General features: G+C 74.1%; 29 protein-coding genes and 1 pseudogene. 20 read left to right on the top strand and 10 right to left on the bottom strand.

Features of this window, described 5'->3' with window-relative positions:
* The 4 genes from ABT106_RS14995 to ABT106_RS14980 form a co-directional block, all read left to right on the top strand.
* On the top strand, positions 1–1,762 hold a 1,762-nt coding region (locus tag ABT106_RS14995; RefSeq protein WP_502979375.1), incomplete at its 5' end, for a serine/threonine kinase C-terminal domain-containing protein.
* 125 nt (positions 1,763–1,887) lie between these two features.
* Positions 1,888–3,561: a serine/threonine-protein kinase gene (locus ABT106_RS14990; protein ID WP_351276737.1), complete on the top strand. Its 1,674-nt coding sequence runs from the start codon at positions 1,888–1,890 to the stop codon at positions 3,559–3,561.
* A 103-nt stretch (positions 3,562–3,664) separates the two neighbouring features.
* A complete protein-coding gene (locus ABT106_RS14985; RefSeq protein WP_351276734.1) occupies positions 3,665–5,296 on the top strand; it encodes a succinic semialdehyde dehydrogenase in 1,632 nt (543 codons plus the stop codon).
* 10 nt (positions 5,297–5,306) lie between these two features.
* Positions 5,307–7,145: a GMC oxidoreductase gene (locus ABT106_RS14980; RefSeq protein ID WP_351276731.1), complete on the top strand. Its 1,839-nt coding sequence runs from the start codon at positions 5,307–5,309 to the stop codon at positions 7,143–7,145.
* A gap of 493 nt (positions 7,146–7,638) precedes the next feature.
* Here ABT106_RS14980 and ABT106_RS14975 read toward each other — a convergent pair.
* A pseudogene (locus ABT106_RS14975) lies at positions 7,639–7,914 on the bottom strand (chorismate mutase); the annotation flags it as partial.
* A 314-nt stretch (positions 7,915–8,228) separates the two neighbouring features.
* Between ABT106_RS14975 and guaA the strand changes: the two are divergent.
* From guaA to ABT106_RS14955, 4 genes are all read left to right on the top strand, one after another.
* On the top strand, positions 8,229–9,815 hold the full coding sequence (gene guaA, locus ABT106_RS14970; RefSeq protein ID WP_351276728.1) for a glutamine-hydrolyzing GMP synthase: 1,587 nt from the start codon (positions 8,229–8,231) through the stop codon (positions 9,813–9,815).
* 175 nt (positions 9,816–9,990) lie between these two features.
* Positions 9,991–10,830, top strand: a complete 840-nt coding sequence (locus ABT106_RS14965; protein ID WP_351276725.1) for a class II aldolase/adducin family protein — start codon at positions 9,991–9,993, stop codon at positions 10,828–10,830.
* A gap of 102 nt (positions 10,831–10,932) precedes the next feature.
* Positions 10,933–12,189, top strand: coding sequence for a hypothetical protein (locus ABT106_RS14960; RefSeq protein WP_351276722.1), 1,257 nt, complete (start codon positions 10,933–10,935; stop codon positions 12,187–12,189).
* An 18-nt stretch (positions 12,190–12,207) separates the two neighbouring features.
* The gene (locus tag ABT106_RS14955; protein WP_351276719.1) at positions 12,208–12,720 is read left to right on the top strand and encodes a DoxX family protein; all 513 of its coding nucleotides are present in this window, start codon (positions 12,208–12,210) and stop codon (positions 12,718–12,720) included.
* Here ABT106_RS14955 and ABT106_RS14950 read toward each other — a convergent pair.
* Positions 12,666–12,890 (bottom strand): hypothetical protein, encoded by a 225-nt coding sequence (locus ABT106_RS14950; RefSeq protein ID WP_351276716.1) that lies wholly within the window; start codon positions 12,888–12,890, stop codon positions 12,666–12,668. The two genes, ABT106_RS14955 and ABT106_RS14950, sit on opposite strands and share 55 nt — an antisense overlap.
* Complete coding sequence (locus ABT106_RS14945; RefSeq protein ID WP_351276713.1) at positions 12,877–14,184, bottom strand: PspC domain-containing protein; 1,308 nt, start codon at positions 14,182–14,184, stop codon at positions 12,877–12,879. The genes ABT106_RS14950 and ABT106_RS14945 overlap by 14 nt, the downstream gene beginning before the upstream one ends.
* Before the next feature lie 131 nt (positions 14,185–14,315).
* Between ABT106_RS14945 and ABT106_RS14940 the strand changes: the two genes are divergently transcribed.
* The 3 genes from ABT106_RS14940 (at position 14,316) to ABT106_RS14930 (ending at position 17,538) form a co-directional block, all read left to right on the top strand.
* Complete coding sequence (locus ABT106_RS14940) at positions 14,316–15,617, top strand: ATP-binding protein (protein ID WP_351276710.1); 1,302 nt, start codon at positions 14,316–14,318, stop codon at positions 15,615–15,617.
* Positions 15,618–15,628: 11 nt separating this feature from the next.
* Entirely contained in the window at positions 15,629–16,321 is a 693-nt protein-coding gene (locus ABT106_RS14935) for a LuxR C-terminal-related transcriptional regulator (RefSeq protein ID WP_351276707.1), read from the top strand.
* A gap of 113 nt (positions 16,322–16,434) precedes the next feature.
* Positions 16,435–17,538 carry an alpha/beta hydrolase gene (locus ABT106_RS14930; RefSeq protein ID WP_351276704.1) on the top strand — a complete coding sequence of 368 codons (1,104 nt, stop codon included), beginning with the start codon at positions 16,435–16,437 and terminating at the stop codon, positions 17,536–17,538.
* A gap of 41 nt (positions 17,539–17,579) precedes the next feature.
* Here the strand turns inward: ABT106_RS14930 and ABT106_RS14925 are convergent, their stop codons facing one another.
* Positions 17,580–18,659, bottom strand: a complete 1,080-nt coding sequence (locus ABT106_RS14925) for a C40 family peptidase (RefSeq protein ID WP_351276701.1) — start codon at positions 18,657–18,659, stop codon at positions 17,580–17,582.
* A gap of 198 nt (positions 18,660–18,857) precedes the next feature.
* The gene (locus ABT106_RS14920) at positions 18,858–19,763 is read right to left on the bottom strand and encodes an alpha/beta fold hydrolase (protein WP_351276698.1); all 906 of its coding nucleotides are present in this window, start codon (positions 19,761–19,763) and stop codon (positions 18,858–18,860) included.
* A gap of 130 nt (positions 19,764–19,893) precedes the next feature.
* Between ABT106_RS14920 and ABT106_RS14915 the strand changes: the two genes are divergently transcribed.
* The gene (locus ABT106_RS14915) at positions 19,894–20,211 is read left to right on the top strand and encodes an ArsR/SmtB family transcription factor (RefSeq protein ID WP_351276696.1); all 318 of its coding nucleotides are present in this window, start codon (positions 19,894–19,896) and stop codon (positions 20,209–20,211) included.
* Between the two features lie 96 nt (positions 20,212–20,307).
* Positions 20,308–22,947 carry an ATP-dependent DNA helicase gene (locus ABT106_RS14910; RefSeq protein ID WP_351276694.1) on the top strand — a complete coding sequence of 880 codons (2,640 nt, stop codon included), beginning with the start codon at positions 20,308–20,310 and terminating at the stop codon, positions 22,945–22,947.
* 39 nt (positions 22,948–22,986) lie between these two features.
* Here the strand turns inward: ABT106_RS14910 and ABT106_RS14905 are convergent, their stop codons facing one another.
* Together ABT106_RS14905 and ABT106_RS14900 are read right to left on the bottom strand one after the other, a co-directional pair.
* A complete protein-coding gene (locus tag ABT106_RS14905; RefSeq protein ID WP_351276692.1) occupies positions 22,987–24,711 on the bottom strand; it encodes a M23 family metallopeptidase in 1,725 nt (574 codons plus the stop codon).
* A 78-nt stretch (positions 24,712–24,789) separates the two neighbouring features.
* Positions 24,790–25,614, bottom strand: coding sequence for an esterase/lipase family protein (locus tag ABT106_RS14900; protein WP_351276690.1), 825 nt, complete (start codon positions 25,612–25,614; stop codon positions 24,790–24,792).
* Positions 25,615–25,800: 186 nt separating this feature from the next.
* Between ABT106_RS14900 and icmB the strand changes: the two genes are divergently transcribed.
* On the top strand, positions 25,801–26,202 hold the full coding sequence (gene icmB / locus ABT106_RS14895) for a coenzyme B12-dependent isobutyryl CoA mutase small subunit (RefSeq protein WP_267723181.1): 402 nt from the start codon (positions 25,801–25,803) through the stop codon (positions 26,200–26,202).
* A 444-nt stretch (positions 26,203–26,646) separates the two neighbouring features.
* On the opposite strand, the gene ABT106_RS14890 is transcribed toward icmB, so the two are convergent.
* Both ABT106_RS14890 and ABT106_RS14885 read right to left on the bottom strand, forming a co-directional pair.
* Complete coding sequence (locus ABT106_RS14890; RefSeq protein ID WP_351276688.1) at positions 26,647–28,227, bottom strand: DUF5691 domain-containing protein; 1,581 nt, start codon at positions 28,225–28,227, stop codon at positions 26,647–26,649.
* 282 nt (positions 28,228–28,509) lie between these two features.
* The gene (locus ABT106_RS14885) at positions 28,510–29,853 is read right to left on the bottom strand and encodes an SWIM zinc finger family protein (RefSeq protein ID WP_351276686.1); all 1,344 of its coding nucleotides are present in this window, start codon (positions 29,851–29,853) and stop codon (positions 28,510–28,512) included.
* 134 nt (positions 29,854–29,987) lie between these two features.
* Here ABT106_RS14885 and ABT106_RS14880 point away from each other — a divergent pair, with 134 nt between their 5' ends.
* The 5 genes from ABT106_RS14880 to sucD all read left to right on the top strand — a co-directional run bounded on the left by ABT106_RS14880 (position 29,988) and on the right by sucD (position 37,235).
* Positions 29,988–31,094, top strand: coding sequence for an ATP-binding protein (locus ABT106_RS14880; protein ID WP_351276684.1), 1,107 nt, complete (start codon positions 29,988–29,990; stop codon positions 31,092–31,094).
* Positions 31,052–33,424, top strand: a complete 2,373-nt coding sequence (locus ABT106_RS14875) for a DUF5682 family protein (protein WP_502979376.1) — start codon at positions 31,052–31,054, stop codon at positions 33,422–33,424. Before ABT106_RS14880 ends, ABT106_RS14875 begins: the two co-directional genes overlap by 43 nt.
* 83 nt (positions 33,425–33,507) lie before the next feature.
* Entirely contained in the window at positions 33,508–34,785 is a 1,278-nt protein-coding gene (locus ABT106_RS14870; RefSeq protein ID WP_351276680.1) for a VWA domain-containing protein, read from the top strand.
* A 359-nt stretch (positions 34,786–35,144) separates the two neighbouring features.
* Positions 35,145–36,323 (top strand): ADP-forming succinate--CoA ligase subunit beta, encoded by a 1,179-nt coding sequence (gene sucC / locus ABT106_RS14865; protein WP_351276678.1) that lies wholly within the window; start codon positions 35,145–35,147, stop codon positions 36,321–36,323.
* 21 nt (positions 36,324–36,344) lie between these two features.
* Complete coding sequence (sucD, locus tag ABT106_RS14860; protein WP_351276676.1) at positions 36,345–37,235, top strand: succinate--CoA ligase subunit alpha; 891 nt, start codon at positions 36,345–36,347, stop codon at positions 37,233–37,235.
* 87 nt (positions 37,236–37,322) lie between these two features.
* Here the strand turns inward: sucD and ABT106_RS32145 are convergent, their stop codons facing one another.
* Positions 37,323–39,236, bottom strand: a complete 1,914-nt coding sequence (locus ABT106_RS32145; RefSeq protein ID WP_502979373.1) for a helix-turn-helix domain-containing protein — start codon at positions 39,234–39,236, stop codon at positions 37,323–37,325.
* 119 nt (positions 39,237–39,355) lie between these two features.
* On the opposite strand from ABT106_RS32145, the gene ABT106_RS14850 reads away from it, so the two are divergent.
* Positions 39,356–41,149: a cell division protein PerM gene (locus ABT106_RS14850; RefSeq protein ID WP_351276674.1), complete on the top strand. Its 1,794-nt coding sequence runs from the start codon at positions 39,356–39,358 to the stop codon at positions 41,147–41,149.
* Positions 41,150–41,264: the final 115 nt, after the last annotated feature.

Raw genomic sequence — 41,264 nt, 5'->3', positions numbered from 1 at the left:
GGCGGAACGAGGCCGCAAGGACGCGCCGGCCGTCGGTCTGAAGCTCGCCGAAACCGGCATCGCCTTCGACCTGGCCCTCTGCTCCACCGCGGCCCCGGATCCGACGGGCGCGCGGGCCCCGGAAGCCACCCGGCCCCCGGCCTCCGCGCCGCAGCCCCGTTCCGAGCTGCAGCCCCGCCCCGCGCCGTACGACCCGTCCGACGCGGCCGCCCCGTACGACCAGTCCGGGCCGGGCGAGCCGTACCCGGGCCCCCCGGGCCGCCCTGCCGAGGCGGATCCCGCCGCGCAGGCGCACACGCGGCCGTACCCCGCCCCGCAGGACCGGTCCGGGGCCCCGCTGCCCGCGCGGATCGCGCTGCCGCAGGGGTACCGGCAGGCCGACGCCCCGAACGGGGACCGGCCTTCGGCGGCGGGCTCCCCGGAGCCGGGACGCGCCGTACGGGGCTCCGAGCCGCCCCGGCAGGCGCAGGCCGGCAGCTGGGCCTCCCGGCCCCAGCCGGTCCCGGCACCCGCGCCGGTCCACCCCGCGCCCGTCCACCCCGCGCCGGGGCAGCCCGGTCCGCGGCCCGGCTGGGACGGACCGCGGACCGGGCTGGACGCCGAGCGGGCCCGGCAGACGCGGATGGCCGTCGTCGGGGCCGTCACCGAGCGGTGGGCCCCCGAGCAGGCCGGTCCCGTGCACGGGCACTGGCAGCTGGCGGCCCCGGTCGGCCCGGCGACCGACCTCTGGGCACTGGGCGCGCTGCTGTACCGCGCCGTGCAGGGGCACGCCCCGTACCCCGAGGACAGCGTCGCCGAACTCGTCGAGATGATCTGCGCGGAGCCGCCCGCCTTCGCGGAGGAGTGCGGCGCGCTGCGCCCGGTCGTCGAGTCGCTGCTGCGTCAGGACCCCACCGAGCGGCCCGACTTCGAGGAACTGCGCGGCTGGCTGCGCTCGCTCGTACGGTCCGCCCCCGAGCCGGAGGCCGGCTTCGGCTTCCTCCCGATGCCGGAGCCGGACCCCGCGCGGCTGCCCGTCGTCCGCCGGCGCGGTGAACTCCACGGGCGCCACCGCAATCCCGCGGGCCCCCGCAAGCCCCGTTCCCTCGGCCGGACCCTGCTCGTCGGGGTACTGGCCCTGCTCGCCGGGGCGGTGGCGTACGCGATGCTGTTCATGCCCCGGTCCGGTGAACCCGGCGGGCAGGCCGGCGCCGGGCCGACCCCGAGGGGACAGAGCCAGGGCCCCTCGCGGACGCCCGCCGGCACGCCCGAGCCGAAGCCGGCGCCCCAGACGACCACACCGCCCCCGACGGCGGCGCCGACCGTCCCGGCGCCGCCCGGCTACACCGTCCAGCAGGATCCGGAACACTTCCAGATCGCGGTGCCCGACGGCTGGGACCGCAACGGCATCAACGAGGCCGGCCAGGTCCGCTTCACGGAGGGGCAGTTCGTCCTGACCGTCGTGCCCGGACGGGACAAGGTCCAGGGCAACCCGGACCCGGAGGCGTACCAGAAGGACAAGGAGCCGGAGCTCAACCCCTACCGCAGCTCCACCTGGTCCTCCGTCGGCGACATCAAGAAGACCACGGTGGGCCAGCAGCTCCGCGTCACCGCCCGGTACACGTGGATCGACGGCAACGGGCGCAACGTCTTCGCGCGCAACTTCGTCGTGGCCCTCGGCGGGAGCTACCACGTGGTCATCGTCACCGGTCCGGAGGACGAGTCGGGCAAGGTGACCGAGGTCTTCGAGAAGGCCACGGCGAGTTACCGGGCGGGCGGTTGACGGTTCCCTGACGCCCGATCAGTACGGCGATTGCGTCACAGTGCTGTCTTTACGCGCCCGGGCGGTTCCGGCAGTGCCCGTGCGCTCCGTAATCTGTCCTGAAGCGCAGAGAGCGGCGGGGTTTCGTGGAACAGCAGACAGGTGGGGGCGCCGTCCTCGCGGGCCGGTACCGGCTCATCGAGCCGATCGGCAGCGGCGGCATGGGCAAGGTGTGGCGCGCTCATGACGAGCTGCTCCACAGGACCGTCGCGGTCAAGGAGCTGACGGCGGGTCTGTACGTGGCCCAGGCCGACCGGGAGGTCCTGCACGCCCGGACGCAGAAGGAGGCGCGGGCCGCGGCCCGCATCCAGCACCCCGCGGTCGTCACCGTGCACGACGTGCTGGAACACGACGACCGGCCGTGGATCGTCATGGAGTACATCGACGGCCCGTCCCTCGCGGAGGCGGCCAAGGCGGCCGGCCGGATCGAGCCCCGTGAGGCGGCCAGGATCGGGCTGCACGTCCTGGGCGCGCTGCGCGCCGCCCACGCCGTCGGCGTCCTGCACCGGGACGTGAAACCGGGCAACGTGCTGCTGGCCAAGGACGGCCGGGTGCTGCTCACGGACTTCGGGATCGCCGCGATCGAGGGCGACTCCTCCATCACGCGCACCGGCGAGATCGTCGGCTCCATCGACTACCTGGCCCCCGAGCGGGTCACCGGCGGGGCCCCCGACCCGTCGTCCGACCTGTGGTCGCTGGGCGCCACCCTGTACACGGCCGTCGAGGCCCGCTCGCCGTTCCGCCGCACCTCGCCGATCTCCAGCCTCCAGGCCGTGGTCAACGACGAGCCGCCGCCGCAGCGCCAGTCCGGGGCGCTGGGGCCGGTCATCACCGCCCTGCTGCGCAAGGACCCGGCCGAGCGGCCCTCGGCCGTGGAGACCGAGCGGATGCTGCTGGAGGCGATGGAGGGCCGGGAGCCGAAGGCGGCGCAGGCGTACGTACCCACGCGGGCGGTGACCACGGAGGAACTGGCCCCGGCACAGGACCCGCACGAGCGCCCGCAAGCCGAGGCGCGGAACGCCGCGACGCACGCCCCCCGGCCCCCGCAGGACCCCTCGGGGGACTCGGTCGCGACGGCCGCCCTCCCGGAGCAGGCCGCTTCCGGCGGCGGCGCGGTCCGGGGCCGCGTCCAGCGCGCCGCGGTGGTCGCCCTGGTGGCGGCGCTGCTCGGCGGCGGCGGTGTCTTCGGGGTGCTGAAGTACACCGGCGGGGGCGGGAAGGACGGCGGTACGGGCAAGAACGTGAGCGCCCCCGACCAGCAGAACGCGGGCGACGGCCCGAAGGCGAAGGAGCCCGCCGAGCCCCCGGCCGGCTGGAAGAGGGTCACCGACCCCACCGGCTTCACCCTCTTCGTCCCGGAGGGCTGGACGCGCCAGATGGACGGCGACCAGATCGACTACACCCCCGACAACGGGAAGCACTTCATCCGGATCGCCGCGGACCCCACCCCGGACTACGTGAACCCGTACGCGCACCTGCTCGACCTGGAGAAGCAGGTACAGAAGCGGACGGACTACAAGCAGCAGCGGCTCAACCAGAACACCTTCCGGGACAGCACCCGGTCCGCGCTGTGGGACTTCACCTGGACCGAGAAGGGGACGCACGCCGGTCCCCGGCGGGCCAAGGAGCAGATGTACATCGATCCGGACGGCACGGAGTACGCGATCTACATGTCGAGCCCGGCCGCCGACTGGAGCACGACCAGCCAGCAGTTCGACATCGTGCTCAGCGGCTGGGAGCCGCCCGCCACGGGGCAGTGACCCCGCCCGGCGCGCCGATCGCGCCAGCGATCACTGGCGGAAAAGGCAAAATCCGGTTACCCACGGGTACCCAAAGGCTCGTGGGCGCAATACGCTCACCGCCATGACGGACTCGCAGGCCCCCGCCGCCCCCCTCCGCGCCGCACCGCGGCCCACCAACCCGGTCGCCCCGGCCCCGGCGGGCGTCCGCACCGCCGCCGACGTGGTGACCCCCGACCTGGTCGCCCGGCTGACCCGCGGCATCATCGGCTCCGGCCGGACCGCCAACCACACCCCCTTCACCGGGGACCGGCTGGCCGAGCTGCCCGAGGCCACCCCCGAGGACGTCGCCGCGGCCTTCGACCGGGCCCGCGCCGCACAGCCCGCCTGGGCCGCCGTCCCCGTACGCAAGCGGGCCGCGGTGCTGCTCCGCTTCCACGACCTGGTGCTCGCCCGGCAGGCCGAGGTCCTCGACCTCATCCAGCTGGAGACCGGCAAGGCGCGCCTGCACGCCCACGAGGAGGTGCAGGCGGTCGCGGTCGCCGCCCGCCACTACGGCCGCAAGGCCCCCTCGTACCTGCGCCCCAAGGGCCACACGGGTGCGATGCCGACCCTCACCAAGGTCACCGAGCTGCGCCAGCCGCGCGGCGTCGTCGGCCAGATCGCCCCCTGGAACTACCCCCTGGAGCTGTCGGTCGGCGACGCGCTGCCCGCCTTCGTCTCCGGCAACGCGCTCGTCATGAAGCCCGACACGGAGACCGCGCTCACCGCCCTGTGGGCCCGCGACCTGCTGATCGAGGCCGGGCTGCCCGCCGAGGTCTTCCAGATCGTCCTCGGCGAGGGACCCGTCGTCGGCCCGGAGGTCGTCCGGCACGCCGACTACGTCTCCTTCACCGGCTCCACCCGTACCGGCCGCGAGGTCGCCCGCGGCGCGGCCGACCGCCTCGTCGGGGTCTCCCTCGAACTCGGCGGCAAGAACGCCATGCTCGTCCTGCACGACGCCGACGTGGAGAAGGCCGCCGCCGGCGCCGTCCGCGCCTGCTTCTCCTCCGCCGGACAGCTGTGCATCTCCATCGAGCGGCTGTACGTCCACACCTCGATCGCCGACACCTTCGTCGAGCGCTTCGCCGCCCGTACGAAGGCCATGCGCCTGGGCAGCTCCCTCGCCTACGGCGCCGACATGGGCTCGCTGGTCGGGACCCGCCAGCTGGAGACCGTCCAGCGGCACGTGGACGAGGCCGTCGCCAAGGGCGCCGTACTCGTCGCCGGCGGCACCGCCCGCCCCGACATCGGCCCCCTCTTCTACGAGCCCACCATCCTCGACGGCGTCGAGTCGCCCATGGCCGTGTGCGGCGAGGAGACCTTCGGCCCGGTCGTCTCCGTCTACCGCTTCACCGACGAGGACGAGGTCATCGCGCAGGCCAACGCCACCGCCTACGGCCTCAACTCCAGCGTCTGGACCAAGGACGCCCGCCGCGGCCACGCCGTCGCCGCCCGCCTGCGCACCGGCACCGTCAACATCAACGAGGGCTATGCCCCCGCCTACGGCAGCGCCCAGGCGCCCATGGGCGGCATGAAGGACTCCGGCCTCGGCCGCCGCCACGGCTCCGAGGGCATCCTCAAGTACACCGAGGCCCAGACCGTCGCCCACCAGCGGCTGCTGCCGATGGCGCCCTCGCTGGGCATGGACGACGAGAAGTACGCGGCGTTCATGACCCGCAGCCTCCAGGTCATGAAGGCACTCCGACTGCGTTAGGGGCCCACCCGTGTCGCACGCGAACGACTACGACTACGACTACGACGTCATCGTCATCGGATCGGGCTTCGGCGGATCGGTCTCGGCCCTGCGCCTGACCGAGAAGGGGTACCGGGTCGGCGTCCTGGAGGCAGGACGCCGGTTCACGCGCGAGAGCCTGCCGAAGAACAGCTGGGACCTGCGCAACTACCTGTGGGCCCCGGCCCTCGGGCTGTACGGGATCCAGCGCATCCACCTGCTCGGCAACGTCATGGTGCTCGCCGGAGCCGGTGTGGGCGGCGGCTCGCTCAACTACGCGAACACCCTCTACGTGCCGCCCGCCGCCTTCTTCGAGGACCGGCAGTGGGCGGCCATCACCGACTGGCGCAGCGAGCTCGCCCCCTACTACGACCAGGCCAAGCGGATGCTCGGGGTGCGCCTGAACCCGACGATGACCGCCTCCGACGTCCACCTGAAGGCCGTCGCCGACCGGATGGGCGTCGGGGACTCCTTCCACATGGCCCCGGTCGGCGTCTTCTTCGGCGACGGCAAGGACGGCGAGAACGGCGAGCAGGGCGCGGGCCCGGCCCGGGCCAGGCCCGGCGAGGAGGCCGCCGACCCGTACTTCGGCGGCGCCGGGCCCGCCCGCAGGGCCTGCACCGAGTGCGGCGAGTGCATGACCGGCTGCCGGCACGGCGCGAAGAACACCCTGAACGAGAACTACCTGCACCTCGCCGAGCGCGCCGGCGCCGTCATCCACCCGATGACCACGGTCACCGCGCTCTCCGAGGACCCCGACGGCGGCCACCGCGTCCGTACGGTCCCCACCGACAGCCGACGCGGCGGCCGGGCGAAGGTGCTGCGCGCCCGCTACGTGGTCGTCGCGGCGGGCACGTACGGCACCCAGACCCTGCTGCACACCATGAAGGACCGCGGCGAGCTGCCGCGCCTGTCGGAGCGGCTCGGCGAGCTGACCCGGACCAACTCCGAGGGCCTGGTCGGCGCGCAGACCGACGACCGCCGCTACCGCAGGCGGCACGGCGCGGACCTCCCCCGGCTACCGCTGGGAGGTGCCCCCGGGGCCGACTTCACCCACGGCGTGGCGATCACCTCCTCGGTGCACCCCGACGCCGACACCCACATCGAGCCCGTCCGCTACGGCCGGGGTTCCAACGCGATGGGGTTCATGACGATCCTCCAGGTGCCCTACGGCCCGCACCGGGTCCGGGCCTGGTTCGCCCGGACCGCCCGGCACCCCCTCCAGCTGGCGCGCTCGCTCTCCAACCGGCGCTGGTCCGAGCGGACCATCATCGGCCTGGTCATGCAGTCGCTGGACAACTCCCTGACGACCTACCGCAAGCCGGGCGGCATCGGCAAGGGCCTGCTCACCGCCCGCCAGGGCCACGGCGCCCCGAACCCGGTCCAGATCGCGGAGGCCACCCGGGCCGCGTCCCTGCTGGCGGAGGAGATCAACGGCTTCGCGGGCAGCAACATCGGCGAGCTGATGGGGACCCCGCTCACCGCCCACTTCCTCGGCGGCTGCCCGATCGGCGCGTCGGCGGGGGAGGGCGTGGTCGACCCGTACCACCGGCTCTACGGACACCCGGGCATCTCGGTGGTGGACGGCTCGGCCGTCTCCGCCAACCTGGGGGTCAACCCGTCGCTGACGATCACGGCACAGGCGGAGCGGGCGATGTCGTTCTGGCCGAACAAGGGCGAGCGGGACGCGCGCCCGGAGCAGGGAGCGGCGTACGCCCGTCTCCCGGCGGTGGAACCGGTCAGCCCGGCGGTGCCGAAGGAGGCATTCGGGGCGCTGCGGCTGCCGTTCCTCGGGATCCCGGAGGTCCCGGCGAAGCAGGAGGCGCCGTAGCGGGAGGCGGAGCCGGCGGCGCGTGGGCGACGTGTGGGCGGCGCGGGACGGCGCGGATACGGGCGGGGACTGCGCTCCCCCTCCGAGCGCAGTCCCCGCACGCATCTGGTGACACGTGGTCCGCACGGATGGTTGTACCGGAACCAGTCCTCCCGGTCCGTGGTGTCCGTCACACGGTGAACGGCGGGGAGGTCCCTTGCCCGAGGAACGGGGAGGAGCCGTACACGCGGAACGGCCGGCCCGGGGCGTCCCCCGGGCCGGCCGTTCCGTCACGGACCGGGCTGCTGTCCCCTGCCGTCCGGTCACGCTGAGGAGCGAGGTCCCACGACGCGCGCTCCGAAGGGGCGTGCGTCTCATCGCTCCGGCGGAGCCACGCGTGGTGCTGCGGTCCGCGCCTGGCTGGCGCGGCCACCCTCACCAACGAAGGGCCCCGGGGCCGGTCACGGCCCGGACGGGTGACGAACGGGCGTGACACGGCGTGCGGGAGCGGGCGTCAGACCCGGCCCCGGCACAGCTCCAGCAGGGTCATCGCCAGGGTGGTGCCGGGCTTCCCGAGCGCGTCGCTCCAGTGCGAGAGCACCTCCATCTCGCGGGAGAGGTGCACCCGGCGTCCGCCCGATGAGATCCGGGCCTCCTGGATGACCGTGGAGAGGGCCATCCGCTCCTGGATCAGCCCGATGATGTGGTCGTCGAGGGCGTCGATGCGGGTACGGGAGCCGGCGATCAGCTGCTCGGGGGTGGTGGTCGTCATGGTCATGGCGTATCTCCTGTGGCGGTGGCTGTGGCTCGGGCGTGGGCGGTGGCCGTGGCCGACGGGAGCGGGAACGCAGGAGCGCCCCGGTCCTGTCGGACCGGGGCGCTCTCTGGGAAGTCAGCGGCTCAAGCGAGCATCACGAAGACCCATGGCGACCGGACCGACCGGTGCCATAGGTAAAGAGGAAGCTCAGCTGCTCGCGCATGGAACGGATTATGACCTTCCGTCCCCCTTGAGGCCAAGCCGGTTCGGATGGTGAGACGAAGAGGGCCCCGGGTCCCCCGTTAGAATCGACAAAACAGCCACCTCTTCCGCCGGAAGGCCGCCCCGTGCCAGAAGCACCCTCCGCCGCCCAAGACAGCGCCCCGGACACGGTTCTCGTCGTCGACTTCGGCGCCCAGTACGCCCAGCTCATCGCCCGCCGCGTCCGCGAGGCACGGGTCTACAGCGAGATCGTCCCCAGCACGATGCCGGTGGCCGAGATGCTGGCCAAGGACCCCAAGGCGATCATCCTCTCCGGCGGCCCCTCCTCCGTGTACGAGGACGGCGCACCCACCATCGACCGCGCCCTGTTCGAGGCCGGCGTCCCGGTCTTCGGCATGTGCTACGGCTTCCAGCTGATGGCGGTCACCCTCGGCGGCCGGGTCGACAACACCGGCGCCCGCGAGTACGGCCGCACCCCGCTGGCCGTCTCCAAGTCCGGCTCCACCCTCTTCGAGGGCACCCCCGACAACCAGTCGGTGTGGATGTCCCACGGCGACGCGTGCTCGGCCGCCCCCGAGGGCTTCACCGTCACCGCGTCGACCGGCGTCGTCCCGGTCGCGGCGTTCGAGAACGACGAGAAGAAGCTGTACGGGGTCCAGTACCACCCCGAGGTCATGCACTCCACGCACGGCCAGCAGATCCTGGAGCACTTCCTCTACCGCGGCGCGGGCCTCGCCCCCACCTGGACCACCGGCAACATCGTCGAGGAGCAGGTCGCCGCGATCCGCGAGCAGGTCGGCGACAAGCGCGCCATCTGCGGCCTCTCCGGCGGCGTGGACTCCGCGGTCGCCGCGGCGCTCGTACAGAAGGCCATCGGCTCGCAGCTCACCTGCGTCTACGTCGACCACGGCCTGATGCGCAAGGGCGAGACCGAGCAGGTCGAGAAGGACTTCGTCGCGGCCACCGGCGTCCAGCTGAAGGTCGTCGACGCGCAGGAGCGCTTCCTGAACGCGCTGGCCGGCGTCTCCGACCCGGAGACCAAGCGCAAGATCATCGGCCGTGAGTTCATCCGCGTGTTCGAGCAGGCCCAGGCCGAGATCATCGCCGAGGGCGGCGCGGACGTGGCCTTCCTGGTGCAGGGCACCCTGTACCCGGACGTCGTCGAGTCCGGCGGCGGCACCGGCACCGCGAACATCAAGTCCCACCACAACGTGGGCGGCCTCCCCGACGACATCGAGTTCGAGCTCGTCGAGCCGCTGCGCCAGCTGTTCAAGGACGAGGTCCGGATGGTCGGCCAGGAGCTGGGCCTCCCGGACGAGATCGTCCAGCGCCAGCCCTTCCCCGGCCCCGGCCTCGGCATCCGCATCGTCGGCGAGGTCACGCGCGAGCGCCTGGACCTGCTGCGCGAGGCCGACGCCATCGCCCGCCACGAGCTGACCGCCGCCGGTCTGGACCGCGAGATCTGGCAGTGCCCGGTCGTCCTGCTCGCGGACGTCCGCAGTGTCGGCGTCCAGGGCGACGGCCGCACCTACGGTCACCCGATCGTGCTGCGCCCCGTCTCCTCCGAGGACGCCATGACGGCGGACTGGACGCGCATGCCGTACGAGGTGCTCGCCCGGATCTCCACCCGGATCACCAACGAGGTGCCGGACGTGAACCGTGTCGTCCTCGACTGCACGAGCAAGCCCCCGGGCACCATCGAATGGGAGTGACCGGGTCCTGACCCGCACACGACGGAGCCGCCGCTCAGCCAGGCTGAGCGGCGGCTCCGTCGTCGCTCCGTCGTTTTCCCCGGTGCGCGGCCCTGTTCTCCTCGCGCGGCGGCCAGTACCTTGCGCCGACGACCGGCGGAGCGCGGACGACGACGACCGACGAGGAGAGCGAGCGATGGCCGACGAGACGGCGGCGGCGGACACGCGGCTCGATCCGGCGGACGCGCGCCCCGGACCGGTGCGCGGCACGCGCCCCGGACCGGTGCCGGTGGAGCGACTGCGCTTCGACCTGCCGCCCGTGCACGCGGATCCCGCCGGCGAGCGCGCGCACCGCAAGGAACGGCTCGCCGAGGCGCTGCGGCTGCTGGGCGCCCTCGGGTACGAGGACGGGGTGGCCGGGCACGTCAGCGCGCGGGACCCGGAGTTCGACGACTGCTACTGGGTGAACCCCTTCGGCCGGGCCTTCGCCACGCTGACCCCCGAGGACCTGCTGCTGGTCGACGGGGACGGGCGGGTGCTCCAGGGCGGGCGCCGCGTCAACGAGCTGGCCTTCGCCGTGCACGCGGCCGTCCACCGGGAGCGCCCCGCGACGGTGGCCGTCGTCCGTACGCGGGGCCCGTACGGCGGGGCGCTCGCCGCGCTCGGCGAACTGCTGGCCCCGATCACCCAGGAGGCTTGCGCCTTCTACGGGGACCACGCGCTGCTCGACGAGTTCGCCGGAGCCGAGGACCCGCGCCGGACCGGGCGGGCGCTGGGACCGTACAAGGCGCTGGTCCTGCGCAACCGCGGACTGCTGACGGTCGGTGACACGGTCGACGCCGCCGTCTGGTGGTTCATCGCCGCCGAACGGGCGGCGCAGGTGCAGCTGACCGCGCGGGCGGCCGGGAAACCGGTGCCGATCGACCACCACGGCGCGGTCCTCCTGCGCGAGCGGTTCGGGTCCGATCTGGCCGCCTGGGCGAACTACCAGCCGTTGCGCCAGACGGCCCCACGACCGGTGGCGTCAACATCATGAACAGCTCATCACCTGCTCTGACATCGTGCGCAATCCGGAGCACTGCCGCAGTGGTGCACAATTCGCTGGCATTGCACCGTAGTTCAGAGAGGCGGCACGCACGTGGCTGTCCAAGAGATCTCCCGAAGCACCCATACCGCCGTCTGCGCCTGCGAGGAGTGCGCACGTGAAGGACACCGGCGCGCGGTCGCCGCGTTCCTGGAGAAGCGCGACGAGTTCGCCGCCGGCCACGGCGTGCCGGACGCCGTCGCCCACTCCCTCGGCGCGTCCCGGCAGTGGGTCTCCGACGAGCTGACCCTGTCGGCCCGCACCGTCGCCGACCGGGGCCGGGAGGCCGGCAACTCCTGGCTGTACCTGTTCTCCCGGCGGGCCGTGCTCGCCGTGTGGATCGCCGCCGGGGTCCTGCTGCTGGTCCAGGTCGCCGCCGCGCTCGGCACCGGCTGGTCCACCGCGCGCACCGCCGGGCTGCTGGCCGCGCTGCTGCTCGCCGGACTGCTCACCGTCGCGGCCCGCGCCCAGCCGGTGCGGGGCGGGATGCTGGCGCCACTGGTCGGCGAGGACAACCGGCTGTCCACCTCCAAGGCCGTGCCGAGCGCCTGGGTGGTGCTGGCCGCCTTCGCGGCGCTGCTGCCCGCGCTGCGGCTGGCGGCCTCGGTTCCCGGCCCCGAGCGGCAGGCCCTGTACGAGGGGTTCGCCCTCCAGGGCGCGCTGCCGCTGCTGGCGGTCGTCGTGCTGACCTCGACGGTGGCCGTACTGGTCCGCCGGGTGGTCTCCGTACGCATCATGGGCCAGCGGCTGCAGAAGCTGCCCGCGGACCGGCCGCGCGGGGCGGACCTGCTGACCGACGACGCGGGGCGCGGCTCCTTTCCCGACGCGCAGTACGTCCTGGTCTCGGCGGTGGTGCTGGTCCACGCGGCGGTGTCGCTGGCCCGCTTCCCGGACCGGCTGCCCCGGCTGCCGTGGGCGCTGGCCCTGCTGGTGGCGCTGTCGGCCGCCGTCTACCTGGCGGCCAAGTACGCGGAGGGCAGCCGCCCGCTCGTACTGTCGGTGGTGCGCAGACGGGAGCCCGGTGACCTGGACGCCGCCGTCCGCCCCGGGGACGACATCGAGATCCGCGGGGTGGGCTTCGTGCCGCCGGGGGCGCAGACCCCGGAGATGCTGGCCCGGCTGGTCGTACGGATCGGGGCGGTGCACGTGCACGTGCCGCTGGTCCCGGTGGCGGGCGGGTTCACCAACCCCTCGGACGCCGTGCTGACGGTGCCGGTGCCGGCGGAAGTGGAACCCGGTCGCGTCGAGGTCCAAGTGGTGACCGCCGCAGGAGTGGAATCCAACCGCTGCACCATCGACGTGGCCGAGTGATCGGGGTACACATGTCGCGTGAATCGAACCGATGTACTTGACGTCGCCCCGTCGAAGCCCTCCCCGCTGAAGGAGCGCGCGGCCCGGTACGCGCTGCTGCCCCTGCGGATCTTCCTCGGCGTGACCTTCGTCTACGCCGGCCTGGACAAGCTGACCGATTCCGCGTTCCTCGCCGCCACCGGCGACGGCTCCATCGGCGACCAGATGCGCGCCGTGCGCGACAGCTCCGCCATCCCGGCCATGGTGGACATGGCGCTGGACGCCCCCGTGGCCTTCGGGACGGTCATCGCCCTCGGGGAGCTGCTGGTCGGGCTCGGGGTCCTGGCCGGGCTGCTGACCCGGATCGCGGCCCTCGGCGGAGCGCTGATCGCGCTCAGCCTCTGGCTCACCGTCTCCTGGGCGGTGTCCCCGTACTACTACGGGAACGACCTGGTCTACCTGATGGCCTGGACCCCGCTGATCATCGCCGGAGCCCCCTACTGGTCGCTCGACGCGCTGATCCGCTCGCGGCGGTCCCTGCGCACGGCGTAGGTCACCATCCCGACCAGCGCGGCGAGCGACAGCCCGCCCGCGGCCATCGGGACGACCAGGAACCACGGCAGATCGGCCCGGCCGGTCGCGTCGAGCAGGTAGAGCACGCCCGCGGCGATCAGGACGAGCCCCGCCAGGAGCCGTCCCGGCTGGAACTCATGACGCCGCACGGGCCACCTCCACCTGTCCCACACCCGTGTCCAGGTGCAGCTCGATCGTTCCGCCGGCCTCGGTGCCGGGGGAGGGGGGCAGCGTCGCCCCCAGGGTCTCGCCGCCGCGGCGGACGCGGAAGTCCCGGCTGGTCTCACCGGGCAGGTGGATGTCGCCGAACCGGACCGACACGTCGGCCACGGCCGTCACCTCCCGCGGCACGATCACTTTGAGCCGGCCCGCGTCCAGGGAGGCGCGGACCGCCACGGTGGTGCCCTTCGGGACGTCCAGGCGGCTCAGGTCCAGCGTGGCCATCCCGGTGCCCGCCTCGTACGAGGGCCGTACGTCGGCCACAGCGGCCGGCCGCCAGTCGGTCCGGCGCCAGTCCGTGCCGATCTCGGCGGGCAGCGCCGAGGCCCCCGCCAGCAGTCCGGCGGTGACGAGGGCGAGGAGGACGGTGCCGAAGCCCGTACGCCCCTTGACCGAGCTGACCGCGAGCCCGAGGCCGAACACGGCCAGGGCCGAGGCCAGGCCGATCTGCAGGGCGTGGGTCAGCGTGCCGCCCTCCCAGACGGAGGCGGCGGCCCCGGCCCCGGCCAGCACGGCCAGGACGAACACCCGGCCCCCGATGCCGCCGCGCGGGCGGACCGGGACGGCGGGCGCCGCCGGCACGGCCGGGGAGCCGCTCCAGGGGTCGGCGACCTCGTCGTCGGGCCCCCACAGGTAGCCCGTCCCGCCGACCGGGCCGGTGGTGCCGTCCTTGACCAGCGGGTCCCGCCACCACGACGGACCGCCGGGGGCGGGCGGCGCCTTGGTCTCCGGCGGGGCCGGCGAGTGCGCCGGCCGGTGCGAGGCGGGCGCCTGCGTCTCGGGGGCGGCGGTGACCCGGCGCCGCTGCGACCAGTACGAGGCGCCGCCCAGCACCAGGATGACCAGGATCGAGAAGAGCGCCATATCGCCGTTGTCCAGCATCGACAGGAACAGCGCGCAGCCCACCAGGGCGGCGAACACCGCCGCCAGGGTGGCGCCCTCGACGCGGCCGGTGAGCAGTTTCTTCGCCTCGCTCTCCTCCTCGCCCTCCATGGGGAGCAGCAGCCACGCGAACCCGTAGAAGATCAGGCCGACGCCGCCGGTCACCGCGAGGACGCCGAGGAAGATCCGGAAGACCACCGGGTCCAGCCCGAAGTACCGGCCCAGCCCTCCGCACACGCCCGCGAGGACCTTGTCGCGCCTGACGCGGCGCAGGGGCGGCCGGTCCGCCGGGGGCGGCGCGGACCCGGGGTCCGCCGGGGGGGCGTCGTGTACTTCGGTCATGCGTCCATGGTGACGGCCCGCGGCGCCCCGCGGCACCCGGCCCGACCCTGGCGCAACCCTGATATCCCCCCGACGGAAGTGGGGGGATGCCCTGATGCCCGGCCACCCCCGCGCGTGTGACCATCAGTGACATGCCCGCAGCCGCCGCACCCCGCACCCCGCACGCATCGGAACCCCTGCCCGAGCCCGCACCGCAGCGCAAGCTCTACCGCAGTGCCGACGGCCGGATGCTCGGCGGGGTCGCGCGCGGGCTCGCCGGTCATCTCGGGCTGCCCGTGATCTGGGTCCGGCTGGCGTTCCTCGCCCTCTTCATGTTCGGGGACGGCCTCGGCGTCCTGCTGTACGCCGCGTTCTGGGTGTTCGTACCGCTCGGCGTCGGCGGCCGCACCGCGAACGGCTCCCTCTGGGAGACCTGCGCCGACGGCACCCGCCGCCTGCGCAAACCCGACCGCGGGCAGATCACCGCGCTGATCGCCCTGTTCATCGGCGCCGGCATCTTCATCTCCAAGGTCCAGCTCGGCGGCGAGTCCGGCCGGTACGTGTGGCCGACGCTGCTGGTCGGCGCCGGCGTGGTCCTCGTGTGGCGCCAGGCCGACAACGCCCGCCGCGCCCACTGGAACGCCGCCGCCGGACGGCACGCCCGCCTGCTCCAGACCGCCCGGGCACTCGCCGGAGTCGCCCTCGTCGGTGTGGGCCTGACCGTCTTCATCGTCGTACGGGGCTCCGCCGCCCAGCTGGGCAACGTCCTCACCGCCACCCTCGCCGTCCTCGTCGGCGTCGCGCTGCTCGCCGGACCCTGGCTGATCCGGATGACCCAGGACCTCTCCGAGGAACGGCTCATGCGCATCCGCGCCCAGGAACGCGCCGAGGTCGCCGCCCACGTCCACGACTCGGTGCTGCACACCCTCACCCTGATCCAGCGGGGCGCCGAGGACCCCGGCGAGGTGCGCCGCCTGGCCCGGGCCCAGGAACGCGAGCTGCGGAACTGGCTGTACAAGCCCGAGGGCACCGGCAAGGACGAGGCCGAGGAGCCCACGACGCTGGCGGAGGCCGTGAAGAAGACCGCCGCCGAGGTCGAGGACCACCACGGGGTGCCCATCGAGGTCGTGGTCGTCGGCGACTGCCCCCTCGACGAGGGGCTGGCGGCGCAGGTCCAGGCCGCGCGCGAGGCGATGGTCAACGCCGCCAAGTACGGTGGCGAGGGCGGGCCGGTCCAGGTCTACGCCGAGGTGGAGGGCCGGACGGTGTTCGTGTCCGTACGGGACCGCGGCCCGGGCTTCGACATCGACGCGGTACCGGACGACCGCATGGGCGTACGAGAATCGATCATCGGCCGGATGCAGCGCAACGGCGGGACCGCTCGGCTGCGGTCCGCTCCCGACGGCGGCACCGAAGTCGAGCTGGAGATGGAGAGGGCGGCGAACGCAGCATGACCGGAGGCAGCATGTCCGACGAGAACACAGGCACGGCACCGACCAGGCGGGTCCGGGTGGTCCTCGTCGACGACCACCGCATGTTCCGCACCGGCGTGCAGGCCGAGATCGGCGAGACCGACCGCACCGGCGTCGAGGTCGTCGGCGAGGCGGCCGACGTCGACCAGGCCGTCACCGTCATCACCGCCACCCGGCCCGAGGTGGTCCTGCTCGACGTGCACCTGCCCGGCGGCGGCGGTGTCGAGGTGCTGCGCCGCTGCGCCCCGCTGATGGGGGCCGTCGAGAACCCGGTGCGCTTCCTCGCGCTGTCGGTGTCGGACGCGGCCGAGGACGTCATCGGGGTCATCCGGGGCGGCGCGCGCGGCTACGTCACCAAGACCATCACCGGCGCCGACCTGGTGGACTCGGTCTTCCGGGTGCAGGAGGGCGACGCGGTGTTCTCGCCGCGGCTGGCGGGCTTCGTGCTCGACGCGTTCGCCTCGACGGACGCGCCGCCGGTGGACGAGGACCTGGACCGGCTCACGCAGCGGGAGCGCGAGGTGCTGCGGCTGATCGCGCGCGGATACGCGTACAAGGAGATCGCCAAGCAGCTGTTCATCTCGGTGAAGACGGTCGAGTCGCACGTCTCGGCGGTGCTCAGGAAGCTCCAGCTGTCCAACCGGCACGAGCTGACCCGCTGGGCGACGGCCCGCCGCCTGGTCTGACCGGCGGGGCCGGTCCGGGGGGCCGGTCCGCCGGTGTGGGCCGGTGTGTGTGATCCACGCCGCAGGGGGAGCGGGCAACCGGAAGGCGCGCCGACGTCCTCTTTGATGGCGTGATGAGCCTGACGGGGACCCCCCTCTTCGCGGCGGTGGTCGCACTGACCGTGATCGCCGTCGTCCTGCCGCTGGCCGTGTGGAGCAGGGTGCGCGGCCCCGCCGCCGTGCGCGTCGCCACCCGCGGCACGATGCTCGTCTTCGCGCAGGCCACCGCCGTCGCGCTGGTGTTCGTCGGCATCAACCGGGACATGAACTTCTACACCTCCTGGGGCGACCTGCTCGGCACCGGGAAGTACGTCACCGCCGCCCCCGACCTCGGCCCGGACGGGCTCGGCGGGAAGAAGGTGGAAGAGGCGCCGAAGGTCCGCCAGCAGTTCCAGCCGGTGGACGGCCTCGGCGGGCGGGTCCGCAAGACCGAGCTCGACGGGAAGGTCTCCGGGGTCAAGGGCGACGTCATGGTGTGGTTGCCGCCGCAGTACGACGACCCGGCGTACAAGGACAAGAAGTTCCCGGTGGTCGAACTGATCCCCGGCATCCCGGGGACGGGCAAGTCCTGGTTCCAGGGGCTCAAGGCGCACGAGGTGCTGGAGCCGCTGATGAAGAACGGCACGGTGCAGCCGTTCATCCTGGTCTCGCCGCGCGCGATGCTGCTCGGCAACGGCGACACGGGCTGCGCCAACCTCCCCGGCAAGGTCAACGCCGACAGCTGGTTCAGCGTCGACGTCCGCAAGATGGTCGTCGACAACTTCCGCGCGTCGGACGAGGCGCGGACCTGGGGCGTGGCCGGATACTCGGCCGGCGCGTACTGCGCCGCCAAGCTGGCCATCGCCCACCCCGACCGCTACGCCGCGGCCGTCTCGCTCTCCGGTTACAACGACCCCGGCCAGGAGCCCTCCTCGCTGGTCGCGCAGGACCCGGAGCTGCGCCGCACCCACAACCTGCTGAACCTGCTCAAGGCGGCGCCTGCGCCCCCGTCGGTCTCCCTGTGGATGTCCGGGGCCGCGCACGACGGCTACCTGTCCGGCATGGACCTCAAGGGCGCCGCGAAGAGTCCGACCGTGGTGCACGCGGAGAAGGTGACCGGTGGTCACAACCTGGAGGCGTGGTCCAAGCAGCTCCCGCAGACCTTCGGCTGGCTGACCACGCAGGTCAAGGCGCCGTGACGCCGTGACGCCGTAACGGGGACGGGTACCGCGGGTCAGGGCTAGGCGGGGCGCGAGGCGCCGGCCCACGGCATCGAGTCGAGCGGGGCCACCCGGACCGTCGAGCCCGGCCGCGGGGCGTGGATCATCTGGCCGTTGCCGATGTACATGCCGACGTGCGTGATGCCGGAGTAGAAGAACACCAGGTCGCCGGGGGCCAGCTGGTCGCGGGAGACCCGGCGGCCCGCGTTGATCTGGGTGTACGTGGTGCGGGGGAGCGAGACCCCGGCCGACCGCCAGGCCGCCTGGGTCAGCCCCGAGCAGTCGAAGGACCCCGGGCCCGTCGCGCCCCAGACGTACGGCTTCCCGATCGCCCCGTACGCGAAGGCCACGGCGCGGGCGGCGCGCGAACCGTCGGCCGGCGCCTGCGCCGGCGCGGCCCGCCGCGCGGGTGCGGCGGCCGAGGCGGCAGCGGGTGCGGCGGTGGCCGTGGCCGTGACGGCGGCCGTCCGGGCCTCGTAGGCCGCGCGCTCCTCGGCGCTGAGCCTGGCCAGCTGCCGGCTGGCGGCGGCGAGCTTGGCCTGGACCTCGGCCTTGTGCCCGGCGAGTTCGTCCCGCTTGGCCCGCAGTTCGGAGACCCGTCCCGCGGCCTGGGTCCGCAGTTTCCCGACCTCGTCCAGCCCGCGGCGCACGGCGGTGATCCCGGCGGCGTTGCGGTCGCCGGCGCGGGCGATGAAGGCGGCCTGGGCCAGGTACTCCTGCGGGTCGGACGACAGTGCGAGCCGCACGGCGGTGCCCAGGGAACCGCCGCGGTACTGGCCGGCGGCGAGGGTGCCGAGCGCGCCGCGGGCGGTGTTGAGCCGGTCGGTCCTTCGGGCGGTCTCCTCGCGCAGGCCGGTCAGTGCCCGCTCGGCCTCGTCGGCCTGCTCCTTCGCCCCGTTGTACCGCTCGGTCGCGGCCTCGGCCTCCTCGTAGAGCCGGTTCACCTCCGCCTCGACCTGGGCGGGGGTGGGCCGGGGATCGGCCTGGGAGGTGCCTTCGAAGGCGGTGGCGGTGGCAGCGCCCGCGAGGGCGAGGGTGGCGGCGGTCCGTACGGTGCCGCCGGAGAACGGGCGCTGCCTGGGCTTTCGGTGACTGGCCACGCGGGCCTCACGTCCTTCCTCTGTCGGTCCTCTGTCGGTGCTTGCTGGAGGAGGACGCTAGACCCGGAGGTAACGGACAGATGACGGGTGATCGCAAGTGGCCTGATGCGACCGGATGTGGCCGTACGGGACCGGCGCGGATCGGTGCCGGAGGGCGCCGGTGAGGGAATTGACCACGGCCGGTCCGACGCGGTGTGATCAGCGGAAGAATCGAGTCAGTTCGGCGACGACGGCCTCCGGCCGCTCCTCCGGGAGGTAGTGGCCGCTGCCGTCGACGCGGACGACCCGGGTGTCGGTGCCCAGTGCCGGGACGGAGCGGGTGAGCAGCTCGTAGTTGCTGTGCTCGCCGCCGAGGGCGAGGAGCGGGCCGGCCACCGGGGCGTACGTGGCGAGGTCGGCGATGTCCTGCCCGAAGGTCCGGTACCAGTCGTTTCCGGCCCGGATCGCGTCCGGGGAGTCGTACGCGAGGGCGTACACCGCCCGGGAGCGCGCGTCGATGGCGGCCGGGTCGGCGGCGCTGTGGGTGAACAGCCAGTCCAGGAGGTGGTGGTAGCGGCCGGCGAGGAGCTGCTCGGGCAGGCCGTGCACCTGGTTGAGGGCGAACCACCACAGGTGGGTGACCCCGGGCTGCGGGAGCAGGGTCATCCGGGCCCAGTCCTCGTCCGGGTGGGCCACGTCGAGGAGGGCGATCCGGCGGGTCGCCGCGGGGTGGTTCACGGCGTGGGCGTAGGCGACCATCGCGCCGATGTCGTGCCCGGCGATGTGCGCCGATCCGATGGACAGGTGGCCGAGGAGGGCGTGGACGTCCGCGGCCATCGTCTTCTTGTCGTACCCGCCGACGGGCTTGTCGGAGCCGCCCATGCCGCGCAGGTCCACCGCGATCACCCGGTGGTGGCGGGCCAGGGCCGGCATCACCTTGTGCCACTGCCACCAGGTCTGGGGCCAGCCGCCGAGGAGGACGAGGGGCGCTCCGGCGCTCTCGGGGCCGCTGTCCACGAAGTGCAGGCGGGTTCCGTTGACCTCGGCGAGACGGCTGGTGAACCCGCCGTCGAGGGAGGCGGCGAGGGAAGCGTCGTCGAGGGGGAGGGGGGAGTGCGGGGGCATGGGGCGTCCTGGTGTCGTCGGAGGAGTGACCGTACGAAGTTTTCGTACGATGCCGCGACTGTACGAGATCTTCGAACGGTCCGGCAAGGGCCGGTGGCCGATCCGTACGAGATTTCCGTACAGTGGATCCATGGCCCACCCCGCCGCCGAGCCGGCCCACCCCGCCGCCGACCGCATCGCACTGGCCGAGGTCCTCGCGGCGCTCGGCCACCCCGTCCGGCTGGAGATCGTCCGCAGGCTGGCCTCCGGCGAGGAGGCATTCTGCGGTGAGGTCGTGCCGGACCTGCCCAGGTCGAGCGTCACCCACCACCTCAAGGCGCTGCGCGAGAGCGGGGTGATCTGCCAGCGGCCCCGCGGCCGCAAGCTCTTCCTCGTGCTGCGCCGCGACGACCTGGAGTCCCGGTTCCCCGGGCTGCTGGGGATCGTCCTCAAGGACGACGTGCTGTAGCGGACGGGATCTCCCCTGCGGGACTCCCGGGCCGGATTCCGCGAATTTCCGGGCCCGGGACCGGCTGTCGGTCCCGCCCCCTAGACTCGGATGGCGATGAGCAGCCTCTTTGACGACAGTTTCCTGGCGGACTTCACCCCCTCCGACGAGGTCCCCCCGCCGCCCGAGGAGCACGCCGCCCCGGAAGCGGGCGCGGACGATCTCTTCGGGGGCCGGTTCGACATGCCCCTGACCGGGGACGCGTACTACCGGGACGGCGCCCCCAGGCCCGTCATCGACCCGGCCGCGCTCCTCGAAGGTCTCAACACGGAGCAGAGGGCCGCCGTGGTGCACGCGGGGTCCCCGCTGCTCATCGTGGCCGGCGCGGGCTCCGGCAAGACCCGGGTGCTGACCCACCGCATCGGGCACCTGCTGTCGGCGCGGCAGGTCCACCCCGGCCAGATCCTGGCGATCACCTTCACCAACAAGGCCGCCGGCGAGATGAAGGAGCGCGTCGAGGGCCTCGTCGGCCCCCGCGCCAACGCCATGTGGGTGTCCACCTTCCACAGCGCGTGCGTGCGCATCCTGCGCCGCGAGTCCAAGCGCCTCGGCTTCACGTCCTCGTTCTCGATCTACGACGCGGCCGACTCCAAGCGGCTGATGGCGCTCGTCTGCCGTGATCTGGACCTGGACCCGAAGAAGTTCCCGCCGAAGGCCTTCAACGCCAAGGTCTCCAACCTGAAGAACGAGCTGATCGACGAGGAAGCCTTCGCCGACCAGGCCGCCGACGGTTTCGAGAAGACCCTCGCCCAGGCGTACGCGATGTACCAGGGCCGGCTGCGCGAGGCCAACGCGCTGGACTTCGACGACATCATCATGACCACCGTCCACTTGCTCCAGGCGTTCCCGGACGTCGCCGAGCACTACCGGCGCCGGTTCCGGCACGTCCTCGTCGACGAGTACCAGGACACGAACCACGCCCAGTACACGCTGGTGCGCGAGCTGGTCGGCACCGGCTACCCGGACCTGCCGCCCGCCGAACTGTGCGTGGTGGGCGACGCCGACCAGTCGATCTACGCCTTCCGCGGCGCGACCATCCGCAACATCCTCCAGTTCGAGGAGGACTACCAGGACGCGACGACGATCCTGCTGGAGCAGAACTACCGCTCCACGCAGACGATCCTCTCCGCGGCCAACGCGGTCATCGAGCGCAACGAGAACCGCCGCGCCAAGAACCTGTGGACCGAGGCCGGCACCGGCGCGGTGATCACCGGATACGTCGCGGACACCGAACACGACGAGGCACAGTTCGTCGCGGACGAGATCGACCGGCTGACGGACGCCGGGGACGCCAAGGCCGGCGACGTCGCGATCTTCTACCGGACGAACGCGCAGTCGCGCGTGTTCGAGGAGATCTTCATCCGGGTCGGCCTGCCCTACAAGGTCGTCGGCGGCGTCCGCTTCTACGAGCGCAAGGAGGTGCGCGACGTCCTCGCGTACCTGCGTGTCCTCGCGAACCCCGAGGACAACGTCCCGCTCCGCCGGATCCTGAACGTGCCCAAGCGCGGCATCGGCGACCGCGCCGAGGCGATGATCGACGCGCTCGCGATGCGCGAGAAGATCACCTTCCCGCAGGCGCTGCGGCGCGTGGACGAGGCATTCGGCATGGCGGCGCGCTCCACGAACGCGGTGAAGCGCTTCAACGTGCTGATGGAGGAGCTCCGTACGATCGTCGACTCGGGCGCGGGCCCGGCGGTCGTGCTGGAGGCGGTGCTGGAGCGTACCGGGTACCTCGCCGAGCTCCAGGCGTCGACCGACCCGCAGGACGAGACGCGGATCGAGAACCTGCAGGAGCTGGCGGCGGTGGCGCTGGAGTTCGAGCAGGCGCGCGAGGCCGCGGCCGCCGAGGCCGATACCGGGGCCGGGGCCGCAGCGGACGGGGCCGCAGCTGACGCGGACGGCGCCGGTGCGGGTGCGGGTGCCGATGGCGTCGATGTGGGTGATGAGGGTGATGCGGCGGCCGAGGCCCCCGGGCCCGGGACGCTCGCCCAGTTCCTGGAGCAGGTGGCGCTCGTCGCCGACTCCGACCAGATCCCGGACGAGGAGACGGACGGTTCGGGCGTCATCACGCTGATGACCCTGCACACCGCCAAGGGCCTTGAGTTCCCGGTGGTCTTCGTGACCGGCATGGAGGACGGGGTCTTCCCGCACATGCGCGCGCTCGGCCAGACCAAGGAACTGGAGGAGGAGCGCCGCCTCGCCTACGTCGGGATCACGCGTGCGCGGGAGCGGCTGTACCTGACCCGCTCCTCGATGCGCAGCGCGTGGGGGACGCCCTCGTACAACCCGCCGTCACGGTTCCTGGAGGAGATCCCGGCCGAGTACCTGACGTGGAAGCGCACCGGCGCCTCGCAGAAGCCGGCCGGCCCCATGCGCAGTTCCGGCTCCGGCTACGGGTCGGGGTCGGGCTACGGTTCGGGCTCCGGCGGCGGCAAGTCGACGTTCGGCACCTCGCCCGAGTCGTTCCTGTCCTCGTCGCGCACGAAGTCGGGCCCCTCCGGCTTCGCCACGCGCCGGGCGACCGACAAGCCGGTCGTCGCGCTGGTGGTCGGAGACCGGGTCACGCACGACCAGTTCGGGCTCGGCACCGTCATGGAGGTCAAGGGAGCGGGCGCGGACGCGCAGGCCACCATCGACTTCGGTGACGCCAAGCCGAAGCGGCTGCTGCTGCGTTACGCGCCGGTGCAGAAGCTGTAGGACGCGGGACCTCGGGAGCCCGCCGCCTCGCGGTGGGGGTTACGTGGGGTCCAGGCCGTGGCTGCGGAGCCACGGCAGGGGGTCGATCGAGGCCCCGCCGCCGGGCCGTACCTCGAAGTGGAGGTGCGGGCCGGTGGAGTTGCCGGAGTTGCCGGAGTAGGCGATGACCTCGCCCGCCTTGACCTTGCCGCCCCGGATCTTGGTGCTGCTGAGGTGGCAGTACCAGGTCTCGGTTCCGTCGGCCGAGGTCACTATGGCCATGTTCCCGTAGGCGCTGTTGTACTGGGTGCGCACGGTGCCGTCGGTGGCGGCCATGACCGGGGTCCCGTAGGAGACCGGGAAGTCGATGCCGGTGTGCACGGACATCCACATGCCGCCGGCCTGACCGTAGTTGGCGCTGAGGCCCTGCTGTGCGACGGGGAGCGAGAACTTGGGGCGGGCCGCTTCCTTGGCCGCGGCCTCCTCCGCCTTCTTCTTCTTCTCCTCGTCCTGGCGCTGGCGCAGGTCGATGCGCTCCTGCGTACGGCTCGCGCGGTCCGCGAAGTCGCCGGCGTCGGCGCTGAGGGCGGCCAGTTGGGTGTCGAGCTTGGTGTTCGCCGCGACGGGCTGCACCGAGGCCGGGTCGGGTGCGGCCACCGTGGTGGTGTCCTCGGCGGGCTTCTCCGTCCCGGTGAGGTTGCCGACGGAGGCGGCGGCGACGCCCGCGACGCCCATCACGCAGGCCGAGGGAACGGCCACGGTCAGCAGGGCGGAACGCTTCGCGGGGGTGCGGCGGCGGCTCGAACCGCCGGCCGGCTTGGGGGCGTCCTTCGTCTTCGCGGCGCCCTTGCCGGTGGTCCGGCGAGTGGAGCGCGGGGGCGCCGGGGTGACCGGCATGGCCTGGGTGGGGAGGTCGTGGACCTGGGGGGACGCGGGCGGGCCGTCGATCCCGTCGGTTCCGTCCGTCCCGTCGGAGAGCACCTCGAAGACGGAGGTTTCGCTGTACTCGGCGAAGCCGGATTCGGCGAAGTCGGCTTCGGTCACCGCTCCGGTGCCGGGGGCCGGGGCCTCGTAGGCGTAGGGGGCGGGGGCCTCGTACGTTTCGTACGTGTAGTCCGGCGTGTACCCCTGCTGTGCGTACTCCTGCTGGGGGTGCTGCGCGTACGCGTACCCGTACGTCGTCTCGGGCTGGGCCGGTGCCGGGGCCTGGGCCTCCGGGACGGTGTTCCAGGCGGTGGCGTCGTACGCGCCGGTCTCGGTGCCGACGGTGGTGCCGTATCCCGGGACCGCCCAGTGGCCGGTCTGCTCGGCGGAGGTGTCGTAGCCGAAGGCGGCGGGCTGCTGGTACTCCGTCGCGTAACCGGAGTGGTCGGTGCCCGGTGTGGTCCAGGCGCTCGCGTCCCACTGGCCCGTGGTGTCCTCGGGGAGGCCCTGGCTCGGGATCGTGGAGAGGTACGGGTCCTGGGAGGCCCAGGCGGAGGAGTCGTACGTGCCGGTCTCATAGGAGCCGTACGCCGCGTAGTTGACCCCTTGACCCTGCGTTTCATAGGAAACGTAGGACGAGTCACCAGCGAAAGTGGTGGTGGTAAGGCCGTCGTACCCAAGATCCGGATACTGGCCCGACGGGGGGCGGTCGTTCACCAACTTCTCTTTCGCCTCGGCAGTGGGGGCCTGGGTGGCCGGGGAATGTGTGGTTCCCCGGAGGAGAGCAGTGGCGTGACTGTACCCGCCGGTTACTGGCAACGACAATCTTCGACGGGTTCCGGTATTCCCGGAACCGGGCATTCGGCCGTCTTTCGGTCGCTGAAAGACGCGGCCTTGGCCTTGAGTTCGAAATGCGTTCGACTGGTGGACGCCGATCGGCTACGCGACGGAAGAGGCACCCAACCCTGGGAGTGCCGCGATCGGCGCGGTCGTCGGCGCGGCGTTCGCCACGGCGGTCGGCGCGGCTCCGTCCAAGGCGAGCCGGACCGCCGCGATGACCGTCGGGTGGGCGGGGAGCGCGAGGTGTCCGATACCGGTGACCTGGACGTTCTCCACGCGGAGGTCCGGATGCTCGATCCTGGCCGTCCCGACGGGAGACATCACCGCGTCGAACTCGCTCCAGAACGCCACGCACCGGGTCGCGCAGCCGGGCGCGGGCTCGGCCAGCTCGGCCAGCACCTCGGAGCCGGGGCGCATCTGCCGCACCAGCGGGAGTGCGTCCAGGAACGGTGCGACACGCGTGCCGGAGTGCGGGGTGCCGAGCGTGACGAGGGTCCGGACGCGGGCGTCGCCGCCGAGGCGCTGGACGTAGTAGCGCCCGACCAGTCCGCCCAGGCTGTGGCCCACCAGGTCCACCCGGTCCTGCCCGGTGCGTTCGCGCAGCTCGTCGACGCGCCGGGCGAGGTGGCGGGCGGTGACGCGCAGGTCGCGGGTGAAGGGTGAGTAGTTGTACGCCTCCACGTGCCGCAGGCCGTCCGCCCCGAGGGCGCGGCGCAGCAGGACGAAGACGGAGCGGTTGTCGGTGAACCCGTGGATCAGGAGTACGGGCGGGCGTGTCGCGGCCGGGCGTGTCGCGTGTGGCGCGGCGGGGGTCTTCTCCTGGCACACTCCGGTGGGGTAGAGCAGCAGGTGCCCGCCCAGTACGACCACCTCGAGCGCACCCGCCCGCAGCGCGGCGCCGGACAAGGGCATGGACAGCGCCATCGACGGCCTCCCCTGAGCCTCTTGGGACGGACGCCGGCCGCGCCCCCGTGCCGTGCGGCTGTCGGCGCGGTGGCGCGGCCGGTGAATCAACGCCGTCCCACGTGTGATTTCCCCCTCCTGGTTGACCGCGAAACGGTGGCGTGCGCGATGCTGTACTTAACGTTCGTTCACTCGGGAGGCAGTGCGATGGGTGTGACCGGTCCGATCCGTGTGGTGGTGGCCAAGCCGGGTCTCGACGGCCACGACCGCGGTGCCAAGGTGATCGCGAGGGCGCTGCGGGACGCGGGCATGGAGGTCATCTACACCGGCCTCCACCAGACCCCCGAGCAGATCGTGGACACCGCCATCCAGGAGGACGCCGACGCGATCGGCCTCTCGATCCTCTCCGGCGCGCACAACACGCTGTTCGCGCGGGTCCTGGAACTCCTCAAGGAGCGCGACGCGGAGGACATCAAGGTCTTCGGCGGCGGGATCATCCCGGAGGACGACATCGCCCCGCTGAAGGCGAAGGGCGTGGCCGAGATCTTCACCCCGGGCGCGACGACGACGGCGATCGTGGACTGGGTCCGCGGAAACGTCCGCCAGTAGCCTCCCGGCGGGGCACGGCGGGGCACGGCGGGGCACGGCGGGGCACGGCGGGGCACGGCGGGGCACGGCGGGGCACGGCGGGGTGGCGGGTCCGGCTCGACCCCGCTCGGCCGAGCCCCCGCCGTGCCCCCGCCGTGCCCCGCCGCAGGCGGGGCCTGCGCCCGCTTCGGCTTGCGGGGTCGGGCTCGCGCAGGCTTCGGTCTTCTGGCGGGGGCGGAGGCGTGGGGCTTGCGCTCGTTCGGGCTCGCGCTGTTCCGGACTGTGCGTTCGGGCTGTGTCGCTCAACCGTGCGGGCTTGCGGCCGCTGCTTCTCGACCGGTCCGGGCCGGTTCGGTCCGGTGCCGCGTCGGCCGGGTTCGCGCGCGGCCGCGCCACCGCCGCCGGTTGGGCCGGGGTGTGTTCCGGGCGGGCGTCGGTTCGGGCCGCGCCGGCGTGTCGGCCGGGTCAGGGCGGGGTGAGTTCCGTGAGCATCGTCGCGCGCAACCGCAGTGTGGCCGTGAGCCGTTGGAATGCCTCTGACCAGTACGCGGCGGCCCCCGGTGAGGCGTCCGGCGGATCCTGCGTGGCAGCGGTCAGGGCCTCCAGGGGACCGGCCTCCACGGGGTCGAGGCAGCGTTCCGCCAGGCCCATCACCCCGCTGAAGCTCCACGGGTAGCTACCCGCCTCCCGCGCCGAGTCCAGCGCCTCCACCACCGCCCGGCCCAGCGTTCCGGCCCACGGGACCACGCACACGCCGAGCAGCTGGAACGCCTCCGACAGGCCGTGGGCCCGTATGAACTCCGCCACCCATGACGCCCGTTCCCCGTCCGGCAGGGTCTCCAGCAGCTTCGCCCGCTCCGCCAGCGACGGCGTCCCCGGCCCCGCCGCGGGCGGCGCGGACGGCGCGCCGAGCAGGGCCCGCGACCACGGCGCGTCGCGCTGGCGCACCGCCGCCCGGCACCACGCCGCGTGCAGCTCCTCCGCCCAGCCCTCTCCCGCGGCCACCGGCAGCGCCACGATCTCCGCAGGGCCGAGCCCCCCGAACCGCTCCCCCCAGCAGGACAGCGGCGCCGCCTCGACCAACTGCCCGAGCCACCACGCCCGCTCACCGCGCCCGGCAGGCGGCCGCTTGACCACGCCGTCCCGCAGCATCCCGGCGTCGCACTCGGCCGGCGGGACCACCCCGTCGGGGCTCACGCAGGCCAGGGCCCGTCGCGCCATCCGCGCGGCCAGCGCCGACCGGGGCAGCGCCGACAGCAGCTCGGCGGCCGTGGCCCGGACGTTGCGGCTGCGGTCGCCGAGGGCCGTCTCCAGGAACGGTTCGTCCGCGTCGGACAGCCCCGCCCGCAGGGAGTCCAGGAACATCAGCCGGTCCTCGGCGCGTTCCGTGGGCCAGGTCGTCTCCAGCAGCCGCAGCGCCGCCGCCGGTTCGTGCGCCCGTACGAGGCCCAGCAGCGCCACCCGTTCGGCGAACAGCCCCTCCTGCCAGAGCCGCTCCACCCCCGCCGGATCGGTCACCTCCGGCAGTTCCCCCACACCGCCCGCCCCGCCGCGCAGGGCGAACCGCCAGTCGGGGTTGAGCCGGGCCAGCCACAGCCCCCGCGCGCCGGCCAGGGCCAGCGCCTGCGGCCGCAGGTCCGTACGGGCCCGGGCGGCGTCCAGCAACGCCGGTACGAGCGCGGCCGGTGCGCGGTACCCGTGCCGTGCGGCGGCGGCCAGCCACTGCGGCAGCAGCTCCGTCAGGTCGGGCGCCGCCCCCCGGCGGCCGGACCCGTTCCCGGCGGTCCGGCCGGCCAGCAGCTGCGCGAGGCGCCGCCGCGCCGCGTCCGGCGGGGCCGGACGCGGATCGCGCGGTGCGGGGTCCGGCCGGGCGGCCGCCTGGGCGGGCCGGAGCCCGGCCCGCCGTCGTACGGCATGCACGGCGGCCGCGTCCAGCAGGGCCCGCGGCGAACCGGCGGGGCCCGCGCCCCGCCGCCGGTCGGTGCCCAGCAGCGCGGCGCCGACCAGCGCCTCCCAGTCCCCGTACTCCTCGTCGGGCTTATCCATCGGACCCCTCCCTCTCCTGTGCCGGTGCTCCGGTCCCGCCCCCTCCGCGGGACCGGAGCAGTCTGTGTACCCGTCGTCCGTCGGTCCGTTCGCCAGCTAGCTGGCGTGGTTGTCGTTCACAAGAGCCCCCCGGCTGTCTCGATGTCGCACGCCGGCGCCCCCGCGCCGCCGCTCCCTCCCGTACGGCGCCCCCGCGCCGCGTACCGATCCCCTCCCCGCCGCCTCCGGCGACGGCATACGGGCCCCCAGGCCCCCAGCGATTTCCCTGTGTTCCCCGTCCCGTCAGACCAGCGGGACGGGCTCGGCCGAGCCCGGCTGCCAGGCCGTCAGCGGGGTGAAACCCCGATGACCGCATTCACCGAACACGGTCAGCGGGCCCCCGCCCGACAGCGCCGCCAGCTGCCACAGACCCCCGCGGGACCGGCTGCCCGGCCCGGTGAGGGGCACCGGCAGGGCGCAGGTTCCCCGCGCGTCCGCCAGCTGCCAGCCGAGTTCCCCCGGCACCGGGACCACCGGCCCCAGCACCACCGGCCAGGACTCCAGCCACGGGTCCTGCCGCAGCGCCGCCCCGTACGCCTCCAGCGCCGCCCCCGTGGTCACCCCGGCCGGAGCCTCCGCGCACGGCGCCACCGCCGCGGACCGCTCACCGAGGTCGGCCCGCAGTCCCGCCGAACCCGGCCGGAAGCGAACCTCCGCTTCCAGCACCAGCCCGACCGGCAGTGCCAGCCCCGGCGGCCGCCCCGGCGGACCGAAGTCCAGCACCATCGCGGGCCGCCCGCTCCCCAGCCCGCGCAGCCATATCCGGCGGGTGGTGAGCCGGCCGTCCGGCGACACCGAGTCGTACTGGGCCAGCACCAGCCAGCGGTCCCGTACGGCCTCCCCCTCCCCGGAGGCCGGCAGTCCCACCCTGCTGCGGACGGTCGCGGCGAGCTGTTCCGGAAGCCCTTCCACCCCCAGCCAGGCCCGGTCCAGCAGGTGCAGCAGCGCCGCCTCCTCCAGCATCCTTGCGGGCCAGCCGGGCCCGCAACTGGGTATCGTCCCCAACTCCCGGACCCGGCCCGCCAGTCCGGGCGCCTGGGCGTCGACCATGCGGGCTGCGGTCTCCTCCCACCCCGCGTACCCCGCCTGCTCCTGGCCCGCGAGGCCGCCGCGCAGCAGGTCGGTCAGCCGCTGCTCCAGCTCCGCGACCCCGGCGCCGACGCGCTCCGCCCGCCGCCCGGCCCGGCGCCTGGCCGCCTCCTCGTCCACCGGCCGGGCCGGTCCGGCGGCCGTCCGCACGGCCTTCTCCTCCCGCGCCGCGAGCCATGACGAAGCCCAGTCCGGCGCCTCGCCGGGCTCACCCGCCCCCTCGGCGGACCAGAGCAGCAGCAGCCCCAGAGCGTGCTTGCACGGGAACTTCCGGCTCGGACAAGAGCACTTGTACGCCGGTCCCGTCAGGTCCACGACCGTCTGGTACGGCTTGCTGCCGCTGCCCTTGCACAACCCCCACACAGAACCGGAAGCGGAACCTCCGATCTGTGACCACGACCCCGCCCCGCCGAGTCTGCCCCCCGCCTTGCGCGAGGCGTCGTCAGGAGCCAGAGCCAGTACCTGTTCCGCTGTCCAGCGGACCCCCTGCTCAGTCATGTGAACCACCGTACGGAACCCCACTGACAATCGCTCTGACCTGCAACAACGCCTCGAACAAGGCGCGTTGTCAGTGGCGTGGTGCACCGTGGACACAGCAGTCGGGAACGGCTGCCGAGCATTGGAGGGGGACCATGACCATGCCCGAGACGCAGACCGGCACCGAGGCGCTCCGACCGCACGCCGAAGATGCCTTCGCACACGAACTGAAAGCCCTGGAAGCAGCCGACGACCGGCCCCGGCCGGCCCGCTGGAAGCTCTCCCCGTGGGCCGTGGCCACCTACCTCCTCGGCGGCGAACTCCCCGACGGCACGGTCGTCACGCCCAAGTACGTCGGACCGCGCCGCATCGTCGAGGTGGCCGTCACCACCCTGGCGACCGACCGCGCCCTGCTCCTCCTCGGCGTCCCCGGCACCGCCAAGACCTGGGTGTCGGAACACCTCGCGGCCGCCGTCAGCGGAGACTCCACCCTCCTCGTCCAGGGCACCGCCGGCACCCCAGAGGAAGCCATCCGCTACGGATGGAACTACGCCCGCCTCCTCGCGCACGGCCCCAGCCGCGAGGCACTCGTCCCCAGCCCCGTCATGCGGGCCATGGCCGAGGGCATGACCGCCCGCGTCGAGGAGCTCACCCGCATCCCCGCCGACGTCCAGGACTCCCTCATCACCGTCCTGTCCGAGAAGACCCTCCCGATACCCGAGCTCGGCGACGAGGTGCAGGCCGTCCGCGGCTTCAACCTCATCGCCACCGCCAACGACCGCGACCGCGGCGTCAACGAGCTCTCCAGCGCCCTGCGCCGCCGGTTCAACACCGTCGTCCTGCCGCTGCCCGCCACCGCCGACGCCGAGGTCGACATCGTCGCCCGCCGCGTCGACCAGCTGGGCCGAGCCCTGGACCTGCCCGCCGCGCCCGAGGGCCTGGAGGAGATCCGCCGCGTCGTCACCGTCTTCCGGGAGCTGCGCGACGGCGTCACCGGCGACGGCCGCACCAAGGTGAAGTCGCCCAGCGGCACCCTGTCCACCGCCGAGGCCATCTCCGTCGTCACCGGCGGGCTCGCGCTCGCCGCCCACTTCGGAGACGGCGTCCTGCGCCCCTCCGACGTGGCGGCCGGCATCCTCGGCGCCGTCGTCCGCGACCCCGCCGCCGACAAGGTCGTCTGGCAGGAGTACCTGGAGGCCGTGGTGCGCGAGCGCGACGGCTGGAAGGACTTCTACCGCGCCTGCCGGGAGGTGACCCCGTGACACCGGCCGCCCCGGGGCCGCTGCTCCTCGGCGTACGGCACCACGGGCCCGGATCGGCCCGCGCCGTACGGGCCGCCCTCGACGCCGCCGGGCCCCGGGCGGTGCTGGTCGAGGGACCGCCCGAGGGGGACGCCCTGCTGGACCTCGCCGCCGACCCCGGGATGCGGCCGCCCGTCGCCCTGCTCGCCCACGCCGCCGACGACCCCGGGCGCGCCGCGTTCTGGCCGCTGGCCGGCTTCTCCCCGGAGTGGGTCGCCGTCCGCTGGGCCCAGGAGGCCGGCGTACCGGTGCGGTTCATCGACCTGCCCGCCGCGCACACCCTGGCCGGCGCGGGAGAGCCCGGGGGCGGACGGGGGCCCGGTGGAGGGGAGCCCGGCGCGCGGGGCTCCGAACAGCCGGACCCCGTACGGCTGGACCCCCTCGCGGTGCTGGCCGAGACCGCCGGGTACGACGACCCCGAACGCTGGTGGGAGGACGTCGTCGAACACCGCGGGACCCCGGCGGAGCGGTACGACCCGCTCGGCGCGTTCGAGGCCCTCGGCGAGGCCATGGGCGCCCTGCGCGACGCCTACGGCGACGGAGGACACGCCCGGGACCTGATCCGCGAGGCGCACATGCGGCAGCGGATGCGGGCCGCCCGCCGGGAGTTCGGCGACGCGTACGCCGTGGTCTGCGGGGCCTGGCACGTCCCGGCCCTGCGGGCGAAGACCACCGTCGCCGCGGACAAGGCGCTGCTCACCGGCCTGCCCAAGGTCAAGGTGGAGACCACCTGGGTGCCCTGGACCCACCGCCGGCTCGCCCGGGCCGGCGGCTACGGAGCCGGGATCGCCTCGCCCGGCTGGTACGCCCACCTCTTCGCGGCCCCCGACCGGCCCGTGGAACGCTGGCTGGCCAAGGTCGCCGGGCTGCTGCGCGAGGAGGACCGGCAGGTCTCCCCGGCGCACGTCATCGAGGCCGTCCGGCTGGCCGACACCCTGGCCGCGCTGCGGGGGCGGCCGCTGGCCGGCCTGACCGAGACCCTGGAGGCGGTCCGGGCGGTCATGTGCGACGGCTCCGACATACCGCTCGCGCTGATCGAGGACCGCCTCGTCGTCGGCGACGTGCTCGGCGAGGTCCCCGACGCGGCGCCCGCCGTCCCGCTGATGCGGGACCTGGCCCGGCAGCAGCGCTCACTGCGGCTCAAGGCCGAGGCCCAGGACCGTGAGCTGGAGCTCGACCTGCGCAAGGACACCGACGCGGCCAAGTCCCTGCTGCTGCACCGGCTGAGGCTGCTCGGCGTCGACTGGGGCACGCCCACCGCCTCGCGGGGCAGCACCGGGACGTTCCGCGAGACCTGGCGGCTGCGCTGGGAGCCGGAGCTGTCGGTACGGGTCGCCGAGGCCGGGATCTGGGGCACCACCGTCCTCGCGGCGGCCACCGCCCGGGCCGAGGCCGACGCGGCGGGCGCGCGGGAACTGGGCGAGGTGACCGCGCTGGCCGAGCGGTGCCTGCTGGCGGGCCTCTCCGACGCGCTCCCCGCCGTCCTGCGGGCCCTCGCTGACCGCGCCGCGCTGGACACCGACGTGGCGCGGCTCGCCAAGGCCCTGCCGGCCCTGGCCCGTTCCCTGCGGTACGGCGACGTCCGCGGTACCGACGCGGCGGCGCTCGGCACGGTCGCGTCCGGGCTCGCCGAGCGGATCTGCGTGGCCCTGCCGCCCGCCTGCGCGGCCGGGCTGGACGCCGACGCGGCGGCGGAGCTGCGCGGGCACGTCGACGGGGTGCACGGGGCGGTCGGCCTGCTCGCCGACGCGGACGAGGGCCTGCGGGAACGCTGGTCCGCGGTGCTGCGGACGCTGGCCGGCCGGGACACCGTCCCGGGCCTCATACGCGGGCGGGCGGCCCGGCTGCTCCTCGACGACGGCCGGCTGCCGGGCGAGGAGACCGCGCGGCTGATGGGCCTGGCGCTGTCCCCGGCGGCCTCCCCAGCGGACGCGGCCGGCTGGATCGAGGGCTTCGCGGGCGGCGGGAGCGGCGGCGGCACGCTGCTGGTCCACGACGAGCGGCTGCTCGGGCTGATCGACGCGTGGCTGACGGGGGTGCCGGAGCGAGCCTTCACGGACGTACTGCCGCTGCTGCGGCGCACGTTCGGGGCGTACGAGCCGGGGGTGAAGCGGACCCTCGGCGAGCTGGTCCGCCGGGGCCCGGGCGCCCCGCCCGCGGCGACCGGCCCGGGCGCCGCCCCCGAGGGCTTCGCACCGGAGCTGGACCCGGTCCGCGCCGACGCGGTGGTGGACCTGGTCCGGCTGCTGCTGGGCACCGCGACCGGAAGGGAGCCCGCCACGCCGGGGTGACGGCTCCCATCGGGGCCGGGCGGGAGGGGAACGCCTCCGCGGACAGGACGAGCGACGAGCGACGAGTGCAAGGGGACGGGCGGATGAACGGTACGGACGGACGCACGGCGGCACGGGACGCGGCGGCGGCACCCGTGCGCGGCGCGGTGACGGGCGGCCCGGCCGCCGCGGCCGGACCCGGCGGTGAGGGCGGGGCGTACGGGGCCGGGGGGACGAGCGGGGACGAGCGGCTGCGGCGGTGGCGGCTGGTGCTCGGCGGGGGCGAGGCGGACGGCACGGGGTGCGCGCTCACCGGGCGGGACGCGGCGATGGACGCCGCGCTCGGTGCCCTGTACGGCGGTGGCGGCAGCGGCTCCCGCAAGGCGTCGGGGGAGCGTTCGGCCGGGCTCGGCGGGTCCGCGCCGCAGGTGGCCCGCTGGCTGGGGGACATCCGTACGTACTTCCCGACCTCGGTGGTCCAGGTCATGCAGCGCGACGCGATCGAGCGGCTCGGCCTGTCCGCCCTGCTCCTGGAACCGGAGATGCTGGAGGCGGTCGAGCCGGACGTCCACCTGGTCGGCACCCTGCTCTCCCTGAACAAGGCGATGCCCGAGACGACACGCGAGACGGCGCGGGCCGTGGTCCGCAAGGTGGTCGAGCAACTGGAGAAGCGGCTCGCGGCCCGTACCCGGGCCACGCTCACCGGCGCCCTGGACCGGTCCGCCCGGATCAGCCGGCCGCGCCACCACGACATCGACTGGAACCGCACGATCCGAGCCAACCTCAAGAACTACCTGCCCGAACACCGCACCGTCGTGCCCGAGCGGCTCATCGGCTACGGCCGGGCGGCGCGGTCGGTGAAGAAGGAGGTGATCCTCTGCATCGACCAGTCGGGGTCGATGGCGGCCTCCGTCGTCTACGCCTCCGTCTTCGGCGCGGTCCTCGCCTCCATGCGCTCCCTCGCCACCCGCCTCGTGGTCTTCGACACCGCCGTCGTGGACCTGACGGACCAGCTCGACGACCCGGTGGACGTCCTCTTCGGGACCCAGCTCGGGGGCGGCACCGACATCAACCGTGCCCTCGCCCACTGCCAGTCGAAGATCACCCGGCCCGCCGACACCGTGGTCGTCCTGATCAGCGACCTCTACGAGGGCGGCATACGCGACGAGATGCTGAAGCGGGTCGCCGCGATGAAGGCGGCGGGGGTCGAGTTCGTGACCCTGCTGGCGCTGTCGGACGAGGGTGCCCCCGCCTACGACCGCGAGCACGCCGCCGCGCTCGCCGCACTGGGCGCACCCGCCTTCGCCTGCACCCCCGACCTGTTCCCGGAAGTGATGGCGGCGGCACTGGAGAAGCGGCCGCTGCCCGTCCCGGAGGGCTGACGGCGCGCCCGCCGCCGGCCGCCCTCCCGCCGATCGCCGGCCGCCGTCCCCCCGATCGGCCGACCGCCCTCCCCCCGATCGGCCGTGCGCCCCGCGCGCGGCTGTGAACCGGCAGATCGCACGAAGTTCCAGCTCAACCGTGAGGCGATCTGTGACAGGTATCACCGCTCAGGTGTGATCTGCGATTTAGGGACCTACGGCCCACGGGGATAACCTGCGGGACGGACATGCCGCGTCCACGGTCACCGTGTGCGCCTTCCTTGTGACAGCGCCGTCACGTTGCCCTCCGCGGCACGCCCACGCAGATAGCAGAAAACCGCGAATCACTGCGAATCTTTGAAGACAAGGGACGGACGCGCGTGGACCTGTTCGAGTACCAGGCGAGGGACCTCTTCGCCAAGCACGGTGTACCGGTGCTGGCCGGTGAAGTCATCGACACGCCTGAGGCGGCTCGCGAGGCCACCGAGCGGCTGGGCGGCAAGTCGGTCGTCAAGGCGCAGGTGAAGGTCGGCGGCCGCGGCAAGGCCGGCGGCGTGAAGCTGGCCGCCACCCCGGACGAGGCCGTCGCCCGGGCGACGGACATCCTCGGCCTCGACATCAAGGGCCACACGGTCCACAAGGTGATGATCGCCGAGACCGCTCCCGAGATCCTCGAGGAGTACTACGTCTCGTACCTCCTCGACCGCACCAACCGCACCTTCCTGGCCATGGCCTCGGTGCAGGGCGGCATGGACATCGAGGAGGTCGCGGAGAAGACCCCCGAGGCCCTCGCGAAGGTCCCCGTCAACGCCAACGAGGGCGTGACCATCGAGAAGGCCCGCGAGATCGTCGCCCAGGCGAAGTTCCCGGCCGAGGTCGCGGAGAAGGTCGCCGAGATCCTCGTGACCCTGTGGGACACCTTCATCGCCGAGGACGCGCTCCTCGTCGAGGTCAACCCGCTCGCGAAGGTCGCCGGCGGCGACGTCATCGCGCTCGACGGCAAGGTCTCGCTCGACGAGAACGCCGAGTTCCGCCAGCCGGGCCACGAGGAGTTCGTGGACCACGCGGCCGCGAACCCGCTCGAGGCCGCCGCCAAGGCGAAGAACCTCAACTACGTGAAGCTCGACGGCGAGGTCGGCATCATCGGCAACGGCGCGGGTCTCGTCATGAGCACCCTCGACGTCGTCGCGTACGCCGGTGAGAACCATGGCGGCGTCAAGCCCGCCAACTTCCTGGACATCGGCGGTGGCGCCTCCGCCGCCGTCATGGCCAACGGTCTCGAGATCATCCTCGGCGACCCGGACGTCAAGTCCGTCTTCGTCAACGTCTTCGGTGGCATCACCGCGTGTGACGAGGTCGCCAACGGCATCGTCCAGGCGCTGGCGCTGCTGGAGCAGAAGGGCGAGGCGGTCACCAAGCCGCTCGTCGTCCGTCTGGACGGCAACAACGCCGAGCTGGGTCGCAAGATCCTGTCGGACGCCAACCACCCGCTGGTGCAGCGCGTGGACACCATGGACGGCGCGGCCGACAAGGCCGCCGAGCTCGCGGCTGCGAAGTAAGGGCAGAGGTCACAGACTCACATGGCTATCTTCCTCAACAAGGACAGCAAGGTCATCGTCCAGGGCATGACCGGTGCCACGGGCATGAAGCACACCAAGCTGATGCTGGCTGACGGCACCGACATCGTCGGCGGCGTGAACCCGCGCAAGGCCGGCACGACCGTCGACTTCGACGGCACCGAGGTCCCGGTCTTCGGCTCGGTCAAGGAGGCGATCGAGGCCACCGGCGCGAACGTGTCCGTCCTCTTCGTCCCGCCGGCCTTCGCCAAGGCCGCCGTCGTCGAGGCGATCGACGCCGAGATCCCGCTGGCCGTCGTCATCACCGAGGGCATCGCGGTGCACGACTCCGCCGCCTTCTGGTCGTACGCGACCGCCAAGGGCAACAAGACGCGGATCATCGGCCCGAACTGCCCGGGTCTGATCACCCCCGGCCAGTCCAACGCCGGCATCATCCCGGGCGACATCACCAAGCCCGGCCGCATCGGTCTCGTGTCCAAGTCGGGCACGCTGACCTACCAGATGATGTACGAGCTGCGTGACATCGGCTTCTCCTCCGCCGTCGGCATCGGTGGCGACCCGGTCATCGGCACGACGCACATCGACGCCCTGGAGGCGTTCGAGGCGGACCCCGACACCGACCTGATCGTCATGATCGGCGAGATCGGCGGCGACGCCGAGGAGCGTGCGGCGGACTACATCGCCAAGCACGTCACCAAGCCGGTCGTCGGCTACGTCGCGGGCTTCACCGCCCCCGAGGGCAAGACCATGGGCCACGCGGGCGCCATCGTCTCCGGTTCCTCCGGTACCGCGCAGGCGAAGAAGGAGGCCCTGGAGGCCGCGGGCGTCAAGGTCGGCAAGACGCCGACCGAGACGGCCGAGCTGGCGCGCGCGATCCTGAGCGCCGCTCAGTAGTCCTCGCCTTCCAGGCACGTGTGTACGGGCGTGGCCCGCACCCTTCGGGGCGCGGGCCACGCCCGTTCGCGTGCCGTCGCCGGCCCGCTACCCGATCTGCGGGGTGACGCGGCCGGGTCCGGCCAGCGGATCGTCCCGCAGCTTGTCCTGGAGCTGCCGGCTCTCGTCGGTGAGCCGCTGGGGACCGCTGTGCGGGGGCACGCCGGAGACGTTCGCGCCGGGTGAGCGCGGGGGCTCGTACCGGGTCGGGGCGGTCGAAGCGGTGTAGGCGGTCGCGACGGCGATCACCGCGGTCAGCCCGAGGGCGGCCCGGGTCCACAGCCGGGCGCGGTGCTCCGCCGCGGCCCGTACGACGGGGGCGGAGCGCGGTTCGAGGCGTACCGCCGGGCACAGGGCGGCGAGCCGGTCGCGCAGCAGCGCGGACTGCTTCTCGGGCGGTACGGCGGCCAGCTCGGGGATGCGGCCGGACAGCTCGGCGTGCGCGTGGATCAGGCGGCTGCCCGCGGTGGGGGTGCTGGCCTCGGTCTCGGCGGCGGTGTCGGGCAGGTCCAGGCCGAGGCCGTCGTAGAGCACGACGGTGCGGCGGTGCGCGGGGGGCAGCGTGAGGACCGCGTCCAGGAGGATCCGGTCGGCGGGCTCGACGGGGGGCTTGTCGGGCTCGCGGTGGGCCCGGCGCAGCCGGCGCCAGGGGGACAGGGCGTGTTCGTACGCGGCCGCGCGCACCCAGCCCACCGGGTCCGGGTCGACGGCCACCTCGGGCCACCGGGCCCAGGCTTGCTGGAACGCCCGGTCCACCGCCTCCTGGGCGAGGCCGCGGCGGCCGGTGAGCAGGTACGTCTGCCGGGTGAGGGCGTGGGCGGCGTGGGCGTAGAGGGCGTCGAATGCCTGGGCCGGGGTGGCCCGGGCCCCCTCCGGGTCCGTCGTGCCGGGCGCGGCGCCGGGTTCCGCGGCGGGGTCCGGCACGCCGGGGCCCTCGGGCGCGTCCCCGGCAGACCCGGGGGAGGCCCCGGCGGCCTCGGCGGCCTCGGGGGCCTCGGCGGCCTCGGGGGCCCCGGCGGGTCCGGCGTTTCCGGGGGTTCCCGGGGTCAGGGCGGTGCCGCCGGCCAGGGCCTTGGCATACGCGGGCTTGGGCTCGTGACGCGGCACCCCGGCCGGGGGCTTCGAGGCGCGCTTGACCGCGGGCTTCGGCCGGGTTCCGGCGCCGGATGCCTGTCTTTGGCCCTGGTTCGGATTCTGAGCCGGGCCGCCGCCCGCGAAGGACCGTACGCCGCCGACCGCCCGCAGGCCGGAGCCGCCGGGTGGCGCGGGGGCCGGGTCGGCCGGCCCGGGGGAGCCGGATGAGCCGGGCCCCCCGGGTGCCGGGCTGGCTCCGGCGGCGGGCCCGGCGCCGGCTCCGGCCGCGTCGGCGGAACCTTCGGCCGCGCCGGCTCCGGCCATCCCGGCGGTGTCCGCGTCGACTCCGGCCGCGTCGGCCGCTTCCGCGCCTGCCGTGACCGCGGCGGGTGCGGGGGAGGCGTGCGCCGCCGGGCCGTACCCCGTGTCGGGGCCCGCCCGGTCCGGGGTACGGCCCCCGGCGTCGGCCGTCGCCCCGGCCGGTGCCGTGTCCCGGGATGCTTCCGCCGGGCCGAAGCCCCCGGGGGCGAGGTCGGGGCCCGCCCCGTCCGGCGTCCGCGCCTCGTCCCCGTCTCCGGACTCGGCCCCGTCTCCGGCCCAGGCCGCGCCCGCTGCCTCGGTTTCGGCGCCGGTCCCGGCCTCCGCCTCCGCCCCCGGATCCGGTGGGTCCGCGAGGGTGTCCAGGAGCTTCGCGTACGCCTCGCGCTTGCGGCCCCTGGGTTCCGTACGGCCCGTTTCCCACGAGCGCACGGTGGTCGCGGTGACGCCCATCGCCGCCGCGACCTCCTCGTGCGTCAGGGCAGCCGATTCGCGCAGTCTGCGGCGTTCCTTCGGGGACGGGAGGCTCAGCTCCGAGCGCTCCGAGCTCGTCTCGACGCTTTGTGTCATGCCACACTCCCCGTGACCCGACAGACCTGGGCGATAAAGTACATAAACGTATATTGAGCGACACCACGGGCATTCGCCTGTTACCCGCCCATAGCGCGTGTCGTTGGCACCATGGCGGGGTGACCCAAGTGACCGAACGCGGGACCCCGTTGCCTGTGGCCCCCCGGACCGCCGGGAGGCGCCGTTCCCCGGCGGCCGCGGCGTGCGTGATGGGCGGCGCCGTGGCGGCCGGCCTCGGGCTCGGCTTCCTCGCCGTGCTCGTCATCGTGCTGTGGATCAGCTCCCCCTACCCCGACAGCGGCCCCGGCGGGGCCCTGCACCTGGCCGCCGGACTGTGGCTCCTCGCCCACGGGACGGAGCTGGTGCGCTACGAGACCCTGTCCGGGGTGCCCGCGCCCGTCGGGGTGACGCCCCTGCTGCTCGTCGCCCTGCCCGTCCTGCTGATGCGGCGCGCCGCCCGGCTGGGCCACGCCGCCGAGGAGGAGGACGCCGAGGACGTGCTGCCCGCCAGTGCCGTCTTCTCCGCCGTGCTCTGCGGCTATCTGGCCGTCGGAGCCCTCGCCACGGCGTACGCCGCCGGGGGGCCGATGCCCGCCGATCCGCTCAGCGCGGCCTGGCACGTCCCGCTCGTCGCGGTGCTCGCCGCGGGCGGCGGGGTGTGGGCGGCCCGGGGGCGTCCCCTCGGCCCGCTGCCGTCCTGGTGGCCCGGGGGCGTACGGAAGGCATTCGCGCGCCCCCGGTACGCGCTGGCGCTGCGGGCCGGAGCGGGTGGGGCGCTGGTCCTGCTGGGCGGCGGCGCCCTGCTCGTCGGCGTCTCGCTCGCGTGGCACGGCGCGGAGGTCCAGGGGTCCTTCCTGGCCCTGACCGGGGTGTGGTCGGGCCGGTTCGCGGTGCTGCTCCTCGCGCTCGCCCTGATCCCGAACGCCATGGTGTGGGGCGCCGCCTACGGCCTCGGCCCCGGCTTCGCCCTGGGGACCGGCGCGGCCGCGACCCCGCTCGGCTTCACGGGATCGCCCGCGCTGCCCCGCTTCCCGCTGCTGGCGGCGCTCCCGCCCGAGGGGCCGGGGACCCCGCTGACCTGGGCGGCCGCCGGGGTGCCGGTGGTGGCCGGGCTGGCCGTGGGCTGGTTCGCGGTGCGCCGGGCGCGCGAGGTCTCGTACGGGGAGACCGCTCTCACGGCGGCCTTGGGCGCCCTCGTGTGCGGGCTGGCCATGGCCGGGCTCGCGGCGGTGTCCGCGGGGCCGCTGGGTTCCCGGAACCTGGCCGACTTCGGGCCGGTGTGGTGGGCGACGGGCGCGGCGGCCTTCGCCTGGACGCTGCTGCTCGCCGTGCCGGTGGCGGTGTCGGTGCACGCCTGGCGGACCCGCCCCGCGAAGGGTGCGGCGGCCGCGGACCTCGCGGAGGACGACCGCTGGCACGACAGCGGCGTACGGGAGGTGCGCTGGGCGGCACTGCGCCGCGCGGCGGGCACCCTGATCCCGGACTTCTCGTCCGCTCAGCCCGAGACCCGGCCCCAGGCCCCCGCCCGGCCACCGGCCCCCGTGGCGGCCCCGGCTCCGGTAGGGCCGCAGACCCCGGCCAGGGCGCCGCGGCCCGAGGAGTTCCAGGTGCACCCGGTTCCGGCGGCCCCCGCCGCCCCGCCCGCGGCGCCGGTGGCTGCCCCGGCCGCGCCGAGGCGGCCCCGCCCGGTGACGGTCGCCCAAGGGTTCAGCCTGGACCTGACACCGATCCCGATCCCGGCGGCCCCGGCGTCCCCGCCGGGCGTGGCCGCACCCGCCGCCCCGCCCGTGCCCCCGCCCCCGCCCGGCCCGCCGCTGGTGCCGCCGGCGTCGGGCGTACGGGTCATGGCCCGCCGGAGGGCCGACCCCGACCCCGAACCCGACTCCGCCCCCGGCTCCGCCCCGGACGCCTGACGGCGGCACCCGACACACGGCACCCGACGCACGACGGCGGGGGCCGGCTCCCGCGCCGGCCCCCGCCGGCATGTGCGGCCTGTCCGGCCTGGCGGCGCCCCCCGCTGGGTCGGAT

It is taken from the genome of Streptomyces sp. NPDC002044, from assembly GCF_040296725.1.
Classification (GTDB): Bacteria; Actinomycetota; Actinomycetes; order Streptomycetales; family Streptomycetaceae; genus Streptomyces; species Streptomyces antarcticus.
This window is presented reverse-complemented; position numbering and strand designations above follow the sequence as displayed.

Coding starts and splice junctions, on each gene's coding strand:
- ABT106_RS14870 (WP_351276680.1), top strand. CDS start 33,508: ATGAACGGTACGGACGGACGCACGGCGGCACGGGACGCGGCGGCGGCA.
- ABT106_RS14945 (WP_351276713.1), bottom strand. CDS start 14,184: ATGACCGAAGTACACGACGCCCCCCCGGCGGACCCCGGGTCCGCGCCG.
- ABT106_RS14880 (WP_351276684.1), top strand. CDS start 29,988: ATGACCATGCCCGAGACGCAGACCGGCACCGAGGCGCTCCGACCGCAC.
- ABT106_RS14940 (WP_351276710.1), top strand. CDS start 14,316: ATGCCCGCAGCCGCCGCACCCCGCACCCCGCACGCATCGGAACCCCTG.
- icmB (WP_267723181.1), top strand. CDS start 25,801: ATGGGTGTGACCGGTCCGATCCGTGTGGTGGTGGCCAAGCCGGGTCTC.
- ABT106_RS14985 (WP_351276734.1), top strand. CDS start 3,665: ATGACGGACTCGCAGGCCCCCGCCGCCCCCCTCCGCGCCGCACCGCGG.
- ABT106_RS32145 (WP_502979373.1), bottom strand. CDS start 39,236: ATGACACAAAGCGTCGAGACGAGCTCGGAGCGCTCGGAGCTGAGCCTC.
- ABT106_RS14930 (WP_351276704.1), top strand. CDS start 16,435: ATGAGCCTGACGGGGACCCCCCTCTTCGCGGCGGTGGTCGCACTGACC.
- ABT106_RS14920 (WP_351276698.1), bottom strand. CDS start 19,763: ATGCCCCCGCACTCCCCCCTCCCCCTCGACGACGCTTCCCTCGCCGCC.
- ABT106_RS14915 (WP_351276696.1), top strand. CDS start 19,894: ATGGCCCACCCCGCCGCCGAGCCGGCCCACCCCGCCGCCGACCGCATC.
- sucD (WP_351276676.1), top strand. CDS start 36,345: ATGGCTATCTTCCTCAACAAGGACAGCAAGGTCATCGTCCAGGGCATG.
- ABT106_RS14910 (WP_351276694.1), top strand. CDS start 20,308: ATGAGCAGCCTCTTTGACGACAGTTTCCTGGCGGACTTCACCCCCTCC.
- ABT106_RS14905 (WP_351276692.1), bottom strand. CDS start 24,711: ATGCCCGGTTCCGGGAATACCGGAACCCGTCGAAGATTGTCGTTGCCA.
- ABT106_RS14935 (WP_351276707.1), top strand. CDS start 15,629: ATGTCCGACGAGAACACAGGCACGGCACCGACCAGGCGGGTCCGGGTG.
- ABT106_RS14965 (WP_351276725.1), top strand. CDS start 9,991: ATGGCCGACGAGACGGCGGCGGCGGACACGCGGCTCGATCCGGCGGAC.
- ABT106_RS14890 (WP_351276688.1), bottom strand. CDS start 28,227: ATGGATAAGCCCGACGAGGAGTACGGGGACTGGGAGGCGCTGGTCGGC.
- ABT106_RS14885 (WP_351276686.1), bottom strand. CDS start 29,853: ATGACTGAGCAGGGGGTCCGCTGGACAGCGGAACAGGTACTGGCTCTG.
- ABT106_RS14900 (WP_351276690.1), bottom strand. CDS start 25,614: ATGGCGCTGTCCATGCCCTTGTCCGGCGCCGCGCTGCGGGCGGGTGCG.